Here is a 40958-nt window from a genome sequence, read left to right as displayed (position 1 = left end):
ATCACCCAAAAATTCATCCCACACTGCCCTATCGGGTCAGATGTGGGGCTTCTTTTTGATTTAGCTAACCCTACTGTGGTTAACATTTCCACTGTTTTGGCTTGCGCTTCTCTAGTAGAAATATTATCATTCATCTCAAACGGCATCTGCACATTTTGCTTGGCTGTAAGAAAACTTAATAAGTTATGCGCTTGAAATATATAACCAATATTTCGTCTCACTTCCACCATCTGATTTTTACTAGCACCACAGAGTTCTTTACCTAATATTTTTAGGCTACCTGATTGTACAGACCGTAAACTACCAATGAGTGTGAGTAACGTCGTCTTTCCTGAACCAGAAGGGCCAGTCATGATGACAATTTCCCCTGGTTGGATATCTAGATTAATATCAAAAAGGATTTGCTTTTTTAGCGAACCTTCGCCATAATAATGATTGAGTTGGGAAATAGCGATCGCAGGTGTTTCTAGCATAAGTTTATCCCTAAAAAATATCCGCCGGGTCAGCCGCCTGTAACTTACGCATGGCGATAGTTGCGGAAATTGAACACATCAAAGTCGTCAGCATAAATATGAAAATTGCCCTATCCATAGTCATCATGATAGGTAGCAATGTTGCTTGTCGGGTTATCATATAAAGAGCTTGAGAAATCGCAATACCAGGAATAAAACCAATGGCAGCTAAAATCAAAGCCTCTTGAAACACAATGATGAGTAAATAGCGATTTTTAAAGCCCATAGCTTTGAGTGTGGCATATTCTGGTAAGTGGTCAGAAACATCACTATACAAAATTTGATAAACAATCACCGCACCAACCATAAAACCAATCACTGCACCCAAAGTAAATGTAAATCCTACAGGTGTGCTAGTATTCCAAAAGTTTTTTTCTTGAGTCACCAACTGTTGTTTAGAGAGAACTTTCACATCATTAGGTAAATTGGCTTTTAAATTAGCAATTACCCAATTGACATCTGCGCCAGGTTCTAATTTGATCACTCCAAAATCGATTAAACCTTGCTGTCTTCTATTATTACCAAATAATCGCAAAAAATTTACATCGCTGGTAATGACATTACCATTGATTCCGAAGGATGTTCCTAACCGAAATAAACCCACAACATTAATTTTTCGGTTGTTTAATTCGGTAGTGACTTGATTGTTAGCGGTAAACTCATCAACAATCTTCCCAAATTCTTGACGAGAACCACGGTCAAACAAAACTGTATCTGGTTCTCTGAGGTATGTTAAATTCTCCGCTACACCCGGTAAGTTAACTACTTTTTCCTCTGGATTAAACCCAATAGCATAAATGTTCCAAGTTTCTTGATTATCAGGATTTTTCCAGGGAATAAAATCTAAATATATCGGATGAACTGATTTTACACCTGTAAAACCTAAAGCCTGATATAATCTGCGTTGCGAAAATGGATCAAGAGAAATTAAAGCTTTATAGCGAGAACTCACTAAGACAATCTCACCTTCAAGACTATTATGTAGTTGTACCGCGCTATCAAACAAAGCCTCACGGATACCCAATTGCAAAAACATTAGCACATCTGCAAAGGCAATACCAGCGATCGCTACCAACATCCGGGCTTTTTCCCGCGACAATTGCAACCATGCAACAGGAATTTTGTGTTTAAACATAGTTATTAGTTATTAGTTATTAGTCATTAGTTATTAGTCATTAGTCATTAGTCATTCTCCCTCATCACCATTTCCCCAGGATTCTTTAATTTTGAATTTTGAATTTTGAATTTTGAATTGATTTCTCCCCACTAATCGCTACTTTCACCTTAGAATTAGTTAACCCCGCTACTCGCTGGCTTGATTCTGGATTTAGGCGGATTTTTACTTCTACTACTCTCGAATCAATATCAGCAGCCGGGTCTGTGTTAAGTACGTCTTTTTTACCAATTAATAAGCCAATTTGCTCAACTTTTCCGGTGAGTTCTCCCGGTAAATTCATTTGGGTGATAGTTGCACTTTGACCAATTTTGACGCGATTGATATCAAGTTCATACACCTCTGCAACTACATACATTTGCTGAGTCTGCCCAATTTCTACAATTCCTTTATCGCTGACTACTTCCCCACCCCAAGTATGAATTTTTAAAATTTGACCAGCTTTCGGTGCTTTCACATCAGCTAAATCTAAGTTTGCTTCGGCTTCTTGGACGGCGGCTTTAGCGTTTTCTACTTCTGCTTGTGCGGCTTGCACATCGGTAGGACGTACCTCTGCAATCTTTTCTAAAGTCGCTTTTGCTTGTCTGAGTCTTTCTCTTAAAGTTTCTGATGTTTGATAGCGGTTAGCAATGGCTTCTCTTAAACTCTCTTGCGCTGTTTCTAATATCAATTTTTTACTATCTCGCATGGATGCAGAAACAGCCCCGGTTTCTTGCAGATATTGATAACGCTGATATTCCAGTTCAGCATTTCTCACTTCGGCTTCTAAGCGTTTGACTGTCGCCACCCTCGCCGCTACTTGTTGACGTAGTTCCGCTTCTAATTCCGATATGATCGCTTGTTGGGCGGCAATTTCTCCGTCTTTAGCCCCGGCTTTTACCTGTGCTAATTGGGATTGAGCAACTTTAACCTGTTGTTTAGCTCTATTTAAAGCCGCTAGCCGAGTATCGCGATTATCTAGGATAGCAATGATTTGTCCTTTGTTGACGCGATCGCCCTGTTTTACTAAAAGTTCTCCTACCCGGTTACTACCAGCACTCTGTGACACCGATACCTGTATAACTTCTCCTTGGGGTTCTATCCGTCCTAAAGCTGTCACAGCTTGGATGACAGGACGATTATCCATCACCACGGGAGTAGTTTTTTCAGCCGAATTTCGCACACTAGATAAAAAATATAACGAACTTGCACCACTGGCTACAGCTAACACCACAGCACCCACCATCAGATATCTATTGGGATGCTGAAAATTTCTCACCCCGTCTGAATGAAGATTTTGCATAAAGTTACCGCCTATTGGCAGCTAAATTTACTGTACACAACTTTAGTTTATAAAGTTGTTTTATTCAACTTGTTGTATACAAACTCTAGTGTACACTGTAGAAAATATCTGTCAAGTAGTTGGTTATGGGTTTATCGCAAGCAATTTTGACCTGTTTAATTGATGCTCCCCACAGTGGGTATGATCTGTCTAAGGTGTTTAGTGAAAGCGTGGGTTATTTTTGGCAAGCTTCCCAGCAGCAGATTTATAGAGAACTAGGTAAACTAGAGTCTGCGGGTTTGATAGTTTCCGAGATTATTCCCCGTGAAGGTCGTCTAGACAAAAAGATTTACTCAATTACAGAACAGGGAAAACAGCATCTAATCGAGTGGATGCACAAACCTAGTGAACCTGACGTAATTCGAGAAGACATATTAGTGAAAATTTTTTCTGGCGGTTTAGTACCAGTTAGTGTGCTGATAGAAGACGTAGAACGTTACCGGAGAATACATCTAGCCAAATTATCGACATATAGAGAAATCGAGAAAGAAAAATGTCCCCCCTCGAAAGTCTTAAATAAGGAAGAAAAACTCAGAAATTTAGTTTTAAAAGCAGGTATGCGCTATGAACAAGAATGGATTTCTTGGTGTGATGAAGCACTGGAATTATTAAAAAATCTACCACCAGATTGAAGTATGATGTTATTTCAGGTTTTATTCAGTAATTTGAGTTTTAGCGATAAATAAAACCCCAGAAATTAAAATTTCCAGGGTTATCCTCGTGAACCACCATTTTATTTTTATCTAAATAATGGTTGAATAATTAAAACCATATAGACATAATTTCTGGAATTATATCTTCATTAATAGTTATCTAAATAACTACATTCATTAAACAACATAGCTGTCAGTCGGCTAAAAATCGTGTTTTTAACAGAGAATTTACTTAAATTAAAAGTATATTTTAAACATTAGTTTTCAGACATATCTAATTGACTTATGTCTAAAAAGAGAATCTCATGTACTTGATTTCTTTGAAAGATTCCACAACAATAAAGTCAGCCTCTAGCAATATAGTAGGCCATCTTGGTAATAACCTAACCTTATCCAATGTCCGTAGTCCGCCCATGCGGACTTTATTTATTTTTAACTAAATGGTGAATACATGAGATATCAGGTTTCTACAGTTAATAATCAAGCACACAACCATCAATAAAAAGTATTAGGTATTATGTCCGAAAATTTAATTGCCTTAGCTTGATTTAATTAATTAATTCTGGAAAAATAAAAAAGCTATCTGACATAACTATTGCTTACTAAGGTAGCTATTGGCCCTTATAGATTGTCCGCTTCGGCGGACTTTTTTAATAGGATGATTTTAGTTTGATTGCTAATAAAATATTCAATTAATCTTAGCTTTGTTTGGGATGAATATAAGTGCAGCTTGATAATTCAGTCCAGTAAATCAAGCTTGTAGGCTCTAAATAGAGAGCATAAGGTCAAAAATCCTGGTTTAGAGTGAATAATTACCGAATTTACCCAGTAGCGAAATTCCAGAAGGCTGCTATATTCTAATTGGATACGTAACAGCGCAGTCTGATGGGAGAAAATTCTGTGAGTAATATAAACAAAAAGAGATTAGACGCGATTTTCGCAATTGCTACTTATGCCGTTGGTAGCGGGGCTGCTTCAGCTGTACCCACACCAGGGGCAGAAATTCCCAAACAGGTAATTCTAACAGCTTCTGATATTTTAATGTATGTAAGTATTTGGAAAACTTATTTTCAAGATGATGTATCTAGTCAGGGAATTGTAAAAATGTTGACACAACTGGGTTTAGTTACAGTGGGTGTGACAGGAACAGCTTATGTAGCAGGTAAAGCAACTACAGCAATATTAAAGGAAATTAATAATTGGACAGGGCCATTAGGATGGGGTGTTACAGCTGTAATCGCAGGTTCTTTCACTGGTTTATTCGGTGTGATGTGGGCATTATATTGTGATTATCTTTATTCTCAAAAAATCAAGAGTCAAGAGTCAAGAGTCATTAGTTATTAGTTATTAGTCATTAGTTATTAGTCATTAGTCATTAGTTGTTCTCCCCTGCTTCCTCTGCTTCCCCAGTCCCCAGTTATGAGTAAACAACGCTCCAGTTTACAACCTATACAGGGTGCAAATCGGCGAATTAGACGCAGATTAGATATTAAAGGAGAAATCGCGCTAGTTGCAGCACCAACTGTAATTGTGTTGATAGTTCTATCATTGATAGAAGCACTGAGTCAGCAACGATTATTATTTGCTTCTCTGGCTTCCAGCGCATTTTTGATTTATCTTGATCCTTATCACGGTACAAACACAGTCCGTACCCTGGTGATCGCGCAAATGATGGCTGCAACTATTGGATTTATCATTTATTTGTTGCTGGGTAATGGCTATCTTTCTGGGGGACTGGCTATGGTAATTGCGATCGCTCTCATGATTACATTAGACGCAATGCACCCCCCAGCCGTTTCCACCTCCCTGAGTTTTGCCTTAAAAGCTGGTAATATTAATAACCTACTTTTATTTGCTTTGGCTGTGGGAATAACTGTAATTTTGGTGGGATTAGAGCGTTATACTCTTTGGGTAATCGCACGCTACAGTCGGCACTGAAGGAGTCATTATTGCGATTACAGGATGGCGATGCACTCCTAAAAATTCGCTCAAACCCTGATTTTTACGTTGTGTACTGTGCATCGCCCTAGGTTTATTGAGAATGGTGCAAGATATCAGCTATATCGCGTAACTTACTGTACTGCGGAGATGTCCATTATAAGCAAATTTCTCTTGTAGAATTTGCTGATACACTGCTTCATAACCATCAGTCATTGCTTGCAGACTAAAACGGTTCTGCACATACTCCCGGCAGGTATAACGGTTTAACTCTGCAACTTTAGCGATCGCACTCACGCATTCTTCAATGTTATTGCATAAGAAACCGGTTTTACCGTCGGCAATCACTTCTGTAGTTGAACCCAATTTCATCGCAATCACTGGTGTACCTGATGCCATTGACTCCACCATCACTAAACCGAATGGTTCGCGCCAAGTAATCGGAAACAAAGTTGCCACTGCACCACCCATGAGTGCATTTTTCTGAGTATGATTTGCTTCCCCTAAATACTCTATTTGCTTACCATCAATTAAAGGTTTAATTTCTTTTTCGTAATATTCCACATCAACAACATCTACTTTACCGGCTATTTTTAACCGCCAACCCGCTTTTTTCGCGATTTCTATGGCTAAATGTGTGCCTTTTTCTGGAGATATCCGACCTAAAAATACTAAATATGGCGGTTCATCAGGCTGAGGATAAAACTTATAGCTACTCACATCAATGCCATTGTAAACTGTTGCCAGATAATTCAACTCTAATCTTTGTTCTCTTTGTGCATCAGAAATACTCACAAACGGCTGATTTTTAGCATACTGAAACATTTTTTCGTTATCAGAGGTAAAAATTCCGTGTAGGGTGTGAACTGTCGCATTTGTCACCAATTTTGCATAAGGTAATGACGCACAGCCCATGTGTGAGTGGATGATATCAAACTCGTCGGCACGTTCATATACTGTAGCTAGTTGTAGCATTTCGTAAATACTACATTCTTTAACGCTAGAATCAAGCCTTAAGGCGCGGGGATGAACTGATACTAACTTCGCTAAACTGAGAGAGTCTCCCGACGCAAACAGTGTTACCTCATGTCCACGTCGAACTAACTCATCGGTTAGTAACCCCACCACTAACTCTATACCGCCATAAGCTGGCGGTGGTACTCTCTCCCATAATGGGGCTACTTGAGCAATTCGCATCACAAACCTCCTCTAAACTCAGCTTGAATTAGGTGTGTTTGTTTATGGTTTCAAGAGTGCTTGTCGGTTATTTATTTAGCACTAGAAACTAGCTTTTAACACCAATTTTAAAGTTAAATACACCCAAATTTTATGCTAACAATTCTTGTTTAATGGTCTATCCTAGTAGGGATTTCACCCTATTCCTCAGAAAAGATTTTTGCCTGATAATTTAGAGTTTATTTACATCCAAATAGTAATTAAAGCAGATTATTAGATGGCGTTAAATGTCAAAAATATGTTGATTTTTACCAAATTCTCGGTTTTGACATCCCCGACAAGAGACTTTATTCATGAGACTTGTGTAAGTCTTCATAGTTTATGTACATTCAAATAGCAATTAAAGCTTGTTTACGGCTGTATTAAACCTCAGCGTCTTTGCGCCTCTGCGTGATATCAATGATGTGGTAATTATCTCAAGCCTAATTGGGCATTTTGTAGGCGTAACCCTTACCCTAGGCTATGAGAGCATTTCCCCCAGGGGGTTGACGTTTGCTGTTTCCTAGAATATATTTTTTATCGGCATACTATAAATAATAAAAACGTGAATATCTCTCCATCTCCCAAAAAACCGCTTGTCAAATGGCAAGCGGTTTTCTCAGTCATCATGTTTGTGTTTATGTACCTGCCGATTATGGTACTAGGGTTTTATAGTTTCAACCAATCACCCTACAGTGCAACTTGGCAAGGGTTTACTTTAGATTGGTATACCAAATTGCTCAGTGACGAGCGCATCCTCTCAGCCTTGAAAAATAGTTTAATCGTCGCCTTGAGTGCGGTGAGTGTCGCCGCCGTCTTCGGCACTTTGATGGCGGTAGGTTTGGCGCGTTATCAGTTTTTCGGGAAAAAACTATATCGTGGGATTTCTTACCTACCATTAATTATTCCTGATATTGCGATCGCAGTCGCTACCCTGGTGTTTCTCGCAGCCTTTGCCATCCCCTTAAGTTTATGGACAATTGTCGCCGCCCATGTCGTCTTTTGTCTAGCTTATATTGGATTGGTAGTATCTTCACGCATGACTAATTTAAATCCCCACTTAGAAGAAGCCGCCCTAGATTTAGGCGCGACTCCAGTACAAGCTTTTATTCAAGTATTATTACCTCAGTTAATGCCGGGAATTCTAGCAGGTTGTTTACTGGCATTTGTACTCAGCTTAGATGACTTTCTCATTGCTAGCTTTACCGCCGGAAGCGGTTACAACACCCTACCAATGGAAATTTTTAGTCGCATTAGAACAGGTGTGAAACCTGATATTAATGCTCTGAGTGTTTTACTCATGCTAGTATCTGCTTTTGTAGCGTTTATAGCTGAATTAATTCGCGCCTTTGGTGAACGAAAAAATTAATTAATCCTTTAGAATTCACCAACCTGAATTTTCCCGATCTTATCCCTGGCTAAATACTTATTTTTCCCAGCCACCGCTTCATTTTTGGGGTAATTAATCTGGGATTACGCCACGGGTTGACAAAGGCAATTTTTAACTATATTATTATTTTGTAATAAAAATTAGTGCGGTTGCTGAAACTAACGTTTAAATTGCATCAGCAGCCAGCATTAAATTGATAAAATACCTTCATCTGTATTTTTCATATAGTTAGCTATACAGATGAAATATTTTAATAATTGTTTGTCTAGATATATGTTTTCAAAGCAATCCTATTGGGGCTAACTTTGGACAAGATGCTATTATCTCCTCATTATGCAAATCTGCCAAAATCCCAATTGCTCAAATCCATTCAACCCTGAAAGCAATAAATTTTGTATTAGTTGCGGACATAGCAACTTCGGCAAACTGTTGCGAAACCGCTATCGTGTTTTGGGGTTATTAGGTGAAGGTGGATTTAGCAAAACTTATGCAGCCGAAGACGCAGACAGGCTAAACGCCCCTTGCGTTATTAAACAGTTCTTTCCCCAAATCCAAGGAACTGGGCAACGTAGCAAAGCCGCAGAAATTTTCAAAGAAGAAGCATTTAGGTTATATGAACTCGGAGAAAATCACAACCAAATCCCCCGATTATTAGCTTACTTTGAACAAGGTTCAAGCTTATACTTGGTACAGGAATTTATTCCAGGGCAAACTCTCTTACAAGAAGTACAAAAACAGCCCTTTACAGAAATGCAAGTGCGCCAAGTTCTAGCTGATTTGTTACCAGTTCTAGACTTTGTTCACACTTGTAATGTTATCCACCGCGATATTAAACCAGACAATATCATTCGACGTGAAACTGATGGTAAGCTGGTTTTGATTGATTTTGGTGGAGCCAAACAAGTTACTCAAACTAGCCTAGCTAGACAAGCCACAGTAATTTATACCCTTGGTTACGCGCCAACCGAACAAATGGCAGGATTTGCTTGCCCCGCCAGTGATTTATATGCTTTGGGTGTAACTTGTATCAGACTTTTAACCCAATGTTTACCACAACCAAATGTTTATGGACAGATTGATGATGGGTTGTATGATCCGATGAATGCCCAGTGGTTATGGCAAGATTATTTACAAAATAAAGGTATGATTATTAGTGATAATTTAGGCAAAATTTTAGATAAATTAACTAAACATTTACCCAGCGAAAGATACCAATCAGCCGCCGCAGTTCTCCATGATTTAGAACAGACAATTACACCAACGGCACAAACACAAATTGTGGTAGTCAATCAACCGCCAGTAGAACCATTAACCGTTACACTGCAAAAAACTAAACTACCACTACCGCCGCTACAAACCTTTGAGTTTGATGTAGTTAGTGTAGATACTGCTGGCAGAGAAGTTAACCGCGATCGCACTGTGGCAGAATACTTTAGTGAAGAACTCAACAAAGACATCACCTTAGAAATGGTAGCGATTCCCGGTGGTATATTTATGATGGGTTCCCCTAACTTAGAAGGCGATGCGGACGAACGTCCCCAACATCAAGTAGCGATCGCACCCTTTTTTATGGGAAAATATCCCATCACACAAGCACAATGGCGGGCTGTAGCAGCCTTACCCAAAATCAAACAACCTTTAAATCCTTATCCCTCCAAATTTAAAGGTTATCATCGACCAGTAGAAAACGTCTCTTGGCACGAAGCCGTAGAATTTTGTGCCAGACTCTCTTGCAAAACCGGACGAGATTATCGCTTACCCAGCGAAGCAGAATGGGAATACGCCTGTCGTGCAGGCACAACCACAGCCTTTCACTTTGGCGAAACCATCACCCCAGAATTAGTCAACTTTAGCAGTGGCGATAACTCCAGCCTAGAAGCAAAAACCAGAACCCGGAAAGAAACCACCGATGTCGGCAGTTTTCCAGTAGCCAACGCCTTTGGATTATATGATATGCACGGGCTAATTTGGGAATGGTGCGCTGATCCTTGGCACAACAATTATCAAGGCGCACCCACAGATGGAAGTATTTGGGAAGAAGGCGGTGATATTTATCGCCGAGTCTTGCGTGGTGGTTCTTGGAACTTTGGCGCAGAACTATGTCGCAGTGCTAGCCGTAGCTGGAATGAGTCAGACGGTGGCTTAAGAATTTGTGGCTTTCGAGTGGTATTGTCAGCAGCTTGACTGACGACGGCGAGAAATCATCATACCACTGGCGACTAAACCCAGCCCCAGCAAAGTAGCTGGTTCTGGCACTGCTTGAGATTCTTGGTTAGCAGCAATATTAGCAACGAATAAAGAAGCGTGAGATAACTCCTGAGCTTCTCCGTTCTGGTTGACAGCAACACCTATAGTATTGAACAGTCCTGATAAACCTTGACTCCAATCATAATTTTGGAATAAATAGGCACTGTAAGAGTTGCTAGTCTTCAAATTCACTACAAAGGTGTTACTGCTTAATTGCTGTAACAGACTCCAACTACCAGTAGCAGAACCGTTATCTGATGTAACATAGGCATTTGACTCATCTGTTTTGCCAGCTAGCGACCATGTTACACCATCGCCAACATTACTGCTAAATAGGCCACCATTCAAGTCACTCAAAAAACCTGCGTCGTTCCCAGAAAATGCACCTTCACAAGCTGTAGCAATTACTCCCCCCAGCGAGATATCGCTGTTACTACATATAGCAGCTGAAATCGTTTGGTTTTGTGCTGGCTTTGCTTGTGCAGGCGCATTCATCACTGCACCAAAAATTCCAGTAGTTAGGAACAGGGAAGCCGACAGATGAAAAAATCTGTTTTTCATATTGGATATAGCCTTAAATTCAGAGAACTAGATTTTGATGTCTGCAAATAGCTCCTGATACAAATTCACTATGTCTATCCACAACAGAAATTCTGTCTGTAATCTTTTTGGGAGTGACCGGGATTAATAACACAAAAGTCTGATGATGAAATAACCTCTGGAATTTGTATAAGGTTTGGTTATCTCTCAATCTATGAGATTTTGTCAGTTTTTGTCTATATTTATCTATGATTTTTATCAACAATTTAAATGTCAACTATTAATTTAATCGCTAGATAAAGTAGTGAGCAAAATATTTGCGATAAATACCTAGAGTTTATCAAAAAAATAAATTTAACTCTGTAATATTACGGTTAGTTTGATTTGATTTCTCATATTATATGGCAGTCTCATCATAGATGAGCAGGACTTACGTAACTGACATATTAGTAGGGTGCGTCAGATATCAAAAATAGGTTTTTAGACAGCATTTAAACAGTCTAACGCACCTGACAAGACTCAATCAGAATAGGTGGGCATTGCCAACAACTTAAACTAAGGCTGACAGCAAGTTGCAAGTAATGCCCACCCGAATGGTGCAAGATATGACTATATATCAACTAGCACAAATGGGGTGTATTAATGCTGGATTTTGAGATGTCGAATTGGGTGTTTCTGCCGTAAGAATTAAATTACCATGAGCATCCAATGTTAAAGCTTTGGCTTCAACAATAGTATGAGGTGAATAACTGCTAACTTTTGGGTAATTGACCTGATTTTTAGCGACATTATTGATATGATTGACATTAATCCAGCTAGCGATCGCTGACTCACTCTCTAGTGTGTCGTAAGGATTAGCTGGGATTCCACCCTTACCAGTAATCAAAAATTCATTTGCCTGTCTAGCTACAGCAGCATTGGTACGACATTTTTGAGCAATGCGATTTGAAACATCACTGACATTTGATGGTAGTTCCATTAAGCCGCGACTGGGATCTACTTCTGGGGTAGTAATTTCCACAGTACCGCTTAACTCTGGAGTTGCACCAGTCGCCGTAATATCACTTTCTGGAGTCAAGCCTGTACGGAATTGCGTACCAGTAATACCTTCAGCCGTAATTTTCACACTACCACCCCGAAAATCAGCCGAGTTAGCACTAATATCACTATTCTCAAAAGCCGCTAACAACTGAGTATCAATAGTAATATTACCGCCAACCACATTACTACCTCTAGCGTTGGTAGTGATGCTACTATTACCCCGTAGCAAAATTAAGTCTTGAGAACGCAAATTAATATTAGCTTGTGGTAGGTTAGACTTAGCATTCACACCGCGAGTATCCGCACTAATAAAAGCTTGATTATTTAAATCAATAGAACCAGCATTAATATGCAAGTTACCCGCACCACCTTCGCCTCTACTCTGCACCGCTATACCTGCTTTTTGCCATACTTGCAATAAATTCGTGTTTATGATCAAGTTACCTGCATTGCCTGTAGAGTTGGCGGCAGCTGTCGCAAACAAACCGCTAGGAAATGCACCATTAACAGCAGTACCAATCAATTGCATTCTATCTGGAATATTCAGAGTTAAATTACCACCCTTACCTGCACCGCTAGTGCTAACACCAACTTGCGCCCCATCCCGCACCAGCAAACTAGGGCTATTAACTACTAAATTACCAGCATCCCCAGTAGCATTAATGGCGGCAGCAAACAAACCACTAGGAAATAAATCCTCATTGCCAGAAGTTCCTATCAATTCAATACCCCCAGTCGCCTTGACAATGACATTGCCGCCCTTACCGCTACCAAAGGTACTAGCACTGACTTGCGCCCCATCCCGCACTAACAAACTAGAGGTATGAATATTTATTTCTCCTGCATCTCCTCTAGTAATAGACTCGTCAACTTTTGGTATGTCTATATCATTTATCCTGATAGGATTAGCTTGAGTAAACAAACCACTAGGGACATTTTGACGAGAAACACCGATAAGTTTTATCCCCTCAGTCGCTTGTACATTTAAATTTCCCCCCTTACCCACACCAAAGGTACTAGCACTAACCTGTGCGCCATCCTGCACCAGTAAATTACCAGTCAAAATATTTAAAGTACCGGCTTCTCCCGTAGCTAGGGGATTTGCCCTCGTAAATAAGCCGCTAGAAATCCCGTTTGCCGAAGCCCCTAAAAGTTGCACCTGTTGAGTAGCATTAACTTTTAAATTACCACCCCGCCCTTCATCAAAAGTGTTAGCACTAATTTGTCCGCCATCTCTTGCTACTAATTCACGGGTATGAATATGAATATCCCCAGCATCTCCCAAGCCTGGAGCATTACTAAACAAACCACTAGGTAGAGTATTTTCGATTTGCAAGCCAGGAACAAACGGAAAACCTTTTAACATAATATCAGGTACAGGCTCATCTATTAGTCCATTATTCTGTGCATCAGTGGCAATTTTACCAGTTGGAGAAGTCCCAGTAATTTCTACTTTTTCAGTGGCATTCACAAGCAGATTACCAGATTGATTTTCACTATAATTCATAGTAAAAATCTGTGCGCCATCTGTAATTGATAAAAATTTAGTGTTGATTGTGAGCTTGCCACTATCTTCACCTTCAAAAGTTGTAGTAAATAAACCACTAGGATAAGTTTCTGGGAATGAGCTACCAGATAAAGTCACCGATTCTGAGGCATTGACAGTTAAATTACCTCTATTTACTGTTTCTACAGCATTAAAAAGACTCAATAAAGCCGGCGAACTAGGAACACTAATGCTAGAAGAATTAGTGATGATTTGTGAGCCGTCCCGCACCGATAAGTGCCGAGTATTAATAGTCAAATTACCTGCTGCTTTGGTTGTGTCTTCGGAAGCTGTCGCAAATATCCGACTAGCATTGTCAGAGAGAACATTAGGGTCGGCGATTACTTGTATTGTCTCTGATGCGTTGATTGTCAAATTGCCTATCTCTACGCCAATATAAGACCCGTCTTGGACTAACAAATTTTTGGTATTTATGGTAGTATTACCAATATCAATAGGCGCAATCGCCGATAAAATACCAGTTCTGTTGAAGATTTGAATACTATTTGTAGTATTGATTATCAAATCATTTCCTGCTTTCACAAGTCCATTGTCGATGAGCAGATTTTTACCAGTGATTTGGATATCACCTAAAGTATCAATGTTAGTTCCTGGTGATAGTTGAATGTTGCCTAATTGGGAAACAGCATCAAAGTTAAAGCTAAAGCCAAACTTGCCACTATTAAAGCTAACTTGACCTTCAGACGCAACACTCCCTAATTCTATTCTGCCCCCAGCTTGGATAGTTTGAATGTTTGTATTTTCTAACAAGACATCGCCACCAATCAAAGCTAATGTTTGGTCTGCTGTTACTTGCAGCACAGATGCGCCTTGAACTTGAATGTGGCCGGGATTTGCACCGAATTGTAACCCAATGGGAGTATTAATAGTGAGTAGGGGTGTAGAGTCTTCTGGTTTAACATTAAACTTTTGATTATTAGTAAAATTAATACTGTTGGCGGTACTAGCAACAAAAGAACCACCAATCTGTAGACTAGCATTGGGGCCAAAAATGATCCCGTTGGGGTTAATGATGAATAAGTTAGCTTGATGATTGGCTTGTAGCAAACCATCAATATAGGATGCTTGTTTACCTGTGATGCGGCTGAAAATATTTTGAATATTGGCTTGATTGTTAAAGTAAGCTGTATGTTTCCAAGGTAGGGAAAACTCAGAAAAGCTGTGAAAGAGATTATGCCCTACCTGTGTGCCGCCTTCAATGAAAAAGATGCTACCAGATTTGTTGACTAAAGTCGTATCTTCTGGTATAATACCAGCGATTGCACAATTGCTGATGCCCATCATTGCATTGATACCGACAACAAGAGAAATTACTGTGGTGATGCAATTAGGCTTGGGTTTTGTTTGTTCCAGTAAATGCTGAGTAAACACCTAATTAACTCGGTCAAAATTAATAAGTGTCAGCATAGCTGATGTCAAACAAAATGTATAGGAATGTACAACTGTTGTGAACATTCCTCAAATCAATTTTGACCAGAGTTTTCCTCTTTAATTTGTACACCTGCGGCAATGATGTCAAAATCTGGGGGAAAATGGGTGTTGCGATCGCAATCAGCTTTTTCTAAATTTGTGCCTTCCAGGTTAGCTAGGCGTAGATTTGCTGACATTAACATAGCACCTCTGAGATCCGCCTCTCGTAAATCAGCCTGACTCAAATCAGCAAAGCTTAAGTCAGCCCCTCGGAGATTTGCGCCTTTGAGATTCGCTGTACTTAAATCAGCATAGCTGAGGTCAGATCCTTTGAGGTTAACGCCTTGTAAATTAGCATCACCCAGTTCAGCCCGGCTAAAATCTCGCTGCCCCTCAGTGTAACTCTCTTTTAGAGAATCTACCGTACTAATTGGCTGTTGATAATTAACGTTAGACATAAAACAGCCTCACATATCATTGTTGATGAGTGTCTGGTTGTGTTGCGCTACACAGGTAAATGATAAAACTGCCTGAGTCGTTCCGGCACAATTTCACAGTAAAAATTAAACATTGAGTCATTAGTCATTAGTCATTAGTCATTAGTCATTAGTTTTTCTCCCCCTGCCCCTCTGCTTCCTCCGCTTCCTCCCCAATCCTTCACAAATTCCTCACATTTTTGCCCTATTATCCAAAATTGAATGACTTCAGCCGAACTCATTGATTAAATTCCCTGTTTTATTAAGATTTCCCAGGAGGGCAACCCAATGCCATACCTGAATTTATTCACTGCTTTTAATCTGTTGATTTATAGGCGTAATCAATAGTCATTAGTCGCCTCAATTGTGTTCCCCTGCTTAATTTAATTAATTAGATCAGAGAAGCTCAAAAAATGAAAAAAACTGTTATGGTGATTGGTTATGGTAACGACTTGCGGAGTGATGACGGTGTGGGACAAAGTATAGCCAATGAGATTGCTTCTTGGCATTTATCGTCTGTACAATCCCTTGCAGTTCATCAACTGACACCAGATTTAGCTGCTGCTTTAGCAAACACTGATTTAGCCATATTTGTTGATGCCTGTTTACCTGTGGATGGCTATGATGTCCAGATTCAGGCACTTTTACCTGATTGTGATGTTGATGGCAGCGTACATACCAGTAATCCGCGATCGCTGTTAGCTTTAACTCAAGCCTTGTATGGTAATTGTCCAACCGCTTGGTTAGTCACTATACCAGGAATTAACTTTGAAGTGGGCGATCGCCTCTCCCGCATTGCCGAAATGGGCAAAGCCGTAGCTTTAGTCAAAATTATTCAAATTCTAGACAAAGTAAGAAATTGTTGGGTAGATATTCGAGCCTCTGCGTAAATATACGGTATTGTCTCAATTTGTGGCTGTTGTTATCTGTACTTCTAAAAAAACCTTGAATTTTCGGTTGGAGCCAGCAAGTGTCAGTTACAGTTGAGGCAACCCTGACAGCAGATTTAGGGAAAATGAGGTAACAATTTTCAGCACAAAGCTTGATGCTAAGAGACTTTCCAACCTGTTTCCTGTTCCCTGCTGTCAGTATCGGTATCCCTCTGTGAACAGGTGTAGTGGTGTGAGTTCATCCTTTACCCTAAACCCTGACATCAACTTTTGATGTGCGCCGGCAGCGTGAATAAATAACAACCAGACTCAACCAAGGCGCAAGAGTAAATCCAGACAAATTAATTGGAAAATAAATGCAAATTTCTCTCAAGCAAACAGGCGATCGCACTACCAGCAATATAGATCGCGCTTATGATATTTTGCAAGCAGAGAAGGTTAACCCTCTAAATGCCATCTTTGCACCCCAAAGTGTCGCCGTCATCGGTGCCAGTGAAAAAGCCGGTAGTGTGGGACGCACTCTCTTATGGAACTTAATTAGTAATCCCTTTGGCGGTACTGTGTTCCCAGTCAATCCCAAACGCCATAGTGTACTCGGCATCAAAGCCTACCCCACAATTGCTGATATCCCAGAAACAGTTGATTTAGCAGTCATCGCCACCCCAGCCCCCACCATCCCCGGAATCATTGCTGAGTGTGTCGCCGCCGGAGTCAAAGGGGCAATTATTATTTCGGCAGGATTTAAAGAAGCTGGTGCCGAAGGTATAGCCTTAGAACAGCAAATTTTAGCACAGGCACGCGGTAAAATTCGCATCATCGGCCCTAATTGCTTAGGTGTGATGAGTCCCCGCACCGGCTTAAATGCTACCTTCGCCAGTGCAATGGCTCGTTTTGGCAATGTCGGCTTTCTCAGTCAAAGCGGCGCATTGTGTACAGCCATCCTTGATTGGAGTGTACGGGAAAATGTCGGTTTTAGTGCCTTCGTTTCCATCGGTTCCATGTTAGATGTCGGTTGGGGCGACTTGATTTATTATCTCGGTGATGACCCCCACACCAAAAGTATCGTCATTTACATGGAATCTATCGGCGATGCCCGGTCTTTTATCTCCGCCGCGCGGGAAGTAGCACTCACCAAACCAATTATTGTGATTAAAGCCGGACGCACAGAAGCCGCCGCCAAAGCTGCCGCCTCCCACACAGGCGCGTTAGCTGGTAGCGATGCTGTCTTAGATGCCGCTTTCCGGCGTTGTGGAGTATTGCGGGTTAATAGTATCTCTGATTTGTTCGACATGGCGGAGGTATTAGCAAAACAACCCCGTCCCCAAGGGCCAAGATTAACCATTCTCACCAATGCTGGGGGGCCTGGGGTATTGGCAACTGATGCGTTAATCGAAACTGGCGGCGAACTTGCCCCCATTTCCCCAGAACTAATTCACTCCCTTGACCAAATCCTACCCCCCCATTGGAGTCACAATAACCCAATTGATATTCTCGGTGACGCTGACCCCCAACGCTATGCCCAAGCTTTAGAAATCGCTGCCCAAGATGCCAATAGTGACGGTTTATTGGTGATTCTCACACCCCAAGCTATGACCGATCCTACCCAAACGGCAGAACAGTTAAAACCCTACGCCCAAATTACCGGGAAACCCATCCTCGCTAGTTGGATGGGAGGCGCAGATGTGGCGGCAGGAGAGATGATTCTCAATCGTCAACGCATCCCGACTTATCCTTATCCAGATACGGCGGCGCGAGTGTTTAGTTATATGTGGCAGTCTAGCTACAACCTGCGCGGTATCTATGAAACTCCTGTCTTACCTACAATTGATGCTGGGACTGGTATCCCCTATTGCAACTTAGTAGAAAATATTATTTCCTCCGCCCGTCAAGCAGGTAGGACGATTTTAACTGAATATGAGTCCAAACAGATTCTAGCAGCTTACGGCATCCCAACTGTCACAACTTGCGTTGCTACAACTGAGGATGAGGCGGTGCAATGTGCGGAAAATATGGGTTATCCAGTTGTTCTCAAACTCTATTCCCAAACTATTACCCATAAAACTGATGTTGGCGGTGTACAGTTAAATCTACAAGATGCCGATGCTGTCCGCCGTGCCTATCGGATGATTGCATCCTCTGTAGGGGAGAAAGTCGGGCAAGAGCATTTTTTAGGTGTGACTGTGCAACCAATGGTGAAAATGGACGGCTACGAATTGATTATTGGTAGTAGCCTTGATCCTCAGTTTGGGCCTGTGTTGTTGTTTGGTGCTGGGGGACAATTAGTGGAAGTATTTCAGGATAGCGCGATCGCACTTCCTCCCCTGAACACCACCCTAGCACGGCGGATGATGGAACACACCAAAATTTACAAAGCCCTCCAAGGTGTACGGGGAAGGCCAAGTATTGATATGGCAGCCCTTGAGGATATCATGGTGGCGTTTAGTCACTTGGTAGTCGAACAGCGTTGGATTAAAGAAATTGATATTAATCCTTTGCTGGCTTCTCCTCATCGAGAAAATAGTGAAAATGCTGCACTCCCCTCACTCATTGCCTTAGATGCGCGCATAGTTCTGCATGAACCGGAGATGACACAAGCCCAACTACCCAAGTTAGCCATTCGTCCCTACCCTACACAATATGTAGGAGAGTGGACAATGAACAACGGTACACCCGTAACTATCCGCCCCATTCGTCCTGAAGATGAACCTTTGTTGGTGCAGTTTCACCAGACACTATCTGAGGAAAGCGTTTATTTTCGCTACTTCCACCTGATGAAATTAAGCCATCGCATCACCCATGAACGGCTAACACGAATCTGTTTTATTGATTATGACCGTGAAATGGCCTTAGTTGTGGAACAGCAAGAACCAAACACCGGAAAAAGGCAAATATTAGCCGTGGGTAGATTGAGTAAATTACATGGGAGTAATGCGGCTGAGTTTGCGATATTAGTTAGCGATCGCCATCAATGTCAAGGTATAGGAAAAGAACTACTCCGGCGATTGCTGCAAGTCGGACGGGATGAGCAAATCACCCACATCACAGCCGATATCCTCGCCGATAATCGTGGAATGCAAAAAGTCTGCGAAAAACTCGGTTTTCGTCTCCAACGCACCAGCGATACCACCGTCATGAAAGCCGAAATCGCCCTTTAGCTTCCCACCCAACCAAACCAAACCCCTCTTGTACAGACGCGATTCCTCGCGTCTTTCCATTAACCCAATTTCCTATCAAAAAGGGCTTGCAAAATCCTCAAACTTCCGGTACTATATTTTTATAATGGGAATATAGTGCGCCCATATATATAAGGTCTAAAAAAAGACTCATACTGTCAGTTCGTAGTAAGGACTTTAGCTTGAACAGCAAGAAGCCTCACACTTACCGCGTTCGCGCAGCGTCTCGTAGAGAAGCGGAAGTGTTGAGATGAATTGCGCGTGAGTTGACGACAGTTCTGTGACCAATTTCTCCCGAAGGGAGAACAGGGAGCAGAACATGGAGGAAACGAGCAAAATATTTCAAAAATTTGATAAAATAGACTTGGTTAACTTCACCCGTATTGGTGTCTGATAAGCCTCTGCCCAGTGGCATTGCGACCATTGGTAAGCGACTCCGTTGCACAGCATAGAAGTAAGTAGGCACATCTTGATTAATACAAATGACCTCCGGGTTTGTCCTATAGCGCGAATAAGCCAGCATCTCATCCAGGACAGTAAAATTTGTAGGGTACAAGGTAAGAAATTGCATAATCTGCGGTAGGGCATTCCGTGGATTTAAAACAAAGCTCACCGCCTCCGTTCGCGTAGCGTCTCCGTCAGGAGAAGCAATAGCTGGATTGGGTGAGAAGCCCACACTGTACTGCTTGCAGTCAGTGTGGGAGTATGTCACTCCTTACATAATTCTGGTAGTCTCCCGTAACCTCATCTAAAGTTGTAGGGTGGGCATTGCTCAAGACACACCCAGAGTTTTAGATTGTTGGCTGTGCATTGCCAGACACTGATTGAGAATGGTGCAAGATATGATTGAACTCGCCCCTAATTGGTGGTAGTGTTGCCCAGAATTGGCAAGAGAGGACTAAAGTCCTCACTACAAACAAATTTGGCGACGATTAAGGATGTTTTCACCTCCTCAATCGTCAACCCTTAGTTTTTTCTCAAAGTTAGATTTAATTGCTAACGTCCCATATCTATCTGACAGCAGCTTGTGAGCTAACTGGTGTCAACCCAACTAGGTTTTCACTCAAATCCCACATCCGCTTGGCTCTAGCATCATCACTAGCCTGGGGCGAAACTTGCTGTACAAAAGACTGGCGGTTTTTCTTTTGACGATTTCCCCAACTCCAATACGCGCCTGATTTAGCGTATTCAGCATCAGCAACTACCATTGCTACCCTTTCCCCGGCTAATTCCTCAGAGACAAACCCGCCAGTAATGTATCTTTGGAAGATGGGGAATAGTTTTTGGAATAGAGGGTAGTGGTTGCGGAAAAGGGCTGTTGTCGCCACACAACCAGGATAAAGAGAACTGAAAATAATTCCTGTAGACTCGTGATAACGCCGATGCAGTTCCCGCATAGTCAGAATATTACAGACTTTGCTATCTTTGTAAGCCTTCACGGGTTCAAACTTCTTACCGTCAGCCATTGTAATCGGTGCTTTGAAACCTTCAGCAAAGCCTTGCAAATCGCCTAAATCTGGGCGTGGGGGAATTTTACCACCCAGTTCGTTGGGGTTATGGGTAACAGTTCCCAAAATTACCAGTCTGGCTTGAGCAGCTGATTTTTTCAAATCTTCTAGCATCAGGTTACACAGCAGAAAATGCCCTAGATGATTTGTAGCCATAGTTAACTCATAACCTTCTGGGCTGCGTAGTGGCTCTTTGATTAACGGCATATAAATCGCCGCATTGCATACCAAAGCATTGAGGGTTTTACCACTAGCCCGGAAATTCTGCACAAACTGGCGCACACTTTCTAAAGATGCTAAGTCAATGTGCATGATGGTGTAGCTATTCTCTGGCATTCCCACAGCTTGGGCCGCTTTTTGGGTTTTCTCCAAATCACGGCACGCCATAACTACGTGCCAGTTTCTCGCAGCCATTGCTTTGGCAGCGTACAAACCAACCCCTGAAGAGGCTCCTGTAATTACAACTGTTGACTTGCGTTCTTCCATTCTCTTGGGACTTCTCTAACTGTGGTTTAGTTTAATTTTTTTATGATCTCATACCATGTTTGCTATCAGCTGTGTTGATTTTGCCTCTGAGGCGGTGAAAGGCAGATGGAATCAGGTGAAAAGCCGGAAACAAAAGGGTTTTATGGCTTAATATTTCTTTGCATCAGTTGTTAATTTTTTTGTTTTGTTTCAATTGTTAAATTCCCTAAATATATTGATACGTTTTTACAAAAAATCTGTATCTTGGAGAAACTTCAGAATTGCCTGATTGACAGCTTGAGCAGCACCAGTTGAGGCATCATGACAGCAATTCTCTAAAATTTGGAATTTGGCATTGGGTAGGGATTGATGTAATCTTTTGCCATGACTAGCGGGAAACCAACTATCGCGATCGCCCCATAAAATTAAGGTAGGGCAATCTATCCTGTCTAAATTCCCTTGAATTTGACTGAGCAGATTTGGTTTATTCCCTTGCCAATGCTTAATCTCTCGTGCGGCAATTTGCAATTCTTCTGCAACTTTGACTAGAGTACCAGGAATTTCAATAAATGGATAAGTAATCCAATAAATATCTTCTGGGGTGAGAATAGAGGGATCATATAGCACTTTGCGCCGTTCTATGGCCATAATTTCCCGCACTAATGGCGCAAACCAATAAGCTAATCGCAAATCATCAATTGTTTGTAATAATTCTAAAGGTGTTTGAGCCAGTATTTCCATTGCCCAATGCGGTAAACGTTGGGTAAAAACTGGTGCGTTAATTACCACTAACCTCGCCAGTAATTCCGGGTTTTGTTGAGCCAAAGCCAAAGAAATTAATGCACCGATAGATTCCCCGACAAGAATCGCGCTTTCATCACATAAAGCCTGAATAATTCTTGCTAATTCAATAACTTGATGCCCATTCTTTTCTCGACGTAACCAAGGTTTATCCGAAAAACCAAAACCTTTAGCATCAAAACAAATAACACGATAATGTTTAGATAACGGCTCTACACTATAACGCCAATTATAGCTCCAACTACCCATGCCGTGTAAGAGAAATAGGGGTTTTCCTGTACCTTTTTCGCCGTAAGCAATTTGTACAGGATAGCCGTCAACATCACTAATAATTAAACTTTGTCGCCCTTTGGGAAAAGTCGCTTGCCACCAATCTTTCATCTAGGAATGAACTCAAAAAGTTTTCAGGCAGTTTACAGAAGTCTAATTATTATCATGGCTGAGGTAAATTCGACAATAGTAGTCAGGAATTATTTACCATTATGCTAGCGCGGAAAGTTTAAGTGTTGTTCGATTAACTTGAGATTATACTCATTAGCTTTCCAACCAAAATCAAAAATATCACCCAAAACCGGGATAGCACCTACTAAAGTATCAATAAGAATATTCACAACCATTTTACTTAATGTTTTTTTAGGAATCCCTAGTCTAGCTGCTTCTATGACAATGTAGCTAGAAAGTATGATGCCTAAAACATCACCACCAACGGGAATTAATCCCAGGATGGGATCTAAACCGAGTGCTATGGGTGTACCGGGAATAGCGACAACTTTATCTAACAGACGACTCAATAGACGTAAACGCTTTAAAGTAGCTGCTGGAGTGTTATAGTCAGGAGGAGAAACATCAGGCATTTAGGCGATCGCTCATCAACAATCCACAATCAACAGTCATTATCCATCATTAATGATTTTTCCTTGAATATCTTCACCTACAGTAACATTTAATTGGTCGCCTACTAACAAAACAGCCGCACTCATCCACAACCACAGCATTAAAACAATGACTGTGCCGACAGCACCATAAACTTTGTTATAGTTGCCAAAATTCGCGACATACTGGCGAAATAAACCTGATAAAATTGCCCAAAATACAGATGCAATCATTGCACCTGGCATTATAGGTGTACCTCGATTCCACACACTAGGGCCATATCGATAAATAAAGCTAAATGCTGTCGCCACAATACATAATGCTAAAGGCCAGCGTAACAATTTCCAAATATCCAATAAAAACATCAAATATGAGTTACCACTGACTACAAATCCTAAGATTAAGTCACTGATAAACACTAAAAAAGAAGCAAATACTAATAGTAAAATAGTACCTACTGTTAATCCCAAAGAGATAATTTTGGCTTTCCAAAAAGGGCGGGTTTTTTCTCTTGGAATTTGATGAATTTGATCAAAGGCTGTCATGGCGGTACTGACTGCGCCGGAAGCAGTCCAAATTGCAATGATAAAACTCAAAGAAAACAAGCCACTATTTTTAGAGTCAGCAATTTCTTTACTAGCAAAATCTTTAATTAATGTCATGGCTTCTTCTGGCGCGACTTGACTTAGTTGTGTTGCTAGTTGTTTGAATGTGTCTTGCAAAGATGCTTCTAGTAATCCAATGGCTGTCAGAACTGCCAGAATTGCAGGAAACAAGGATAACATGGCATTAAAGGCAATTTCCCCAGCCAATCCTAACAGTCGTCTTTGAATGGTTCTAGCAACAGTTTTTTTGCATGTACGCCAATTGAGATGACGAAAGAATCTGAAAAAACGTGGCTTTGGCATGACTACAGTTGGAACTGATTGAGCAAGCCGAAAGCCTAGTATTAATAAAATTATACCAAGCTTTCGACTATTCTCTAAATTATCAGCTTAGAAAGTTCCGGGTATAGTTTCCACAGGTGGTTTTCTCGGTGATGTAACTGTAAGTGTGAGTGTGGCGCGGCTTTGGGGTTGTGTTCCGACTGCCAAATTCAGGCGATCGCGCTCAATTTGCCACTGAGATTTGAGATAATCTGTAATAGCTTGCGATCGCTGTTCTACAATCTCTTGTAATTCCTCTAGTTGTTGATTAACCATGACTTGCAATTGCAAGTTAGGGTATCGCTGTAAAACTTGTCCAACACGGTCTAATAACTTAGTATTATCTGGTGTCAATGTAGACTGATTACGCTCAAAAGATATTGCTCCTAAATTAGTCCCTATTCTCTGCATACTCACAAGCGCAGACTGATAATCTAACCTAGTTCTGACGCTATCAGCTAGCAACATTTGAGCATCTTTTTCTATATCACGTTCACTCAAATAAACTAACCGAATGCGTAAGGGTTCATTGGGAATCGTAATTAATTCATAATTAATCATCTGTGCTGGTTGGGGAAGTCGCATTTCCCCTAAAGCTAATTGCACTTCTTGTAGAAAACTTGATTGTAATTGGGCAATGGTAATTACTGGTTCCGGCGGTTTTTCTACAGGCAAAGGTCGTAAAATATCGCTGGAAGCTGTAGGTATTTCAATCAATTTTAATGCTACTAATTCCGGTGGTTTTCCCAGGCGTGATGCTAACTGTTGAATAAAATTATTTTGTTCATCAGGTGTATATTGCTTACTACTAAAAACCTGAAGTTGCACGGTCAATTTATTGTTTTTGTCTAAAGTAGAAATATTGCTGATATAAGAGCGAGGTTCACCATTGGGGAAATTGGCAAATTCCTTTTGCCATAAGTCGGTGGCTGAGTTACGAATGCGGTTTTCTTGTTGCTGTAAAGTAATTTCGCGTCTGAGTTGACTAAAAGATTGATTCAGGGGAAAAATAATTGCTAAAATTGTCATAAAAATCAACAGTAATCTACCCGGTAGATTGCCGATTTTTTTCAAGATATTGTAGGCTGGTAGTCGCTCTAAAATCGTCTGCATCCTGATACTTTCTTGGTCTGTGTGTCGCCATTCGTTGACTTTGGCTCTCACCTGCAAGTTATCAATATGCAAACCAAGAAACACCACCATAGCAGTAAAAGTAATTGCCACTAAGTTGGTAAAAAATAGTAAACCACCACCACTAGCAATCTGTAATCCTTTGATGGAATTAATGCTGATAGCGATACCGATACCATAGCCGACAACACATAATGGTGGCATTAATGCAACTGCGATCGCAACACCAGGAATAGAAGTTGCTACCCCTCGCGGTTCTTTGCATATTGCGACAGAACCCACCGCACCAGAAAATAAAGCTACAACCAAGTCTAAAATGTTCGGTTGAGTTCTCGCGGCAATTTCGCTAGTCATTTCCTTAAATGGCAGCAAAGATACTAATAATACAGCGAAGACAATAGCTACTGTACAACTCAACACCAAATTCAGCAACGCCCGCATTGCTAAAATTACATCACCCGCCGCTAACGCCAGCCCATTGGCGAGAATACCCCCCATCAACGGCGAAATCAGCATTGCACCAATAATCACGGCTGGGCTATTTAACACGAGTCCCAGGGTAGCAATACCAGCAGCAAATAAAACTTGAATCCAATAGCTAACATCTTGTAGGCTTACTGACCTACATATATCCAGATATACTTGTTCCTTGCGAGCTTGACTCACTCCCAAGTTGTCTGCAAACCAGTCTCTAAACATATATTAGTATGACTCAACTGATTGCATGATAATTGGCAGAACGTCTTAGAAAATATAAAACGGGAAAAATTTCAACTTCCACCAAATTACATAGTTAGATTTGACATGATAATGGTATCCATTGTTAACAGCTTGATACTTAATGCTAACTATAGTATGTAGAACTTTAGTATGCAGCAAATTATTACTATATTTAGTCATGTCCTTAGCAAAGCTTTATGAAAGCTGAAATCCTCAAAAAATTTGGTCAAAGAGTTAGAGATGAAAGATTAAAGCAAGGTCTTTCTCAGGAAGGTTTAGCTGAAAAAGCAGGACTGCACAGAACATATATAGGCATGATTGAAAGAGCCGAAAAAAACATTACTCTCATCAACATTGAGAAAATTGCTCAGGCTCTAGAAATTACTATTGAGAGTTTGATAAAAGGAATTGGTTAACAATGAGTTGGAATGAAGAAGAACGATGGATTAATGAAATTCGTCAATACTGTCGCTCATTAAATATATCAACCAGTGACTTATACAAAATAGTCACTGACTTAAAAGTAGCTCCCATGATTCGTGGGAAAGCATTTGAGTTTTCTATGTATTCTAAGTTAAGACAAATATTACCTGCTCAAGATTGGACTGTAACTAAACCTGTGATTAATGCCCAAACCGGAAATCATGACATTGATATTATGGTGATGCACAATAGCACAAAAAAAATTATATCAGTTGAGTGTAAATTGGCTGGTAAAGGGATGTTTAGTGTTGCCAAAACTTCTAAAACTGGCTCTCATAAAAAGGGCGATTATTTAATTAAAGTTAAATGTATGCGTTCACGAACTACTAAAACACCTGAAAAAGTCAATGTAATGGCGAAAAAGCTGGGTGTAAGTCCGCAAATGTTTCTTGCTCATAGTGACCAATATCGTGTCACAAGTTTTGATGTAGTGGCTACATCTATAGGTAATGCTTTTTATCAGACATTGGAAGATAGTGATGGCAACTTAATGTATAAATTTGAGCCTACTGAACAAGGAATACAATTTATAAATAAACTCAAGCCTGTCGCCAGTGATGAAGAGTTTTTGCAAGAATTTGTATACAATAAAGTTTATTTAGCTTGTTCCTTAGATATTACTGTCTCCCCGACTAGCGGAGTGATATGTGGTAAAAAAGCTTGCTTAGATAAGTATAATTGTGGCTTTATTCCTAACTATCCAATTATTAATTTCGGGAATATAGAAGAATTATCAAATGATATGATTCCTTCTCCTATAAATGGTTGGGTAGAACTAGATAAAGCGCGTGAATTTTTTGAAAATCTTTTAGAAAGAATTTAAAAGCCTATAACTAATTGCTTTGGCTCATGGAAAAGGTTGGCAGTAGAGTCATAATTTAATATAAAGACTTCTTTTCCTTTATAACGTTCACCTTTAAAGTTATGCTCTTTTTTCTGGCCTTTTTTTTGGTCATCCGTCCTGTTTATTGTGTAGTTCCATTCTTTATCGTGCATTTCTACCGCCCACTCATACAATTCTCTAACTTCAGGAGTATTATCATAAGTTAATAAAAAGTAAATTCTATGTTGATGCTTTTGGAGTATTTTACATAATCGGTAGTGATCATCTTTTGAAAAAGAGTGAGCATAAAACTTATCTTGGTCAGCATTGAAATAAGGAGGGTCAATAAATAGAAAAGCATGATCGGGTACTGTTTCTATCACCTGTTCAAAATCCCAGCAAGTAATTTTCACATCTTGCAGTTTTTCTGAAGTTCTGCGGATATTTCTAGGCCAGTTTTCTGGACGCATACTATATTTCTCACCATATCCCCAATAGCAGTTTTGCAGCTTCATAATTCCTGAGTAAGAGGTTCGATTTAAATAAAACCATCTGGCTGCTGCTTCTAGATTATTTTGGGGGTTAAATTCATTTTTATAAAAATAATGTCTCTCTTTAGTTGCTTGTTCACCATCTAAATAATTAATTAGCTCTTCTGGGTTGTCTCTAATAGTTAAATATGTATTTATGAGTTGATCATCAATATCATTTAGCCAATTATTCATAACTTTTTGTTTGGCGAAGAAAATCGAACCTCCACCAGCAAAAGGTTCAGCATAGTATGAATGAGGCGTAATATGTCTCAGTATTAAGTTACGAGCATAAAATTTACCTCCGGCATAGCGGAATGGTGAATTTATAGGCTTATTCATGATCAGCAAGTTTTTATTAGTTTAATTAATTATGAGATTGCTAACTATAGTATACATAAATACATATTGTCAAGGTTATAATCTGTCCGTAATTACTTCCTAAATATAAGAAACTGGACTTTTTTTGAAAAAAGCAGAGTGTTGTTATGGAAAATCATGCACTTTTATGGTGATTAGTGGGTTATATAAATTAAATCTCAAGCATAATTATGTATATATTTTTGCTGATATAAATTATACATAAGTAAAACAGTAATATCATCAGGTGTAAAAATGGCTGAAAGTATTGAAATTGGCAAGCACATCACACAACAATGGTTGGCGGAAATCGAATCACTCAAACAGCAGTTAGCGGAAAAACAACAACAGTGCGATGCTGCCTGGGAAAATGCGGAGAAATGGCGTAAACTCTATAACACTGAGGCAGAACAACGCCGTACTGATGCTGATTTGTCTCGGCAAACGATCGCATCCTTGAAGACAGAAATTCAGAAACTCAAAGGTATTGACGGTTCAACACTGCCTAATGCTACTACTGTCGCCACCATTCGCCAGGAAGTCGCCCAAATCAAGACGGTAGAAGATTTAAAAGCCAAGCTGATTGCAGTCATTCAAGAGCGCGATCGCTTGCTGAACGCCTTGAAAACCGAGCAAGACAACCACACCCAAACCCGTAAAAATCTCACCACCGCTTTAGGTGATGCTATCGACAGTCTAGCAAAGGCACGCGGGGGAACGGGGGGGAGTGGGGAGTGAGGAAGGCAGGGGGGCAGGGGAAGCAGGGAGGCAGGGGGAGTATGGGGAGACAAGGTAGACAAGGTAGAAATTATTTCACAGTCCCCAATCCCCAGTCCCCAGTCCCCAGTCCCCAGTCCTAAAAACCCATCGCCTTAGCAACATCACCTAATTCGGCGGCGATGCCTTGTTTAAATTGGGCTTGGCTGTGTTTAATGGCTGTGTCGGGGTCTTTTAAACCGTTACCTGTGAGGACACATACTACTGTTGCGCCTGTGGGTACTTGGTCTTTTACCTTTAACAACCCCGCGACGGATGCCGCACTGGCGGGTTCGCAGAAAATACCCTCTGATGACGCTAGCAGTCGGTAAGCGTCCAGAATTTCTTCGTCGGTGACGGCGTTAAATTGTCCTTGACTGGCTGATTGGGCAGCGATCGCTTTGTCCCAACTGGCGGGTTTGCCTATGCGGATGGCTGTGGCTATGGTTTCAGGATGGGTTACTGGTTGACCGTTGACTAATGGGGCTGCACCTGCGGCTTGGAATCCCATCATCTGAGGTAGGCGATCGCATTTTCCTGTTTGATGATATTGACAAAAGCCCATCCAGTATGCTGTGATATTCCCCGCATTCCCCACCGGGATACACAGCCAGTCTGGAGCATTCCCCAAAGCATCAACAATTTCAAACGCTCCGGTTTTTTGTCCTTCTAAACGGTAGGGATTGACAGAATTTACTAAAGTGATGGGGTAATGTTCCGCCATTTCCCGGACAATTTCGAGAGCGCGGTCAAAATTCCCTTTAATTGCTAAGACTTCTGCACCGTAGAGTAAGGCTTGCGCTAACTTACCCACCGCCACATAACCATCGGGAATCAACACAAAAGCCTTCATTCCGCCACGGCGAGCATAGGCGGCGGCGGCGGCGGATGTGTTGCCTGTACTCGCGCAAATTACCGCCTTCGCTCCGGCTTCCTTGGCTTTGGTAATTGCCATAGTCATTCCCCGGTCTTTGAAGCTACCAGTGGGGTTAAGACCATCGTATTTGACAAATACACGGACTTGTCTACCGATGCGTTCTGCGATCGCTGGCACCGGAATCAAAGGAGTATTACCTTCTAATAAGGTGACAACGGGCGTAGTTTCGCTGACAGGTAAATACTCACGATAGGCTTCAATGAGTCCGGGCCAGGGTTGGCGATGAGATTGAGCAACAGACAAGCTTACAGTCACGGGATTTTAAACTTAATTGAAATAGTACGGAGGATTTGAGTCTTTTTTAGGGTCACGAAGTCTGTTTTGCTGCTTCATTTCCCCATTTCGAGATTTTTCACCAAAGTTCTCGCGCCGTGGAAGCCCCTGGCTTTAGACATGGGGGTAAGGCGCAGGCGATTTTCATCGCCGTCACATTATACGGGGGTTGTTGCATTCGGTGTACTTTTGTTTTGTACTTTCAACGGGACAGTTACCGCTTCAAACTTTACAACCCTGTACGCATAATGTTTTGCTCCAAAGAGCCTCCCTTGCGGGGTAATGTTAGCTTAGACAATGTTAGAGGTCGGTAACTATCCAAACGACACTGGTTTAACCCCTTTAAGCCTGTTTAATCGTCCGGTTCTAGAGCAAGGAACTAGCTACGGATTCCTTGGTAGGTCTTTAACTCTTGCCTCTAACGTAGTTCAGTTAAGAACTTAGTCTGGTCAGATTCGGGCTTTTTCAAGCCCCGCCCTTTAGGGCTGGGGGTTTCTGACTCCAGATATTATCTCTTGTTGTACAAATATTTTACCGATAATTTGGAATTTATTTATAGGGACTGGGGATTGGGGACTGGGGACTGGGGATTGGGGATTGGGGACTGGGGACTGGGGACTGGGAAAATATCATCTCCCCCATCTCCTCATCTCCTCATCTCCTCATCTCCTCATCTCCTCATCTTCCCTGCTCCCTCAATGTCTCATTCCCAACCTGCTATTAGGCTGTCAAAACTTTGGCTCAATCATCGCAGACCGAATGTTTTATCTTTCTGGAACAAAGATAATTAAATCGTCTTCACTTATGATACACACCGTAACCTATTAAACTAAATGATTGAAACGATACAATCATTTAACAAAGCTTAAAGTTGCTTTATTATAAAATTTACCAAAGGTGTGAGTTGAGTTGTAGAATTAAATTAGCGATGACCACTGTATTATCTACTGTTTCTGAACGCGACTCCCAAACTATCCGAGTACGCGAACTAGCTAAGACTTGTTATCAAGACGCTCAACAAGTCAAATTGATGACCTTACAAGCTGAGGTAGACTCTCTGTTAGCACAATTGCAAAACCTGAAAGAACAACGTTTAGCAACTACTGAAGAACAATAACCCAAATTTAGAGCGATCGCCTATCTGATTGCGACTGTACATTAAGTCAAGCACTGATTTCAACTCAGCAACATTAGGCAATGCTGGTTAAACATTCAGGCGATCGCTACATCAAATTATCAATATTTTCTGAAAATTGTATATCATTTTACCACTTATTCCGCAAAATGTACATCAGTGGTAAAAGTATTTTGATTTTGCAAAATCACAACTATTGACATCGATATGTAGAGACGTTGCATACAACGTCTCTACATATACACCCAGTCCCTATTCCGTTTGACTCGCGGTGACTCTGGGGTTGAGTTGTTTAAATAAATCTTGAATATTAGTAATCGTTGCTCTTTGGATGCTACGTTGCTCTTGTAACCAAGAATTAGCGCGGTCTTCTCCCTGTTGAACTGCTAAAATCAGCGCACCCCAAGCTTGAACTTCTGGTCTATAGGGGTTAACTTTGAGTGCAGCTACTACACGATTCCAAAGCCGACCTTTGTCAGCTTTTAACAGGTTAGCAATTTCTTGAGCGTTTTGGGGTGAAGCTTCAAACACCTGTAAAGCTTTTTGCCAACGTCCATCAATTAAATCTGCTAGCACTTGTTGACCTGGACTTGCCCAAGTTTTATCAGCTTGGGTTTTACTGAGTTGAGCGTGTAACCGAATCAAATCAAGTTGTGCTTGTGCTGTGGCTGGTAAAACACCTTTGCGCTGTTTTTTGATAAATTGTAACCATTCATAAGCAGGTGTCCACAAACCACTGCGGGCAATTATCAGAGCATTTTGATAAGCATAATCTTTGATGGCTGATGTTTTGAGGGTAATTTGTTCTAGTTGCAGGGGTTTGAGGTATAACTTCACAGTTTTGACTTGATACACCTGTAACTGTGGTTCTAAACCTACAGTTTGATCAACGATTAACTCTTGCTCACCACCACCAGTTACCTGCTGCCATTTGGGTAATTGACCGTTAGGACTCGTCCAAGATAGCATTTGTTGTAGGTTAGCCCGGTCTGGATTGTAGTAGACAATATAACCGTAGGCGATCGCATGAGTTCCTTGTTGACGCTTACCCTGTAAATAAAACCAAACACCCTTACCAGGGGTTTTACCTTCATAGCGTTGTATTTCAGTCAAAGGTAACAGGTCAGTAAATTCTTGATTTTCTGATGTACTATCAGCTAGGGGAGCAAGCACAAAAGATTCTTCTAGTCCAGTTATCGGTAGTTGCTCAGTTAAACGATAGAATTTTTCAGGCTGGGCTTTGTAGGATAAATCTTCTAAATGATAGACCCTGAGTTCTACAACTTCTTGACAATCAGATTGACAGTTAGGACGTTGACGCAACACAGGGAGTAAAAAAGAATTTTTTTCATCATCTAAAGCTATAATTTCGCCGATGATTTGCTGTTGATTAGTCAAACTATCCCGAATTTGCTGGAGAGTTTGCGGGTGTTCGCTGTGATTTAGGTCAATTTTCGCCCACTCTGGTAAAAAACTATTGAGCCAAACCACCTCTTGGGGGTTGAAAATTAACATCACACCCACCCAACTAAAAGAGAGAACTAACCCAGCACCAGTGAGTAAAATGGCGATCGCTATAATTGAAGACAGCTTACTCCCTTTTTTTTCTGGGGATGCAGGCCGAGAAGAAACACCCTTAACAACACCAACAGTAGGCTGATTATCGCCAGAAGAGTTTGGCGTTAGCTTGCGCGACGAGCGATTTGCCATGTTAGTTTTCTGTCAATCTACAGTACAAAGTTTTACTTGTGTCTTTCTTTTATACTCGCGCATTGACATCTTGACTAGCATAATGCTGTTTAAATTTCTACACAAAACTGACAGAGGTTTAGGGAAAGCAGGGGGAGCAGAGGGAGCGGAGGGAGCGGAGGAGCGGAGGAGCAGAGGGAGCAGGGGAGAAAAACTTTTACCAATGACTAATGACTACTGACTAATAACTTGAAATTCCTGCAAGTTTAACGACACCACTATATTGTCCGTCTCTACTTGGATGAGCCAACGGTTGCTTGATCGACCATCTGCGAGTGTTTCCCGTCCACAAATCACGCCAAACTTTCCCGCTACGTATGCTGGACTGAGAATCACAACTCTGTCACCGATTTTAAGACTTTTGGGAATATGCAACGGCTCTCCTATCAATTCTGATTTTGAAAGAGTGGAGTTATACAAGCTTAAGTCAGTATGTTTTCTCATCTTATTTTAATCAAAAGTGGTAGTTTTTATAATCTTCTCTTAACCAAAATGTATATTAATTTCCTGACTTTCCCATTCTCTCACCTTTCCCTGCCTCTGGAGTCTTCCGAACTGAAAGAATTTTTGTAGTAAAAATAATTACATCGTTTTAAATTTGATTTGCTTGTATTACATCAGAATTTCCAGGTTTTCGTTGTATAAATTATCTCGTGTCATCCTCTTTGCTAACGTACCCTACAATTTGATGTGTACTTGATCAATCATTTGTCAAGTAATATTAATTAGCTGGTTAGGGAATAAAAATATGTTTATGAAACAATTAACAGTTAAAGATTGGATAATAATTAAACAAAAACTCACACCTTATCTATTTTTACTCCCAGCCTTAACACTTCTCGGCTTAACCGTATTTTGGCCGGCAATTCAAGCATTTTATCTCAGTTTTACCAGCTACGAAGACCTTAGCTTACCACCGCAATGGATAGGGATGAAAAACTTTCTACGGTTGTGGCAAGATGCGGTTTTTTGGAAAACTTTAGAAAACACCTTTCTTTATCTTGTCGGTGTCGTACCAATTTTAGTCATTGTTCCTTTAGGGTTAGCAATTTTAGTTAATCAAAAATTACGAGGAATTACTTGGTTTAGAGCCGCATACTATACGCCAGTGGTGATTTCTATGGTAGTCGCGGGGATAGCTTGGCGGTGGTTGTATGCAGAAAACGGTTTATTAAATCAGCTTTTAAAAATGCTGGGTTTGTTTCCAGATGGTATTCCCTGGCTTACCAGTTCCGCGAAACTTTTGGGAATTGTGCCGATTTCTTTAGCCAGTGTCATGGCTGTTACTATCTGGAAAGGACTCGGTTATTATATGGTGATTTATTTAGCTGGGTTGCAATCAATTCCGGCTGATGTGTATGAAGCCGCCGCTATTGATGGCTCTGATGGTATTCGCAAACATTGGGATATAACTGTACCTTTAATGAAGCCTTATTTAGCATTAGTCGCTGTAATTTCGGCGATTTCTGCCACTAAGGTATTTGAAGAAGTTTATATCATGACTCAAGGAGGGCCGCTTAATAGTTCCAAAACTATTGTTTATTATCTCTATGAGCAAGCATTTAGTAATTTGGAAATTACCTATGCTTGTACTATTGGTTTAGTGCTGTTTTTGATAATTTTAGCCCTATCAGTTTTACGTTTAGTTATTAGTCAACCAGGGGGAGATAGTCTAGTTTAATTGTTCTGAGGACTACCGCTTTAAATTTTCTTGTGCTACATTAAGTAACAAGTAGTAATACAGCATCGCTATAGTGTGGGTTCTATACACCCAACTGGTGCGCCAACCTCTGGATTGAGCGTATTCCGCAAAGCTATCTGTGACTACTGAATCGGTGTTGGATAACACCGGGGAGTTAGCTCAATTGGTAGAGCGATCGACTGAGGATCGATTTGTAACAGGTTCGATTCCTGTACTTTCCACCAACCCTGTCCGGGTTTAAGGACACTACCCTTTCATGGTAGCCAATGTAACTTTAGTAATAACTCTGCTATGTAGGCTTACTACTGGCTTACCAGTGGTAGCAGTGACGAAGCCAGCGCGGTTGTCTTCTCCCTCACTTGAGTATGTCCCTTCGGTTTCCAGATGTAAATGGCAAATCGAACGGCTTATCTGAGGTGTGTTGTTTGTTTCTGGATGTCCTTTGGGTATTCTAGAGGCGATCGCACTCCTCTTAATCCAGTTTTGGAGACGCAATTCGCCCGCAACTGAACTGTAAACACCTACATTTGCAGAGTTTTAAAATATCATGTAGTATATGTAGTATATAATGATGAAAAGGCTATTCACTTCTCTTGGGGAGGACTGAAGTCCTCACTACAAACAAATGATAAATTTTATACTGTAATCTCCTACATTTGCAGAGTTTTAAAATATCATGTAGTATATGTAGTATATAATGATGAAAAGGCTATTCACTTCTCTTGGGGAGGACTGAAGTCCTCACTACAAACAAATGATAAATTTTATGTGGAAAACGTTTTACATTAAGCCTAATGAAATCGGTATTCTATACCATCGCAGTGATTTTAAACAAATTTTGCCGCCAGGGACTTACAGTTATTTTGGTAGACATTGGCAAGTAAAATCTTATGACTTGAATCAACCAGAAGCTAAGATTGAAAACTTAGAATTGTTGCTGAAAAATCACAGTGCAGATTTACAGAAATATCTGTTAGTAGTACGTACTGCTTTTAATCAAGCGGCTTTAGTGCGCTGTGGTCAAAATTGGGTAAGTGTTGCACCAAATAAATTAGTGGCTTTTTGGCGTGGTTTTATTGAGGTGGAAGCTCATGTTTTCAACTTAGATGAAAGTTGGGAAATACCGACTGAATTTGTGCAGCAAATTCGGGGAATGATTTTGAATGGTATCAAGACTTTCCAAATTTCTGAGTATGAAATTGGGTTGCTGTATGTACAGAATAATTTTGTGCGTCCCTTAGAACCGGGGGAATATGCTTTCTGGGCGGTTAATAGAGATGTTTCTGTGAGAACTCTCAGCCGAATTATCCCTAATCCTGATTTTCCCTTGGAAGATGTACTGATTGAGCGACATCCTGAGTTTGTGGCGGCGTACTGTGAGATTGTACAATTACAAAATCAACAGGTAGCGATCGCGCGCTATCAAGGTAAAGTCATCTCGATTTTACCGCCATGCAGTCGTCAGCTATTTTGGCGGGGTGTGGCTGTGGAAGTCATTGACATCAGCACTGAGGCTAAATTACCATCTCGCTTAGTTGCAGAGTTAGTCTCCGGTTTACCAGAGACTTCAGCTTTGAGTTGCCGTTTTTTGCATATTTGCGAAGTACCCACCCAGTACATTGGCTTACTATACATTAATCAAGAATTTCAAACCCAACTGCAACCAGGAAAACACGCTTGGTGGTTGTTTGGATGTGCTATCCAAACACCAGTTTTTGACTTGCGTCAGCAAACTCTAGAAGTCTCAGGACAAGATATCCTGTCTCAAGATAAAGTCCCATTGCGGTTAAACTTAACGGCTGGTTTCCGTATTCTTGATCCTCTCAAAGCTAAGAATGGGTTAGCGGATATCACTGGCTACCTATACAAAGAATTACAGTTTGCTTTGCGTGGTGCTGTCGGTGAAAGAACCTTAGATGCTTTGTTGGAGGATAAAGGCGCGATAGACCAGAGTATTTTTGAATACATCAGACAGAAAACTGCCGACTATGGCATAGAAGTAGATTCCGTTGGGGTGAAAGATATCATTCTCCCTGGTGAAATTAGAACCATCTTAAGCAAAGTTGTAGAAGCGGAAAAAGCCGCCCAAGCAAACGTAGTGCGTCGCCGGGAAGAAACAGCAGCTACTCGCAGTATGTTGAATACTGCCAAGGTGATGGAAGATAACCCTGTAGCGTTGCGGTTGAAAGAATTGGAGGTATTAGAAAGAATTGCGGAGAAAATTGAAAAAATCCAAGTTAATGGGAGTTTAGATAGCATTTTAACTGAGTTAATTCAGATTAATCGCAATTAGTGCCGCAAAAATCAGTTTGTAGTAAGGACTTCAGTCCTTACACTCTCATAGCAATTATTGATAAATAGGACTTACGCAAGTGTCATAATCAAAGTCTCGTGTAGGGTGCGTCAGCAGCGATAATTGGGTCAAAAATCACAGATTTTCAACATCTGACGCACCCTAATAAGTGCTGCTCCCCTGCTTCCTCCGCTTTCTCCATTCCCCAAATCAAAACCGTGTTTGAAACTCAAACACAGCGCGACTATCGTCTTCTAAATTAGTCGAAGCACGGACGCGGAATTTATCGTTAATACGATAATTAATCCCCCACTGGAAGGGGTCACTCGCTGTTAAAATCTTGATAGCGGAAAGAGAAAACTTGTTGGAAATATCAACTCCTGCTTCTGCTGCTAATTCAATGCTAGAAGTGCTTTTACCGGCTTCGGGATTATCAGAAATGACAGTGGGAAATATCCTTAATTCACTCAAACCGAAAGCACCGCCAATCTGACTAAATGCAGACTGAAAGTTATTCAAGACGGCTGAACCTGCGATATTAATTAAACCTAGGGTACTATCAGCACGTCCTTGGGTATCAACAAATCCACCACCTAATAAGGCGACAATTTCGGTTTCACTGCGGGATGGAGAACTTCTTAATTCTAAACTTTCGTTGAGTCTGCTAGCAGGGCCATTAACAATTGCTTCAACTCGCACATTCTCTAATGCTGCTAAACCTGTAGGAGTGAGTCGGCTATCGCTAAAGTTGCTGTTTTGGACTACATCTAAAACTTTAGCAAATAGCTGGACATCTAAATCAGGGTCACGGGGTTGACTGGCTCTAAAGGTGGCGGTTTGTTCCGCACCACGAGCTAGTTTAAACTGGGTGGTGAACAAATTCACGCCGCCATCTCTTAAGCGGATAATTCCCACGGGGATGGGATCGGCAAATGTACCGTTAACGGTGAGATCACCTGTAGCGCGGAAGCTTAAAATAGGTGGTCGGGTAATTTCGACGTTTTTACCTAATTCTAATTCTAAGTCATTAAACCGAGCGATCGCACTCTCATCACTGACAACCTGTTTATTTTGTTTGTTCTGTGTTGGCAATGATATATTGACATCACTCGTTAATGTGGAATCGTTATTGGTAGATTCTGCCAGCAATACTTGACCATCATACAAACTCACCTTACCACCCACGGCTGGATTTAAAGCTGAACCTGTAATTAATAAATTCCCACTCGCGCCGCCTTGATACAATCCCTTGAGTTTCAACGCTAATTGATCAAGGTTAACTGTCAGAGGATTGTTAATTGTCAGGTCGTTGTTAAAGATGGGAATTTCTCCACTGGCTGTTACTTGTCCTCGGCTAAATTTACCTTGCACATTTTCTACTAATATCCGGTCAAAATCAAACTGTACTCTACCCGTAACATCTCTTAATTTTCCTTCTGGTAAAGCTTGCGCCGAAAAAGTAGCATCCTGGACAGTGGCGATACCGTTGACGATGGGTTTTTGTGTGGTTCCTTCCACAGTTAAGTTGACTTTACCTTTACCTGCTTCAAAGGTTACTTGCTGAGTTAATAGGTTTAACAGTGCTAATCCTTCATTCTCAACTTGCACATCCAAACTGATTTGGTTGCTATCGGGAGCGACGCTAGCAAACGGCAACTGATAAGGTATACTACCGTTAATGTTGACAGGTTCCGGTGCCGCTACGGCTACGGTACTATTAAAGTTTAAGCGACCATTAGCATAACTAAAACTGGCGTTGGCTGACTGTATCGGCTTCTGGTTGAGACTACCGTTGGTAATTTGCAATTCGCCTCTGCTTTGGGGGTTGGCAATACTACCCGCTAAAGCTGCTGTCCCGCTAAGATTACCTGTAACACCAATGGGAAGGTTAACAAAATTATTCAATAGCTGGAGAGGAACATTACTCACACGCAACTGTCCAGATTGGTCTTCACCGCCTATGTTGCCGGCGAAAGCTACAAGGCTATCTTGCAATGAAATCCGTAAAGGTCGTAACTGCAAAACGCCATTAGTAAAACTACCTTCTGCAATGATTCTGTCGGCTTGATAAAAACGATTTGGTTGGGTGTCTTTACCCCAAGTAAAGTTTTGACCATCCAAGTTGAATTGTACTGCTAGCCCTTGGGGGGTGGTGGTATCTACAGCTACTTCTCCGCTAAAGGTTCCCTGTAAATTGGCTAAATCTGGTATGGGTGAAGCATTACGCTGTTGTTCTTCTGCTGCTAGTAAAGCCTCAATTTCCGCGAGTCGCTTCATTTGGTCAAGTAAGGGAAGATTCGGTAAACCTTGGGGATAGGTGATCAAATCCTCGGCGTTTCCATAATTTGGTTTGGCAGCATTGCCTTGCAAATCTTGGAGTTCAAATATCTGCGCTACGGTTAGCACATCTTGAATGTTGCCTTGATTAACGTTGAGTTTACCTTTGACTTGGGGGCCTTGAGGAGTCTGAGCAAAGGTTCCCGCTAGGGTATAACGACTGTTACCTTTGATAAATCCACCACTGCCTAGGGTGGCAGTACCGTTATTGTAGCGGAACTGTGCTGTTAATTGGTCGCCTTGAATGCGTCCAATGGTGGGATTGGCGATCGCAATATTTCCGGTGCTGGCATAAGTGCGTTGATTAAATTGCAAATCCCCCGTTAACAATCCGGCAACTTTCCCCGCACCTAAACGCAGATTTGGCGGTGGTGACAAGTTCAAAATTTGTAAGGGGAAGTTCGCTACCTTCACCGTCCAGTCATTCCCCCGGACTTGACCTTGTGCAAGGGCTTGCTGACGTTGCACTAGGAAGGATTCCGGGCGATTATTGGCATTCAAATTTAAGGCAATGCGATCGCTATCCCCTCGCAAATCTAAATTTAACCCTTGTCCTGACTGCACACTACCAGTTAACAACGGTTCAAAAGCAATACCCTGCACCACTAAATCTTTTAACGCCATCTGCCCGGCTATATTTGGTAACGGTAACTTGCCAGTTATCCGCCCATCAAAATCTACTCTGCCTTTCACATCTACCTGATTAGGTAAAGTCACAGGTAACTGTTGCAGGTTGAAATCTTGGGCTTGGACGTTGAGATTTAAGGCGGTAATCTGTGGAATTCCCGGCTGTGTAGCATTAGCCAAGATATTCCCACTTATATTTATACCTTTACCAGAAGCTTGTGCAATTGTCAACCTCTCCCCATTCCAAGCCAGGGCAGCAGTCAGAGGTCGTTCAATTCCCGGTAGTCCTTGGGATAACTGCACCTGACCAGCCGCTTTGATATCAGCTAATCTCGTCGATGCCAAATTCCCTGCAACTTGCAACTCTCCGCCCAACTGTCCCCGCAACTGTTGATTAAAACGATTTAGTTGCACACCAGAGGCAGCAACTAGGGCTTGATAGCGACCGTTAGCCAGTTGAATGTTAGAAAGTGTGACGTTACCGCCAGCCAAATTCAGACTTGCTTGACCACTGGCTTGGATGCTTTGGGGACTAAGAGAATTAACCCCACCGGCGACATTTAATTGACCGGTTAAGTTACCTTGAAACTGCGGCGGGACAGCAGCTAAACGTTGTACAGGAAAATTGTTAGCTTGGACTTGGGCTTGATAGCGACCGTTAGCGATTTGGATATTAGCGGCGGTGATAGTACCATTAGCCGCATTCAGCCTAGCTTGACCAGTAGCTTGGATAGTTTGCAGACTCAAAGCATCCACCGCACCGGCGACATTTAATTGACCGGTTAAGTTACCTTGAAACTGCGGCGGGACATTTGCTAAACGTTGTACAGGCACATTGTTAGCTTGGACTTGGGCTTGATAGCGACCGTTAGCTAGTTGGATATTAGCGGCGGTGATAGTACCATTACCCACATTGAGTCTAGCTTGACCAGTAGCTTGGATAGTTTGAGGAGTAAACTCATCCACCGCACCGACTACATCC

The 40958-nt window shown here is 41.3% G+C and carries 32 protein-coding genes and 1 tRNA gene; 14 read left to right on the top strand and 19 right to left on the bottom strand.

Annotated elements, in window-relative coordinates:
• The 3 genes from A3775_RS09120 to A3775_RS09110 form a co-directional block, all read right to left on the bottom strand.
• Nucleotides 1-473, bottom strand: a 473-nt coding sequence (locus tag A3775_RS09120; protein WP_156481585.1) for an ATP-binding cassette domain-containing protein, incomplete at its 3' end; no start/stop codon positions are given.
• A 10-nt stretch (nt 474-483) separates the two neighbouring features.
• Nucleotides 484-1647, bottom strand: coding sequence for an ABC transporter permease DevC (devC, locus tag A3775_RS09115; RefSeq protein ID WP_066424634.1), 1164 nt, complete (start codon nt 1645-1647; stop codon nt 484-486).
• 85 nt (nt 1648-1732) lie between these two features.
• Nucleotides 1733-2968 carry an ABC exporter membrane fusion protein gene (locus A3775_RS09110; RefSeq protein ID WP_066424632.1) on the bottom strand — a complete coding sequence of 412 codons (1236 nt, stop codon included), beginning with the start codon at nt 2966-2968 and terminating at the stop codon, nt 1733-1735.
• Nucleotides 2969-3093: 125 nt separating this feature from the next.
• Between A3775_RS09110 and A3775_RS09105 the strand changes: the two genes are divergently transcribed.
• From A3775_RS09105 to A3775_RS09095, 3 genes are all read left to right on the top strand, one after another.
• Nucleotides 3094-3639, top strand: coding sequence for a PadR family transcriptional regulator (locus tag A3775_RS09105; protein WP_066382244.1), 546 nt, complete (start codon nt 3094-3096; stop codon nt 3637-3639).
• A gap of 921 nt (nt 3640-4560) precedes the next feature.
• On the top strand, nt 4561-5004 hold the full coding sequence (locus A3775_RS09100) for a hypothetical protein (protein WP_197480117.1): 444 nt from the start codon (nt 4561-4563) through the stop codon (nt 5002-5004).
• 75 nt (nt 5005-5079) lie between these two features.
• Nucleotides 5080-5598 (top strand): HPP family protein, encoded by a 519-nt coding sequence (locus A3775_RS09095; protein ID WP_066382246.1) that lies wholly within the window; start codon nt 5080-5082, stop codon nt 5596-5598.
• Nucleotides 5599-5718: 120 nt separating this feature from the next.
• Here A3775_RS09095 and A3775_RS09090 read toward each other — a convergent pair whose 3' ends face one another.
• Nucleotides 5719-6795, bottom strand: coding sequence for a glycosyltransferase family 4 protein (locus A3775_RS09090; protein ID WP_066382247.1), 1077 nt, complete (start codon nt 6793-6795; stop codon nt 5719-5721).
• Nucleotides 6796-7378: 583 nt separating this feature from the next.
• Here A3775_RS09090 and A3775_RS09085 point away from each other — a divergent pair.
• Complete coding sequence (locus tag A3775_RS09085) at nt 7379-8182, top strand: ABC transporter permease (protein ID WP_082803704.1); 804 nt, start codon at nt 7379-7381, stop codon at nt 8180-8182.
• A 354-nt stretch (nt 8183-8536) separates the two neighbouring features.
• Nucleotides 8537-10387 carry a bifunctional serine/threonine-protein kinase/formylglycine-generating enzyme family protein gene (locus A3775_RS09080; RefSeq protein WP_066382249.1) on the top strand — a complete coding sequence of 617 codons (1851 nt, stop codon included), beginning with the start codon at nt 8537-8539 and terminating at the stop codon, nt 10385-10387.
• Here A3775_RS09080 and A3775_RS09075 read toward each other — a convergent pair.
• The 3 genes from A3775_RS09075 to A3775_RS09065 form a co-directional block, all read right to left on the bottom strand.
• Nucleotides 10376-11011: a PEP-CTERM sorting domain-containing protein gene (locus tag A3775_RS09075; protein ID WP_066382250.1), complete on the bottom strand. Its 636-nt coding sequence runs from the start codon at nt 11009-11011 to the stop codon at nt 10376-10378. The genes A3775_RS09080 and A3775_RS09075 overlap by 12 nt on opposite strands.
• Nucleotides 11012-11606: 595 nt before the next feature.
• Complete coding sequence (locus A3775_RS09070; protein WP_066424627.1) at nt 11607-14969, bottom strand: S-layer family protein; 3363 nt, start codon at nt 14967-14969, stop codon at nt 11607-11609.
• Nucleotides 14970-15061: 92 nt separating this feature from the next.
• Nucleotides 15062-15466 (bottom strand): pentapeptide repeat-containing protein, encoded by a 405-nt coding sequence (locus A3775_RS09065; RefSeq protein WP_066382254.1) that lies wholly within the window; start codon nt 15464-15466, stop codon nt 15062-15064.
• Nucleotides 15467-15897: 431 nt separating this feature from the next.
• Here A3775_RS09065 and A3775_RS09060 point away from each other — a divergent pair, with 431 nt between their 5' ends.
• Entirely contained in the window at nt 15898-16374 is a 477-nt protein-coding gene (locus A3775_RS09060) for a hydrogenase maturation protease (protein WP_066424625.1), read from the top strand.
• A gap of 356 nt (nt 16375-16730) precedes the next feature.
• Nucleotides 16731-19529, top strand: coding sequence for a bifunctional acetate--CoA ligase family protein/GNAT family N-acetyltransferase (locus A3775_RS09055; RefSeq protein ID WP_066424623.1), 2799 nt, complete (start codon nt 16731-16733; stop codon nt 19527-19529).
• Between the two features lie 1028 nt (nt 19530-20557).
• On the opposite strand, the gene A3775_RS09045 is transcribed toward A3775_RS09055, so the two are convergent.
• From A3775_RS09045 to A3775_RS09025, 5 genes are all read right to left on the bottom strand, one after another.
• Nucleotides 20558-21541 carry a protochlorophyllide reductase gene (locus A3775_RS09045; RefSeq protein ID WP_066424619.1) on the bottom strand — a complete coding sequence of 328 codons (984 nt, stop codon included), beginning with the start codon at nt 21539-21541 and terminating at the stop codon, nt 20558-20560.
• 225 nt (nt 21542-21766) lie between these two features.
• Entirely contained in the window at nt 21767-22702 is a 936-nt protein-coding gene (locus tag A3775_RS09040) for an alpha/beta fold hydrolase (protein WP_066424618.1), read from the bottom strand.
• A gap of 104 nt (nt 22703-22806) precedes the next feature.
• Complete coding sequence (locus tag A3775_RS09035; protein ID WP_066382265.1) at nt 22807-23175, bottom strand: DUF4112 domain-containing protein; 369 nt, start codon at nt 23173-23175, stop codon at nt 22807-22809.
• Nucleotides 23176-23214: 39 nt separating this feature from the next.
• Nucleotides 23215-24102, bottom strand: coding sequence for a YihY/virulence factor BrkB family protein (locus A3775_RS09030; protein WP_066424617.1), 888 nt, complete (start codon nt 24100-24102; stop codon nt 23215-23217).
• Between the two features lie 87 nt (nt 24103-24189).
• Entirely contained in the window at nt 24190-25950 is a 1761-nt protein-coding gene (locus A3775_RS09025) for a DUF389 domain-containing protein (protein ID WP_066424612.1), read from the bottom strand.
• A 218-nt stretch (nt 25951-26168) separates the two neighbouring features.
• On the opposite strand from A3775_RS09025, the gene A3775_RS09020 reads away from it, so the two are divergent.
• Together A3775_RS09020 and A3775_RS09015 are read left to right on the top strand one after the other, a co-directional pair.
• Entirely contained in the window at nt 26169-26387 is a 219-nt protein-coding gene (locus tag A3775_RS09020) for a helix-turn-helix domain-containing protein (protein ID WP_066382269.1), read from the top strand.
• A gap of 2 nt (nt 26388-26389) precedes the next feature.
• Entirely contained in the window at nt 26390-27277 is an 888-nt protein-coding gene (locus tag A3775_RS09015) for a hypothetical protein (protein WP_066424611.1), read from the top strand.
• Here the strand turns inward: A3775_RS09015 and A3775_RS09010 are convergent.
• Nucleotides 27274-28149 carry a DNA adenine methylase gene (locus tag A3775_RS09010; RefSeq protein ID WP_066382275.1) on the bottom strand — a complete coding sequence of 292 codons (876 nt, stop codon included), beginning with the start codon at nt 28147-28149 and terminating at the stop codon, nt 27274-27276. The genes A3775_RS09015 and A3775_RS09010 overlap by 4 nt on opposite strands.
• Before the next feature lie 273 nt (nt 28150-28422).
• Between A3775_RS09010 and A3775_RS09005 the strand changes: the two genes are divergently transcribed.
• Nucleotides 28423-28905: a hypothetical protein gene (locus A3775_RS09005; RefSeq protein WP_197480116.1), complete on the top strand. Its 483-nt coding sequence runs from the start codon at nt 28423-28425 to the stop codon at nt 28903-28905.
• A gap of 118 nt (nt 28906-29023) precedes the next feature.
• Here A3775_RS09005 and thrC read toward each other — a convergent pair whose 3' ends face one another.
• A complete protein-coding gene (thrC, locus tag A3775_RS09000; RefSeq protein ID WP_066382278.1) occupies nt 29024-30115 on the bottom strand; it encodes a threonine synthase in 1092 nt (363 codons plus the stop codon).
• A gap of 946 nt (nt 30116-31061) precedes the next feature.
• On the opposite strand from thrC, the gene A3775_RS08995 reads away from it, so the two are divergent.
• Entirely contained in the window at nt 31062-31250 is a 189-nt protein-coding gene (locus A3775_RS08995) for a hypothetical protein (protein ID WP_066382280.1), read from the top strand.
• Between the two features lie 270 nt (nt 31251-31520).
• Here A3775_RS08995 and A3775_RS08990 read toward each other — a convergent pair whose 3' ends face one another.
• On the bottom strand, nt 31521-32978 hold the full coding sequence (locus A3775_RS08990) for a hypothetical protein (protein WP_066424606.1): 1458 nt from the start codon (nt 32976-32978) through the stop codon (nt 31521-31523).
• A gap of 213 nt (nt 32979-33191) precedes the next feature.
• Nucleotides 33192-33461 carry a hypothetical protein gene (locus A3775_RS08985; protein WP_339373719.1) on the bottom strand — a complete coding sequence of 90 codons (270 nt, stop codon included), beginning with the start codon at nt 33459-33461 and terminating at the stop codon, nt 33192-33194.
• A 310-nt stretch (nt 33462-33771) separates the two neighbouring features.
• Between A3775_RS08985 and A3775_RS08980 the strand changes: the two genes are divergently transcribed.
• Entirely contained in the window at nt 33772-34698 is a 927-nt protein-coding gene (locus A3775_RS08980) for a carbohydrate ABC transporter permease (protein WP_066382396.1), read from the top strand.
• A 12-nt stretch (nt 34699-34710) separates the two neighbouring features.
• On the opposite strand, the gene A3775_RS24100 is transcribed toward A3775_RS08980, so the two are convergent.
• On the bottom strand, nt 34711-34866 hold the full coding sequence (locus A3775_RS24100; protein WP_156481584.1) for a hypothetical protein: 156 nt from the start codon (nt 34864-34866) through the stop codon (nt 34711-34713).
• A 1-nt stretch (nt 34867) separates the two neighbouring features.
• Here A3775_RS24100 and A3775_RS08975 point away from each other — a divergent pair.
• Nucleotides 34868-34943: transfer RNA gene (locus tag A3775_RS08975), tRNA-Leu, on the top strand.
• Between the two features lie 22 nt (nt 34944-34965).
• On the opposite strand, the gene A3775_RS24095 is transcribed toward A3775_RS08975, so the two are convergent.
• Nucleotides 34966-35214: a hypothetical protein gene (locus tag A3775_RS24095; RefSeq protein ID WP_156481583.1), complete on the bottom strand. Its 249-nt coding sequence runs from the start codon at nt 35212-35214 to the stop codon at nt 34966-34968.
• Between the two features lie 271 nt (nt 35215-35485).
• Here A3775_RS24095 and A3775_RS08970 point away from each other — a divergent pair, with 271 nt between their 5' ends.
• Complete coding sequence (locus tag A3775_RS08970; protein ID WP_066424604.1) at nt 35486-37012, top strand: slipin family protein; 1527 nt, start codon at nt 35486-35488, stop codon at nt 37010-37012.
• 210 nt (nt 37013-37222) lie between these two features.
• Here the strand turns inward: A3775_RS08970 and A3775_RS25010 are convergent.
• On the bottom strand, nt 37223-40958 hold a 3736-nt coding region (locus tag A3775_RS25010), incomplete at its 5' end, for a translocation/assembly module TamB domain-containing protein (protein WP_231866975.1).

Source organism: Anabaena sp. 4-3, from assembly GCF_001597745.1.
GTDB lineage: Bacteria > Cyanobacteriota > Cyanobacteriia > Cyanobacteriales > Nostocaceae > Trichormus.
This window is presented reverse-complemented; position numbering and strand designations above follow the sequence as displayed.

Coding starts and splice junctions, on each gene's coding strand:
- devC (WP_066424634.1), bottom strand. CDS start 1,647: ATGTTTAAACACAAAATTCCTGTTGCATGGTTGCAATTGTCGCGGGAA.
- A3775_RS09110 (WP_066424632.1), bottom strand. CDS start 2,968: ATGCAAAATCTTCATTCAGACGGGGTGAGAAATTTTCAGCATCCCAAT.
- A3775_RS09105 (WP_066382244.1), top strand. CDS start 3,094: ATGGGTTTATCGCAAGCAATTTTGACCTGTTTAATTGATGCTCCCCAC.
- A3775_RS09095 (WP_066382246.1), top strand. CDS start 5,080: ATGAGTAAACAACGCTCCAGTTTACAACCTATACAGGGTGCAAATCGG.
- A3775_RS09090 (WP_066382247.1), bottom strand. CDS start 6,795: ATGCGAATTGCTCAAGTAGCCCCATTATGGGAGAGAGTACCACCGCCA.
- A3775_RS09080 (WP_066382249.1), top strand. CDS start 8,537: ATGCAAATCTGCCAAAATCCCAATTGCTCAAATCCATTCAACCCTGAA.
- A3775_RS09075 (WP_066382250.1), bottom strand. CDS start 11,011: ATGAAAAACAGATTTTTTCATCTGTCGGCTTCCCTGTTCCTAACTACT.
- A3775_RS09065 (WP_066382254.1), bottom strand. CDS start 15,466: ATGTCTAACGTTAATTATCAACAGCCAATTAGTACGGTAGATTCTCTA.
- A3775_RS09060 (WP_066424625.1), top strand. CDS start 15,898: ATGAAAAAAACTGTTATGGTGATTGGTTATGGTAACGACTTGCGGAGT.
- A3775_RS09055 (WP_066424623.1), top strand. CDS start 16,731: ATGCAAATTTCTCTCAAGCAAACAGGCGATCGCACTACCAGCAATATA.
- A3775_RS09045 (WP_066424619.1), bottom strand. CDS start 21,541: ATGGAAGAACGCAAGTCAACAGTTGTAATTACAGGAGCCTCTTCAGGG.
- A3775_RS09040 (WP_066424618.1), bottom strand. CDS start 22,702: ATGAAAGATTGGTGGCAAGCGACTTTTCCCAAAGGGCGACAAAGTTTA.
- A3775_RS09035 (WP_066382265.1), bottom strand. CDS start 23,175: ATGCCTGATGTTTCTCCTCCTGACTATAACACTCCAGCAGCTACTTTA.
- A3775_RS09030 (WP_066424617.1), bottom strand. CDS start 24,102: ATGCCAAAGCCACGTTTTTTCAGATTCTTTCGTCATCTCAATTGGCGT.
- A3775_RS09025 (WP_066424612.1), bottom strand. CDS start 25,950: ATGTTTAGAGACTGGTTTGCAGACAACTTGGGAGTGAGTCAAGCTCGC.
- A3775_RS09020 (WP_066382269.1), top strand. CDS start 26,169: ATGAAAGCTGAAATCCTCAAAAAATTTGGTCAAAGAGTTAGAGATGAA.
- A3775_RS09015 (WP_066424611.1), top strand. CDS start 26,390: ATGAGTTGGAATGAAGAAGAACGATGGATTAATGAAATTCGTCAATAC.
- A3775_RS09010 (WP_066382275.1), bottom strand. CDS start 28,149: ATGAATAAGCCTATAAATTCACCATTCCGCTATGCCGGAGGTAAATTT.
- A3775_RS09005 (WP_197480116.1), top strand. CDS start 28,423: ATGGCTGAAAGTATTGAAATTGGCAAGCACATCACACAACAATGGTTG.
- A3775_RS08995 (WP_066382280.1), top strand. CDS start 31,062: ATGACCACTGTATTATCTACTGTTTCTGAACGCGACTCCCAAACTATC.
- A3775_RS08990 (WP_066424606.1), bottom strand. CDS start 32,978: ATGGCAAATCGCTCGTCGCGCAAGCTAACGCCAAACTCTTCTGGCGAT.
- A3775_RS08985 (WP_339373719.1), bottom strand. CDS start 33,461: ATGAGAAAACATACTGACTTAAGCTTGTATAACTCCACTCTTTCAAAA.
- A3775_RS08980 (WP_066382396.1), top strand. CDS start 33,772: ATGAAACAATTAACAGTTAAAGATTGGATAATAATTAAACAAAAACTC.
- A3775_RS08970 (WP_066424604.1), top strand. CDS start 35,486: ATGTGGAAAACGTTTTACATTAAGCCTAATGAAATCGGTATTCTATAC.